At 43.5% G+C, this 44785-nt stretch carries 39 protein-coding genes and 1 other annotated feature; of the genes, 16 read left to right on the forward strand and 23 right to left on the reverse strand.

What is annotated here, in order from left to right; genetic code table 11:
- Positions 1–369: 369 nt before the first annotated feature.
- The 4 genes from DWW81_RS10815 to DWW81_RS10830 all read right to left on the reverse strand — a co-directional run bounded on the left by DWW81_RS10815 (position 370) and on the right by DWW81_RS10830 (position 4438).
- Positions 370–1617: an SGNH/GDSL hydrolase family protein gene (locus DWW81_RS10815; RefSeq protein ID WP_117897801.1), complete on the reverse strand. Its 1248-nt coding sequence runs from the start codon at positions 1615–1617 to the stop codon at positions 370–372.
- Positions 1618–1729: 112 nt separating this feature from the next.
- Positions 1730–2872: a sn-glycerol-3-phosphate ABC transporter ATP-binding protein UgpC gene (gene ugpC, locus DWW81_RS10820; RefSeq protein WP_117877715.1), complete on the reverse strand. Its 1143-nt coding sequence runs from the start codon at positions 2870–2872 to the stop codon at positions 1730–1732.
- A gap of 153 nt (positions 2873–3025) precedes the next feature.
- Entirely contained in the window at positions 3026–3751 is a 726-nt protein-coding gene (locus DWW81_RS10825) for a pseudouridine synthase (RefSeq protein ID WP_117897799.1), read from the reverse strand.
- Positions 3752–3955: 204 nt separating this feature from the next.
- A complete protein-coding gene (locus DWW81_RS10830; RefSeq protein ID WP_243004741.1) occupies positions 3956–4438 on the reverse strand; it encodes a DUF4830 domain-containing protein in 483 nt (160 codons plus the stop codon).
- Between the two features lie 432 nt (positions 4439–4870).
- Here DWW81_RS10830 and DWW81_RS10835 point away from each other — a divergent pair, with 432 nt between their 5' ends.
- From DWW81_RS10835 to DWW81_RS10885, 11 genes are all read left to right on the forward strand, one after another.
- On the forward strand, positions 4871–5608 hold the full coding sequence (locus DWW81_RS10835; protein WP_022287014.1) for a P-loop NTPase: 738 nt from the start codon (positions 4871–4873) through the stop codon (positions 5606–5608).
- 108 nt (positions 5609–5716) lie between these two features.
- Positions 5717–6124: a methylglyoxal synthase gene (mgsA, locus tag DWW81_RS10840; RefSeq protein ID WP_022287015.1), complete on the forward strand. Its 408-nt coding sequence runs from the start codon at positions 5717–5719 to the stop codon at positions 6122–6124.
- Between the two features lie 14 nt (positions 6125–6138).
- Positions 6139–6346, forward strand: a binding site (T-box leader).
- Positions 6347–6495: 149 nt separating this feature from the next.
- On the forward strand, positions 6496–7089 hold the full coding sequence (locus DWW81_RS10845; RefSeq protein ID WP_181982731.1) for a YdcF family protein: 594 nt from the start codon (positions 6496–6498) through the stop codon (positions 7087–7089).
- Between the two features lie 144 nt (positions 7090–7233).
- Positions 7234–8562 (forward strand): histidine--tRNA ligase, encoded by a 1329-nt coding sequence (gene hisS, locus DWW81_RS10850; protein WP_117897796.1) that lies wholly within the window; start codon positions 7234–7236, stop codon positions 8560–8562.
- 3 nt (positions 8563–8565) lie between these two features.
- Positions 8566–8880: a hypothetical protein gene (locus DWW81_RS10855; RefSeq protein WP_022287018.1), complete on the forward strand. Its 315-nt coding sequence runs from the start codon at positions 8566–8568 to the stop codon at positions 8878–8880.
- Complete coding sequence (locus DWW81_RS10860) at positions 8880–9398, forward strand: hypothetical protein (protein WP_117897794.1); 519 nt, start codon at positions 8880–8882, stop codon at positions 9396–9398. The genes DWW81_RS10855 and DWW81_RS10860 overlap by 1 nt, the downstream gene beginning before the upstream one ends.
- A 42-nt stretch (positions 9399–9440) precedes the next feature.
- Positions 9441–11219, forward strand: coding sequence for an aspartate--tRNA ligase (gene aspS / locus DWW81_RS10865; protein WP_242989619.1), 1779 nt, complete (start codon positions 9441–9443; stop codon positions 11217–11219).
- A 400-nt stretch (positions 11220–11619) separates the two neighbouring features.
- Entirely contained in the window at positions 11620–12447 is an 828-nt protein-coding gene (locus DWW81_RS10870) for a Wadjet anti-phage system protein JetD domain-containing protein (RefSeq protein WP_181982962.1), read from the forward strand.
- Positions 12448–12499: 52 nt separating this feature from the next.
- Positions 12500–13978, forward strand: coding sequence for a hypothetical protein (locus DWW81_RS10875; protein WP_147338988.1), 1479 nt, complete (start codon positions 12500–12502; stop codon positions 13976–13978).
- Positions 13975–14667 carry a DUF6063 family protein gene (locus DWW81_RS10880; protein WP_117897788.1) on the forward strand — a complete coding sequence of 231 codons (693 nt, stop codon included), beginning with the start codon at positions 13975–13977 and terminating at the stop codon, positions 14665–14667. The genes DWW81_RS10875 and DWW81_RS10880 overlap by 4 nt, the downstream gene beginning before the upstream one ends.
- Positions 14633–18943, forward strand: coding sequence for a hypothetical protein (locus DWW81_RS10885; RefSeq protein ID WP_147338989.1), 4311 nt, complete (start codon positions 14633–14635; stop codon positions 18941–18943). The genes DWW81_RS10880 and DWW81_RS10885 overlap by 35 nt, the downstream gene beginning before the upstream one ends.
- A gap of 184 nt (positions 18944–19127) precedes the next feature.
- Here DWW81_RS10885 and DWW81_RS10890 read toward each other — a convergent pair whose 3' ends face one another.
- The 12 genes from DWW81_RS10890 to DWW81_RS10945 all read right to left on the reverse strand — a co-directional run bounded on the left by DWW81_RS10890 (position 19128) and on the right by DWW81_RS10945 (position 33168).
- Positions 19128–20900, reverse strand: a complete 1773-nt coding sequence (locus DWW81_RS10890) for an ammonium transporter (protein ID WP_117857132.1) — start codon at positions 20898–20900, stop codon at positions 19128–19130.
- A gap of 175 nt (positions 20901–21075) precedes the next feature.
- Positions 21076–23157 carry a glutamine synthetase III gene (locus DWW81_RS10895; protein ID WP_117897782.1) on the reverse strand — a complete coding sequence of 694 codons (2082 nt, stop codon included), beginning with the start codon at positions 23155–23157 and terminating at the stop codon, positions 21076–21078.
- A gap of 297 nt (positions 23158–23454) precedes the next feature.
- Positions 23455–24057 carry a DUF308 domain-containing protein gene (locus DWW81_RS10900; RefSeq protein ID WP_181979879.1) on the reverse strand — a complete coding sequence of 201 codons (603 nt, stop codon included), beginning with the start codon at positions 24055–24057 and terminating at the stop codon, positions 23455–23457.
- Positions 24058–24267: 210 nt separating this feature from the next.
- Positions 24268–24891 carry a V-type ATP synthase subunit D gene (locus DWW81_RS10905; RefSeq protein ID WP_038672664.1) on the reverse strand — a complete coding sequence of 208 codons (624 nt, stop codon included), beginning with the start codon at positions 24889–24891 and terminating at the stop codon, positions 24268–24270.
- A 222-nt stretch (positions 24892–25113) separates the two neighbouring features.
- Positions 25114–26517, reverse strand: coding sequence for a V-type ATP synthase subunit B (locus tag DWW81_RS10910; RefSeq protein ID WP_038672666.1), 1404 nt, complete (start codon positions 26515–26517; stop codon positions 25114–25116).
- Complete coding sequence (locus DWW81_RS10915) at positions 26514–28277, reverse strand: V-type ATP synthase subunit A (protein ID WP_117897778.1); 1764 nt, start codon at positions 28275–28277, stop codon at positions 26514–26516. The genes DWW81_RS10910 and DWW81_RS10915 overlap by 4 nt, the downstream gene beginning before the upstream one ends.
- 13 nt (positions 28278–28290) lie before the next feature.
- Positions 28291–28872 carry a V-type ATP synthase subunit E gene (locus DWW81_RS10920; RefSeq protein ID WP_117897776.1) on the reverse strand — a complete coding sequence of 194 codons (582 nt, stop codon included), beginning with the start codon at positions 28870–28872 and terminating at the stop codon, positions 28291–28293.
- 19 nt (positions 28873–28891) lie between these two features.
- Positions 28892–29200 (reverse strand): V-type ATP synthase subunit F, encoded by a 309-nt coding sequence (locus tag DWW81_RS10925; RefSeq protein WP_022287029.1) that lies wholly within the window; start codon positions 29198–29200, stop codon positions 28892–28894.
- A 1-nt stretch (position 29201) separates the two neighbouring features.
- Positions 29202–29651 (reverse strand): ATP synthase subunit C, encoded by a 450-nt coding sequence (locus tag DWW81_RS10930; RefSeq protein WP_022287030.1) that lies wholly within the window; start codon positions 29649–29651, stop codon positions 29202–29204.
- Between the two features lie 144 nt (positions 29652–29795).
- Positions 29796–31742 carry a V-type ATPase 116kDa subunit family protein gene (locus tag DWW81_RS10935; protein WP_117897774.1) on the reverse strand — a complete coding sequence of 649 codons (1947 nt, stop codon included), beginning with the start codon at positions 31740–31742 and terminating at the stop codon, positions 29796–29798.
- Between the two features lie 32 nt (positions 31743–31774).
- Positions 31775–32842 (reverse strand): V-type ATPase subunit, encoded by a 1068-nt coding sequence (locus tag DWW81_RS10940; protein WP_243004742.1) that lies wholly within the window; start codon positions 32840–32842, stop codon positions 31775–31777.
- Between the two features lie 14 nt (positions 32843–32856).
- Positions 32857–33168, reverse strand: a complete 312-nt coding sequence (locus DWW81_RS10945; RefSeq protein ID WP_117897772.1) for a hypothetical protein — start codon at positions 33166–33168, stop codon at positions 32857–32859.
- Between the two features lie 300 nt (positions 33169–33468).
- On the opposite strand from DWW81_RS10945, the gene DWW81_RS10950 reads away from it, so the two are divergent.
- Together DWW81_RS10950 and DWW81_RS10955 are read left to right on the forward strand one after the other, a co-directional pair.
- Complete coding sequence (locus tag DWW81_RS10950; protein WP_022287034.1) at positions 33469–33915, forward strand: ACT domain-containing protein; 447 nt, start codon at positions 33469–33471, stop codon at positions 33913–33915.
- A 52-nt stretch (positions 33916–33967) separates the two neighbouring features.
- Positions 33968–35206, forward strand: a complete 1239-nt coding sequence (locus tag DWW81_RS10955) for a homoserine dehydrogenase (protein ID WP_022287035.1) — start codon at positions 33968–33970, stop codon at positions 35204–35206.
- A gap of 45 nt (positions 35207–35251) precedes the next feature.
- Here the strand turns inward: DWW81_RS10955 and DWW81_RS10960 are convergent, their stop codons facing one another.
- Positions 35252–35713, reverse strand: a complete 462-nt coding sequence (locus DWW81_RS10960; protein WP_117877402.1) for a hypothetical protein — start codon at positions 35711–35713, stop codon at positions 35252–35254.
- Positions 35714–35757: 44 nt separating this feature from the next.
- Complete coding sequence (locus tag DWW81_RS10965; protein ID WP_117897770.1) at positions 35758–36231, reverse strand: hypothetical protein; 474 nt, start codon at positions 36229–36231, stop codon at positions 35758–35760.
- Positions 36232–36351: 120 nt separating this feature from the next.
- On the opposite strand from DWW81_RS10965, the gene thrB reads away from it, so the two are divergent.
- From thrB to DWW81_RS10980, 3 genes are read left to right on the forward strand one after another with little or no spacing between them, the layout of a single operon-like run.
- The gene (gene thrB, locus DWW81_RS10970) at positions 36352–37239 is read left to right on the forward strand and encodes a homoserine kinase (RefSeq protein WP_117897768.1); all 888 of its coding nucleotides are present in this window, start codon (positions 36352–36354) and stop codon (positions 37237–37239) included.
- A complete protein-coding gene (locus DWW81_RS10975) occupies positions 37236–37736 on the forward strand; it encodes a methylated-DNA--[protein]-cysteine S-methyltransferase (protein WP_117897766.1) in 501 nt (166 codons plus the stop codon). Before thrB ends, DWW81_RS10975 begins: the two co-directional genes overlap by 4 nt.
- The gene (locus DWW81_RS10980) at positions 37733–38275 is read left to right on the forward strand and encodes a DNA-3-methyladenine glycosylase I (protein WP_117897764.1); all 543 of its coding nucleotides are present in this window, start codon (positions 37733–37735) and stop codon (positions 38273–38275) included. Before DWW81_RS10975 ends, DWW81_RS10980 begins: the two co-directional genes overlap by 4 nt.
- 390 nt (positions 38276–38665) lie before the next feature.
- Here DWW81_RS10980 and DWW81_RS10985 read toward each other — a convergent pair whose 3' ends face one another.
- From DWW81_RS10985 to DWW81_RS11005, 5 genes are all read right to left on the reverse strand, one after another.
- The gene (locus DWW81_RS10985; RefSeq protein WP_038672690.1) at positions 38666–39346 is read right to left on the reverse strand and encodes a ribulose-phosphate 3-epimerase; all 681 of its coding nucleotides are present in this window, start codon (positions 39344–39346) and stop codon (positions 38666–38668) included.
- A gap of 30 nt (positions 39347–39376) precedes the next feature.
- Entirely contained in the window at positions 39377–41236 is a 1860-nt protein-coding gene (locus DWW81_RS10990) for a CDP-glycerol glycerophosphotransferase family protein (protein ID WP_117897762.1), read from the reverse strand.
- A gap of 110 nt (positions 41237–41346) precedes the next feature.
- Positions 41347–42420 (reverse strand): galactitol-1-phosphate 5-dehydrogenase, encoded by a 1074-nt coding sequence (locus DWW81_RS10995; RefSeq protein WP_117857103.1) that lies wholly within the window; start codon positions 42418–42420, stop codon positions 41347–41349.
- 15 nt (positions 42421–42435) lie between these two features.
- Positions 42436–43140, reverse strand: a complete 705-nt coding sequence (locus tag DWW81_RS11000; protein ID WP_117897759.1) for an IspD/TarI family cytidylyltransferase — start codon at positions 43138–43140, stop codon at positions 42436–42438.
- Positions 43141–43256: 116 nt separating this feature from the next.
- Positions 43257–44435: a CDP-glycerol glycerophosphotransferase family protein gene (locus DWW81_RS11005; protein ID WP_117897757.1), complete on the reverse strand. Its 1179-nt coding sequence runs from the start codon at positions 44433–44435 to the stop codon at positions 43257–43259.
- Positions 44436–44785 lie beyond the last annotated feature (350 nt).

The raw sequence follows: 44785 nt of genomic DNA on the forward strand, positions 1-44785 counted from the left end.
CGCCTATCGAATTTCTTAATAATAGTGTCCAATATGATTGACAAACCTACACAAAAATGCAGTTAATCCGCCCTGATTTCACGAATTTCTGTGACAATGACACAACTTTTGTTATCTTATTGTTGACAACAATTTGCGAAACAACGCACGAACAATGTAGGGGAGCAGCGCATTTCTGCTTCTTATATTTAGTGACAAATTGAAACCACACCGCTCCGAACGGGACGTCGAGGGCGCCGTCCCCTACAATTCTAAACATAACACCACACAAATACACACAAAAATAAGCAGACGGTTTTCCAGAGCAAGCCGTTCCCACAGCCGCTAAAAAACCATCTGCCTTATTATTTTTGCTAAAATTTCAAACCGCTATTCAGTATAACCGAATGCAAGCACTTCTCCATGCTTGTCCTCATCGCCTGCCGCCATTGATATTTCAACGGTATAGTTAGTTGCTTCAGGCATCATGGCGATATTCTGTATCTGAGCATTTCCCCAGCCTGACGGACTTATGGTATCGTAATCGCTTTCGTCATACACCTCTCCGTCTGCTGTTACCTTAACATGAAGCTTGCCGAACTCGCCCTGCTTCACCTCTTTGTATATCATGTACAAGAATTTTTTGTCCTTGAACTCGAATACGATAGGGCTGTTATCTCCGGTGTTGTCGTAAGTCCAGCCATTTGTAAAGCTTGCAATAGTAGAGCCTTCCTTCCAACTTCCAAGGCTTGTTGGCGTAAGGCTGTCGCCCTCATACATATGAGCGTCCACCTCTCGCGGAGAGAAAACAGTGTCTGTCGGCATAACATAATCGCCCTCTGGCGCAACGTCCATAACCGTGTCAAAATAGTAGTCCACCATTGAAGCCACAAGCTTGTGGCCCTCATCGTTAGGGTGTGACTGATCGTCAGAGAAATCTTTCCAAGTCATTCTGTTGTTTGCGAAAAGATATCTTAGTGCGTCACAGTATGATATCATCGGCAGGTGATAAAACTCGCCTATCTGCTTCATATAATCCTGAGCAGAATGGTCGCTTTCTGTCACCGAGAACAGCAGAACAGGAGTGATATTCTTCTGCAAAAGCGTTCTGACTATTGACTCGTAAGCGTTCTGATAGTCAGCCTCCATGCCGTCATTTACTGCAAATTCGATAAAGCATATGTCGGGCTCATAAGCCAGCACATCTCTGTCGAGCCTGAGTATTCCAAGCTTAGACGGCGTACCGCTAAGGCCTGCGTTCACATACTGAACGTTATCCCCCGTACCGAATTTCTGTGCAAAATAATCATAAGTGAGTTTAGCATAACAGCCGTCTGCACCGGCAGAAATACCCTCAGTGATAGAGCCGCCAAGATACGCCACAGTGACCTTTTCCCCTGACTGCGCTTTCTTTATAACATTCTGCATCATAGAAGTGTTGCCGTATGACACCATAGCCTTGTCATACATAGCCTGCGTCCACTCCTCGTCAGTTTCAGGCATTTTTTCGACCTGCGAGCTTGAAGACTCCGCTTTGCTTTCAGCCTTTGAGCTGTCCGCATTATTTCCGCAGCCTGCAAAAGCCGCTCCGCACATAGCAACACTCACAAGCACTGCCAACAATTTTTTTGTATTCATTATTTGTACCTTTCTAATCTATGATAACGAAATCGGTTTCATACCGCATATAACACAAAAAGTACGGACAAAGCCGTACTTTTTGGTTATATCAATATGATAAAAATTCTTATTAGTTAAGAACTGCCTTCTCAGTTTCCTTATCGAAGATATGGATTCTGTTAGGATCGATAGCGACCTTAAGCTCATCCTGTGGACGAACGTCAGAACGAGGTGAAACTCTAGCTGTGAGCTGGATACCCTCGCAGTTGAGGTACAGATATGTTTCAGCACCCATCATTTCAGTTACTTCAACAGTTGTGTTGATAACGCCTGTTGTAGCCTGAGCGAGGAATGCAGGCTCATCGTGGATACACTCTGGACGAACACCAAGAACAACTTCCTGATCAACCAGTGGCTCAAGAACCTCAGGATCTACCTTAGACTCTGGAACTGCTACCTGATACTTAACGCCTCTTGTTGTCTTTGTATCCTCAGAACCGAACTCAACAACATACTTGCCGTCTACCTTGAGAAGCTTAGCGTCGATGAAGTTCATCTGTGGTGAACCAATGAATCCTGCAACGAACTGGTTTACTGGATCGTTGTAAAGATTTGTTGGTGTGTCGATCTGCTGGATGTAACCGTCCTTCATAACTACGATACGGTCACCCATTGTCATAGCCTCTGTCTGGTCATGAGTTACGTAGATGAATGTTGTACCGAGTTTCTTATGGAGCTTAGAGATCTCAGTTCTCATCTGTGCTCTCAGTTTAGCGTCGAGGTTTGAAAGAGGCTCGTCAAGAAGGAATACCTGTGGCTCACGAACGATAGCTCTACCGAGGGCTACACGCTGTCTCTGACCACCGGAGAGAGCCTTTGGCTTTCTGTCAAGAAGGTGAGCGATGTCAAGTATTCTTGCTGCTTCCTCTACCTTTCTTGCGATCTCGTCCTTTGGTACCTTTCTGAGCTTCAGACCGAATGCCATGTTCTCAAATACTGTCATGTGAGGATACAGAGCGTAGTTCTGGAATACCATTGCGATATCTCTATCCTTAGGAGCGATGTCGTTTACAAGTCTGTCGCCGATGTAAAGCTCACCTTCACTGATCTCTTCAAGACCTGCGATCATTCTAAGTGTTGTAGACTTACCACAACCAGAAGGACCTACGAGGATGATAAACTCCTTATCCTTGATCTCGATGTTGAAGTCTGAAACAGCGATAACGCCGCCTGCGTACTTCTTATAAATTTCCCTTAATGATACACTTGCCATTAAAAAAGGACCTCCCTATTTGAATTTTACTAATATCCTAATTAGCTATGCTATTATCATAACAAATTTTTAACATACCCGCAAGAGTTTTTTTTACTAAACTTTATTATATCTCATTATGAATATTGACGAAAATTCACATAGAATAGGTAATTACTTACATTTAAACGATTTCGCTGTCAATAATCTTTCAACATCTTTGTGCATTATTTCTAAACAGCTTCCAAGGGGCAGATCCGGATCTAAAGGCAGTTCTCCGATCTTTATCCGCTTAAGAAAAACAACTTTATTTCCCAGCTTTTCAAACATCCTCTTGACCTGATGATACTTACCCTCATGAAGCACAACAGTACATTCATCGGGACAGTTCATACTTGCGGAAAATTCCGCAGGCAAACATTTCTCTCCGCCGTCGATAGTCATGCCCTCGGCGAACGCCTGAGCATAATTTTCCTGCCAAGGGTCACGAAGTCTGACGAAATAGGTTTTCGGAACATGAGTCTTGGGGGACAACATTCTGTGGGCGAGAGCTCCGTCATCAGTGAGAAGCACAAAGCCCTCAGTATCCTTATCGAGCCTGCCCGCAGGGAAAAGTCCCTCCCTGAACATCTCAGGAGGTACTAGCTCAAGGACAGTTTTCGACTCTCCGTCACGAGTGGAGCAAACCACACCCTGCGGCTTGTTCATCATTATGTAGACAAACTTTTTATAGCATATCTCCACGCCCTTTACAGCAACAATATCGTTTTCGCTGACCTTAGCATCAGCCGCCTTGGCGACCTTTCCGTTTACAGTCACCTGACCTTTTCTGCAAAGCTCTCTCACCATGCTTCGGGAAATATCATTACGCTGTGAAGAAACAAATTTATCAAGTCTCATAGCAAAAGCCTTTCTGACAATTTTCTTACTAAAGATTATAGCATACGATACCGCCAAAAGTCAAATATGCGAAAAAACTTGACCAAAAGCAAACGCCTGCAGATATGCTCCACAGACGTTTTATTACTATTCGTATCGGTTTTTTCGACCTATGAAGCATTGGTTTACCCTTGTTCATAATGCCGACGTTCCACGCTCAGACGCCTACTTTTTCCTCAGCCCCTGCATAAATCCGTCCAGCTCCGCTGAGCATACATCTCCTCCCACAAGCTGTCCCTCACAGACGATAAGATTAGCCCTGACCTCCTGCTTCTTATTCCCATAATTCTTCACAGCATATGTATACACCTCAGCGGTTTTCCCTTTATAGTCCTCCAAATCAAAGCCCTGCTGCTTCTGAAGTTTATTATACTTCTCATACACCTCATTGAACTCTTTCGGTATAGTCACCGCCTTGCATTCATCGTATTCGTCAGACACCTCCCAGCCCATTTCTTTCAAAAACGCCTGTCTTTGCGCTTCGCTTTTCATCTCGTACACCGCAGGCGACGATATCCTCATCACTGTCACTATTATCACCGCCAACAATGCCAAAGCCGCCAGAACCGCCCCGATCACCGCAAATGTTGGCTTTTTTACTTTTATTGTCTTGATAAACATACCCTTTTCCTCGCTTTCTGTTTTCAAAGTTTGTACATTTATATGTATTGTCCCAAAAATTATAACTACCTGTCCGATTTTTTATTTTGTTATATAATTTTCAAAAATAATTTTTATAGCATTAATAATATTATTGTATAATAAATTTATCGGTTTGCTATGATTTATTATTACAAACTCTGTAGCACTGATATGGCATTGTGCAAAATTGACAAAAACAAAAGTACAAATTAAGGTGAATTAACGATTTTGTACTTTTTTGTACAAATGTCTTTGACAATTTCAAAATATGTGGTACAATATTATTAGGTAACGCTATGCTTCTCCGCATTGCCTGCGGAGGGTACTGAAACGTTTTCTTAAATCTGCCTTTTCACGGCTGTGAAGGGGCAAGTTATTATTGCTGATGCGTTCTGCGGTCAGCCGCAGGATTGATATATGAAAGGAGCAATGAGTTTTATGTCAAAAATTATTGCAGTTACTTCCGGTAAAGGCGGAACAGGCAAATCTTCTATAAGCGCCTGTCTGGGTTATGCCCTTGCCAAGCAGGGAAACCGTACACTTATAATTGAGCTTGACTTTGGTCTGAGATGTATGGATATCATGCTTGGTATGCAGGGTAATATTACATACGATCTTGGTGACGTTCTTGAGGGTACTTGCGACGTATACAAGGCAACAACAACTGTTAAGCTTGCTTCAAACCTGAGCGTTCTTTGTGCTCCGTCCGACCCGTTCGTTCAGCTCAAGGCTGAGGATATCGAAAAGATCACACAGGAAATGAGAAAGTATTTTGAATACATAATCATTGACACCTCTGCAGGTATCAACGGTTCTGTATTTGATATAGTTACTAATTCCGACCTTATACTTATAGTTACAACTCCTGACCCTGTATGCGTAAGAGATGCGAGAATGATGTCAGATGAGTTCTATAAGAGAGGAAATCAGAAGCAAAGACTTGTTATCAACAAGGCAAACAAGAGAATATTCGAGTTTGACGAAATGGACGACCTTGACGCTATCATCGACACAGTCGGCGTTCAGCTTCTGGGTGTTATCCCTGAGGACAGTGCTATCCCTCTTGCAACAGGAAAGGGAGCGCCGCTTTCATCAAGCTCTATGGGCTTCCTTGCATTCTCTGCTATTTCAAGAAGAATAAAGGGCGAGCATATACCCCTCTCCATCAAGGTCTGAGTATATTATCAGCCGTATGCGTGAGGATATCTGCGCATAGTGCGGCTGTTTTATATAACGAAACTTATTTGTCCATTAATATACCAATATATAAACGGGGGGTTTCCATTGAATATTGCACTTATTGCTCATGACACAAAAAAGGAACTCATGGTACAGTTCTGTATCGCCTATTGCGGTGTACTCAGCAAGCACAATCTTTGTGCCACAGGTACTACGGGAAAAATGGTAGCCGAAGCAACAGGCCTTAACGTTCAGCGTTATCTCAGTGGCTCACAGGGCGGCGACCAGCAGATCGCAGCGAGAATATCCTGTAACGAGATAGACCTGCTTCTGTTTTTCAGAGATCCTATCTCAGTGAAGCCACACGAACCTAATGATATGAATCTCCTCAGACTTTGCGATGTACACAACATTCCGGTAGCCACAAACATTGCCACTGCCGAAGCGCTTATCCACGCACTTGAGCGAGGCGATCTTGACTGGAGAGATATCGTTAATCCTACAAAGATATAATTGAAATTTCATATATAAAAGCGATGAAAGGGAGAGTATTCCGTTCTTATGTTTCAGCGAGAGCCGTTGGTGAGAGGGTTCACACAAAGGGCAGGAAGAAGGACACCTTGGAGCTTCCGTTTGTTCAAGAACGGACGTATAGCTGCGTTAAAGCGTTAGAGTGATCCGACACGAAGATGTTCGGATAATTAGGGTGGTATCACGGTAAAAGTCGTCCCTTACTAGGGGACGGCTTTATTTTTTTATCCACCCCCGTAGGGGAGCGGCTCAATTTCTGCTTCACAGAAATGCGAAGTCCCGCTTTTTCGCTCCTCACTTACTCTCGAATACCTTATCTCAGCACACCAAAAAAAAGCAAAGGCGGTATAACAATGAAAGCCAGCCAGCTAACAAAAGAAAACATCACCCCCGAAATAGTAGACAAGCTTCTTTTCGAGGGTCTTGACTATAAAGGCGAAACTGCCGACGTTATAATAGTTCTGGGAAGCCGCAAAGCCTGCGACTACCGTGTTCCGCTGGCGGCAAAGCTTTTTCAGGAGGGAAAAGCCCCACATCTCATATTTTGCGGCGGAAAAGTGCAAAATACTTCACAAGGCGAAATGAAAGAGTATAAAGCCATGCTCATAGCTGCCGAAAAATGCGGCATACCACGCAGTGCGATACTCACGGAAACACAGTCGCTCAGTACCGTGGAAAATCTGCAAAATGCAGCCGAGCTTGTAAAAAAGCATTTCCCAAACTGCAAAAGCATTATTATAGTCACTACCGCATATCATATGCGCCGCGCAAAAAAGCTTGCGGAGCATTTTTTTACACAAACAATCATTCCCTGCCCCGCCAGCCGTGGCAGTACACAGCGAAATAATTGGTCAATGACCGAAAAAGGCAGCACAACAGCACTTGACGAATGTCTTAAATTCGGTTATTATATAAAAAAAGGTTTTATTGACGATTTTGAAATTTGAAACGTTGTAATTAACAGCACCAAGGCTCTTTAATGTAGCGGTGAACAGTGTTCGCCATTTCTTACAACGTCCCGATATCACAGCTATTTAAACGATATCGGTATTCAAAAGTTCAAGACAAAATACAGAAAGGATCGTTATTATATGGCATTGATAGTTAAAAAGCCAAAAGGCACAGAGGACATCGTTCCCTCAAAGGTCTATAAGTGGCACACTGTAGAAAAGATAGTTTCCGAAGCTGCCGAAATATACGGCTTCAAAGAAATAAGAGTACCAACTTTTGAGGAAACAGGTCTGTTCGTGCGTTCTGTTGGCGAAACAACAGACGTTGTTCAGAAAGAGATGTATTCAGTTTCCGCAGCAGGCGACTCAAAGTTCACACTCCGTCCGGAGGGAACATCCGGCACAATGAGAGCTGTCCTTGAAAACGGCATTATGAACGAGGGTCTGCCGCAGAAGGTCTATTATATCCTCTCATTTTTCAGACACGAGAACACACAAAAGGGCAGACTCAGAGAGTTCCACCAGTTCGGCTGTGAAATGGTCGGCTCTGAAAGCCCAAGAGCAGACGCAGAGGTAATTTCTCTTGCAAAAAGCGTTCTTGACAGAGCAGGACTCAGAAACATCAAGCTCAACATCAACTCTATAGGCTGTCCAACCTGCCGTGCAGAGTATCGCAAGGCTCTGAAAGAGTATTTTGCCGCAAGAAAAGACCAGCTTTGCGAGACTTGTCGGGACAGACTTGACAAAAATCCAATGAGAATACTTGATTGTAAAGACAAACACTGTCAGGAGCTTGGCAAGAACGCCCCTGTTATCCTCGATTATCTCTGTGATGATTGCAAAGAACACTTTGAGAAGCTTCAGGAGTACCTCTCCGTAATGGGCATCGACTTTGACATCAACCCTAAGATAGTAAGAGGTCTTGACTACTATACAAGAACAGTTTTCGAGTTCATCACCGATGAGATAGGCGCACAGGGCACAGTCTGCGGCGGCGGACGTTATGACGGACTTATCCAGCAGCTTGGCGGCAAGCCTACCCCTGCCCTCGGTTTCGGTCTGGGACTTGAAAGACTTCTCATGGTAATGGACGCTCAGGGCTGCGACTATATGGAGCCAAAGACCTGCGACCTTTATATCGTACCAATGGGCGAGGACGCCCTTAAAAAGGCAATGGGCATAGCCTCCGAGCTTAGAGAAGAGGGCTGTTTCGTAGAATATGACCTTATAGGCAAAGGACTTAACGCTCAGATGAAGTATGCAAACAAAATAGGTGCAAAGTTCGTTATGGTGCTTGGCGACAACGAGATAGAATCAGGCGTTGCAAAGCTCAAAAACATGGCAACAGGCGAGCAGACAGATATCAGGCTTGACAACACCATTGCCGAGAACTTTTCAAACGCACTTATGGCGGATATGTTCAAGGATATCGACGCTGATATAGAGAAATTTATCGGAAAGGAGAACTAAGCAATGAGATGTGAACAGTGCGAGAAAATACCTCTGGTAGAAATACACACTCCGCAGGAATATATGCTCTGCATAGGTTCTCTTGCAAGAATGCTGCTGGCTGGCGAAGTTGAAATGACCTATCAGACCTGTCCACTTGATAAGATAATGGATAACGACAACAAGTGGTATGCTGAAAAGCTTTTCCACCAGTTCAGGTGTACAAAATGCGGCACTATCTATGGTATGCTCTGCAACACCCACACAGGCGGACAGATAAAGATAAACGACAAGGTCTTTGACCCTGCTGATTATCCCGATAAAAAGGAAGATAAATAATGCTTGCAATAAGACCCATGACCTATGAGGTAGAGACCTCACTTTCGCCCAAAAGAGTTCTGAGAAAGCTTGACGGTGACCTTATCGAGCATAGACCCACCATAAACATTCTCTCCCAAAGCAAGTTCATGAAGAACCACCGTGACGATACCATTTTTTATGGCTACCGCACAGACGCCGATAACTTTCAGATATTCCACCATACCGCTAAAAAGCGTGACGGAGGTTCAACAGGCTTTTATGGCAAGGTAGAAAAGACCCCCAACGGCTCCAGGATATACGGCAAGTTCAGAAAGCCTGTCTATGCCTATGTTGTGGGCGTCATATGGACGGTGCTTGTGCTTTTCCTCACCCTTATGCTTGTGGCACTGGAAGAGAAAACAGGCGCAGTATGCTTTGCCGCAATATGGCTCGTGGGATTGTTCCTCATGTTCTGGGACAACAAGAAGAAGTTTGTCAGAGCCTATCTTGACAGCTTCCCGCCTGCCGTCAGCAAAACAGACGAAAGCGACGAATAATTTTTTATCAATATAAACCCAAAGAAAAGGAAGTAATGTAAAATGAAACTTGATACAATGAAGGGCTTACGCAGGACCCATTACTGCGGCGAAGTGCCTGAAACAGAGCAGGAAGTCGTTGTATGCGGCTTTGCCGACAGAGTAAGAGATATGGGCAACCTTATCTTCATCAACCTCCGTGACAGAACTGGACTTGTACAGCTTGCATTCAATGATGAAACAGACCGAGCCGTTTTTGAAAAGGCTCAGCTTGTAAAAGGCGAGTATGTCCTCATGGCAAAGGGTATGGTACGTCCTCGTGAGAGCGTGAACGAAAAGCTAAAAACAGGCAAGATAGAAGTTGCCGTAACAGACCTGAGAATTCTCTCAAAGGCTGAAACAACACCATTTGAGGTAACAAACTCAGATAAGGTAAACGATGAGCTGAAGCTCAAATACCGCTACCTTGACCTTAGAAATCCAAAGCTTCAAAAAAATATCATCACCCGTCATAAGATCGCTCAGATAACAAGAGAGTATTTCTATGACAACGGTTTCCTTGAGATAGAAACTCCTATGATGATGAAGTCCACCCCGGAGGGTGCAAGAGATTACCTCGTTCCTTCAAGAGTTCACGCAGGCAAGTTCTATGCACTGCCGCAGTCACCGCAGATATACAAGCAGCTCCTTATGATATCAGGTTATGACAGGTATATCCAGCTTGCAAGATGTTTCCGTGACGAGGACCTGAGAGCTGACAGACAGCCTGAGTTCACACAGATAGACCTTGAGATGTCCTTTGTCGATCAGGAGGATATCCAGGCTTGTATCGAAGGCTATATCGAAAAGCTTTTCAAGGAGATACTTGGCGTAGAAGTAACTCTCCCACTGCCAAGACTTACATTTGCAGACGCTATGAGCCGTTACGGCTCAGACAAGCCTGACACACGTTTCGGCATGGAGATACAGGATATCACAGACACCGTTAAGGATATTGACTTTGTGGTATTCAAGTCAGCTATCGAGGCAGGCGGCTCAGTTCGTGCAATAAACGTCAAGGGTGGTGCGGCAACATACACAAGAAAAGAGATCGACAAGCTTGTTGAGCACGCAAAGGGCATAGGTGCAAAGGGTCTTGCGTATATCCGCTGGGCAGACGAGCCAAACTGCTCATTCAAGAAGTTTCTTGGCGAGGGCGATCTTGAGAAGATAAACGCAGCCGTTGGAGCAGAAAAGGGCGACCTCGTTCTTATCTGTGCCGACAAGAACAAGGTAGTTCTTCCAACTTTGGGCGCACTCAGACTTATCTGCGGAAAGCGTCTTGGCGTTATCCCAGAGGGCAAGTTCAATTTTGTATGGATAACAGAAATGCCTTTCTTTGAGTATGACGACGAGAACGACACATGGGTAGCAGCGCACCACCCATTCACAATGCCAATGGAGGAGTGCCTTGACTATCTTGACACCGACCCTGCAAACGTCCGTGCAAAGGCGTGGGATCTTGTCCTCAACGGCACAGAGCTTTCATCAGGTTCAATGAGAATAACAGACTTTGAGCTTCAGCAGAAAATGTTTGAAGCACTGGGCATGACAGACGAAGAGATAGAAGCAAAGTTCGGCTTCCTCGTAGACGCCTATCGTTATGCCGCACCACCGCATGGCGGCATGGGCATAGGACTTGACAGACTTTCCATGATAATCTGCAACGCCGACAGCCTTAGAGATGTAATAGCGTTCCCAAAGGTACAGAACGCCAGCGAGCTTATGAGTGCTTGTCCGTCCACAGTAGACGAGAAGCAGCTTGAAGAGCTTCACATCAAGACCACAGAAATAGAAGAATAATTCGCATTAACCAAAGTAGATCCTTTATTACAGTTATGAATCACAAAGGGCAGATACTTCATTATCGAGGTATCTGCCCTTTACTTTATAATAACGTATAAAACCATATAGCACACCATTTTTGTTAATAATAACTTGTTTTTTTGACTAAATCATGATACAATATGTATATGTTGTTATTAATTCAGAACAGAGGTGGCAAAGTATGAACAAAAACAATAATCCGTTATATAAAGCTCTGCAGGATCATACTCGAAAACGGATCTCACTGGAGGAGCTAAACCGAATATGTCAAGATCATGAACAGTTAGCCCAACAGATCAGCGAGCTTACTGCGCAGGGCATTTTGACTCCTGTCAAAAGCAGTGGAACAAATGGCAATCTGAAAATACCACTATATATGAGATATACTATCTCTATAGAAAAGCCACAGCAAATATCACGTTATGAGATCGATGCTCTCCATCCAAGGCTGACAAAGAATGAATATCTTCTTCGCAATCGAATACAGTTTGTAAAAAATAAGGCTTTTTTACTTCGATTAAGTGAATGGCTGACGTATGACAAGGACAGTGATATGATGTCCCGACGTGAACGTTCCTTTTCTATATTTGGTGACGAGAAAAAATTAGACGACCATTTAAGACTATTAGAAAGAATGGGCATCACTGGTGATGTGCTTAAATTTTACGAAACACCGGAACAGTGCTTTTCCGATTATATTCCCGTTCGTAAAAACAGAATGACATTGATTATTTGCGAAAACAAGGATATCTGGTTCAATATAAGACGCTTAATGTATAGCTCCGGAGCCTGCTCGATATTTGATACTAAGATCGACGGAGTGATCTTTGGTCAGGGGAATGACATTACAGGAAAAGAAAAATTTCGTTCCTACGCACAATATTTAGGAGCAGATGAAACAAGATTTCTGTATTGCGGAGATATTGACAGAGCTGGTTTTGACATTTTTCTTCGTCTTTGCAAGGAAGCAAAAGATCTTCATATTGAATTGTTCGTTCCTGCATATCAGAAAATGCTGGAACTGAGCCGAAGCATAAGGCTCCCTGACAGCAGCGACGGAAGACTCATCATTCCCGAAATGTCAGGGATATTGCCCTTGTTTTCTGATGATGAGCAAAAGCAGATCACACAAATAATCGAGGATAATAAACGATTGCCACAGGAGATACTCTCATATCCCGTACTGGCAGATAATATGAGGTAAAATAATGATCTCAGCAGGTTCCAAAGAATTATTACAAGATTTTGAAAAACGTATGCGATTCGTGAATCTCATCAAATACTGGCTACAAAGAAGCAAGCCCACCGAGATCCGTGAAATATTGCATAATGATGATGATAAAACCGATAATCTCATACTTATGGTAATGGTCTTTATCATGGACAATACACTTCGCTATGGCGAACGCTGTACCAAGCAGGATATCACAGTATTTCTGCGTGAATTAGCCGATATTTATGGATATGAGCCAGAGGAAGCAAAGACCCTGACAGATTATATCGTAACAGATGTACTGCAAAGCGGAGGAAAAGTGCGAAGATTTGAAACGTTCGACAGTCATGACGAAAAATTCCATGAACAGGGCTCTCTGATCTTATTCGAGCAGCAAAGCGGAAGCTATGTTCTGACAAATGAAGCCTATGAGTTTCTTTTCAGAACCAAGGAGATCGACAGCGAATTGGACTTTTCTGTAAGCCGATTCAAGTTACAAGAGTTTATTAAGCGTGGCAACTATGGCAAAGCACTTCGTGAAAGCCGTGAATTAGTTAGCAGGGTCAGAAATCTGAAAACAAGAATGGACGACTTTATGCTTCGGTGTAGGATCAATATCTCTGAGGTATCGATCGATGAATACGAAGATATCGTCGATCAGGTCAGAGATTCCTTTGAGAACGAAAACAAACAGCTTAGCGATATCCGCAGCCTTGTATCGGCAAAATTGCAGGCATTCGCAGTCGCTGAAATAAAAGAAGACCGCCAAATATGTCAGACCGAAAAAGAGATACATGAGATCCTTGAAAACATTGATACTGTAATTAGCGAGCAAAGCCGAGTATTTAACCAGAAATTCACACTATCTGAACTATATGCTGATCTTTTAGATGATAGCTTCTCTTATTTGCAGGCGGGTCACTTTGACATTGAACAGGAGTTACTGCTTCCATTGCAGAAAATGCAATTAAAAGATTCTAAAGATGTGGGAAAATTATTTGCACCGCTTTATCGTCCAGAATTTCCGCATCTGTTTGGTATTGATCTTTTTTACAGACGGCAAAATTCTATAAGAGAGGTCAGCAGAGATGACGGTATAGATATCACAAGTGATGACACTGCTGAAAATGTGGCAGATATCAGAAACGAAAGATATGTTGAGATAATAAGAGGACTGCTGTCTTTTGCCGAAAACAGGGCGGTCTTTAATTTTAGCGAATATCTTGACACTGTATCTAAAACGCAGCTGCATGAACAAATGCAGGAAAAAGCATTGCCTGACGTCATGCTGAAGCTCTATGGACTTGGAGAAATAGATATCGCAGGCTGGCGTTCGGCACAGCATGACATAATCGTTCCTGTGGGAGAATTTGATCTCTCTTATTGTCTGAGCGAGCTTCCTGAAGAATCGGTACAAATGGAGTCGATAATGATATATAAACTCGATAATGTTATAACTTTGTCTGATCATAAAGGCGGACATATCGAGATGAATGATTTTAAGATCGAGGTGAGAAGATGAGGCCTGAAAGTCTGAAACTATTTGCAAAGCTTATGGAAAATGGTTACATTACCCGTGAGCAGTCCCCTGCGTATTATGAATATTATAATGATCCGGAAATTGCTTCTGAACTTGCGATCATGGAACAGGAGCTTGATTTCACTCTTTACAAAACGAACGGCAGACTTTATCTTTTGCCGGATCCAAACAACGAATTATTTTCGCAGGATAACAATGATTTCCGCCGCAGCGTTGGCAATGAAAAGCTTGAAGAGCTTTATTTGCTGAATTATATGGCGATCTTTCTTTTACATGAGCTTTACGGAGGAAAAGGAAACACACTGCAAACAAGATATTACATCAAAGAATCAGATTTTCTTTCCGAGTTCACAAAGCATTGTGAGCAGGTACGCTCTGAAGGAGAATCCTTAAAAAATGCTTCAGCACAGTACAGCATAGATTTTCTACACCTTGCTGACAACTGGCTCGCAAAGCGTGGTGATGAATCCAACTCTGTAGATACCAAACATGGCTGTTTCATGAAGATCATCAGAAAGTTTCGTGATGAGGAATTGCTGTATGACGCTGACGGTGTATGGAAACCAACGGTCAAGATGAATGATCTTATGCCGTATTATTTATCTCAGACCCGCATTACTGAAATACATTCTATTCTTGAAGGAGGAAAACCAGATGCCAGCGATCCGTAAGATACGAATTGTAAATTTCAGGTTCAATAATGGTGCAAAGCTGATACCAGACGAGATTTTCTGCACTGAGAACGCTGAAGGAAAACCAATAGATACTCTTTTTAATCTGGATAACGGCGGAGGCAAGTCTGTTATCGTTCAGTTGTTGCTCCAGCCTATTTGCCCGAAGGCAAAAGTTCAGAATCGTAATATCAGTGATTATTTTCAGAAGGGCACGGATCATGCGTTTGTCTTGATTGAGTGGGCATTGGACGGATCACATAATAGTCTGCTCACAGGGATCGCACTGGCTGCAAGCACCACAGCAGATGATGAAAATGAGAGCAAGACCATTCGTTATTATACTTTCATACATGATTACACAAGAGCAGGCGACAAGCTCGATCTTATCAGTCTCCCTCTTTCACAGCGCACAGGCAGTCATATCCGCCCGATCTCTTTTGACGAGCTTCGCAAATATCTGCAAAACAGAAGGGTCGAATACTATCCTTCCGATTCATTGCGCCGTTATCAGAAGCGTTTAGAGGAATTCGGTATTTTCCATACCGAATGGGAAAACATTCTTGTGCCGATCAATGCAGTAGAAGGCGGCATTACAAAGTTCTTTGAGGAATATAAAACGAGCGACAGATTACTTGACAAATTTATTATTCCTGGCGTTATGCCGAGCAACGATACGTCAACAAGATCCCTTGAAGAAATGTTTATCAACTATGCGGTCAGCTATGCCGGGCAGGAGAAAAATCTACTCTTAAAGTCGCAGATCAGGGATTTTACAGATAAGCTGCAGGGTATGCTTCAGCTAATAAAGGATATGTGGAACGCAGAAGATCAGAAGATACAGTCTATACACCAATTGGCTGATCATTCATTTACACTTCAGCATCAAATCAAGCTGAACAAAGAAAGACAACAACAGCTTGAAAAAGCAATATCCGACTTAAAGACAAAACAGAAGCACATCAAAACCGAAGCAGCATCAAAAGCTGTTTATCTTTCACTGGCTGATTTTGATAAATCAACCATATGGCTTGCAGAATGCAAACAGAAAAAAGATGATGCCGAAAGTCAGTATAACAGGCTTGAACATAAAGTCAAGGCCCTGAACGCTGCCAAAGAGTACAAGGAGCTGCTTAAACAGCAAAATGATGAGAAGGCATTGACTGCACAGATCAGAGAGCTTGACCAAGGAACGCAGGATTCCCATATACTTTCTTTAAAATATTCACTGTCTTTGCTAACAACAGAGCTGATAAGGCAGACTGAGGGCAAATTAAAGCAGAAGGAAGCAACTAAAAAAGAACTGTCTGAAGCTTTGGATTCCATAAAGGAAGAGCTCTCACGCCTTAAAAAGCAGCATGATCACGAGAATGACAGCTTAAATCAGGATATCGGTCAAAAAAAGAGTTTGCTTGATCAGATCAACAAGGCTTTGGCAACGCTTGCTTTGCATATGACTATTATGCTTGACGGAAGCTTTTCTAAGAAAGACGCTGAGAGCATTCGTGCGGACTACGATGAGCAGCTCAGGCTTGCTGAGGAGAATATCAAAAAGTGCCTGCTTGAGGAGAGCCGGCTTGAACAGGAACGTGACGCTCAGGATAATCAGATGGGCGAGCTTCACCGAACGCAAGAGGAATGTAAAGCCGATTTAAAGCGGCAGGAAGCAGAATTGAAAGAATATCAGCAAGCATATGATGCAGTTATTAAAGTCTTAGAGCATTTATCAATATCTAAAGACAGATTATTTACTGATGAGCCGTTATCAAGCCTTGAGCAAATACTTGCAAAGCTAAGAGAACAGCTTCGGCAAACGGAACGCTGTGCTGAATTGCTAAGCGAGCAGCTACGATGTATAAATGCAGGTCAGCTTCACCTCTCAAAAACAGCTGTGAGCTTTTTGCAGGAATCAGGTATCGCTTATCAAACAGGCGAGCAGTACCTAAATTTACAAAATGCAAAAATACGAGAAGATATCCTTACCGTCAATCCTCTCGTTGCTTATTCTGTGATCGTTGATTCTGAAAAGGAGAAGGTCAAATTGCTGTCACAATCGCCAGATTCATGGTTATCGGCTGTTGTTCCAGTATATTCACGCTCTGAACTTGCTGATATGGCCGATGGAGATTGGAACGAGCCTGAACGGTTTATTTCTGCATATGATAAAGAATATTTTCAGGACGCATTTACTTATAAAGAAAATATACAGAAAAGACTTGGCGAAACAAAAGCAGATATAGATAATATACAGCATCAGATATTGGAATGGGAATCAGAACGCAGCATACTATCAAAATTTACATACGCCGCAGATCATAAGCAGCAATTACAGGCAGGCATAGAGAAGCTTAAAGAAAAGCTTCAGGAGATACAAACTAAGCTTTCGGTTCTTGAGAAGCAAAAGAGCGAGATCAAAGCACGAGCAAAGGAAAATCGTCAAATAAGCGAAAAAAGTCAAATATCAAAATCCCATATTGAAAATAAACGATCCGAATTTGAGCGTATTTGTAAGATCATCTCACAATATGAGAGCGTTAGCGAAAAGATCACAGAATTAGAAACTATTTGCAGAGAAATCTCTGAACAAATAGATAGAATGCATCAGAAAGAAAAACAACTGGATAAGAGTATACAGGATAATGATATTCTTCTCTGTAACCTCCAGAATAAGCTGACCGATCATCAAAAACTGTCGCATGAGCTGAAAGACACACCGAAAGCTAAAATACTTACAGAGGATCATTCGGTCATGCTCGAGGAATACCGACTTTATCTGGAGAATAATTCAGCTAATCGCAAAACGCTGCAGAAGCGACTGGAACAGGTGCAAGAAAGCATCGTTCATAAAGAAAATGATATCAAAAGATTCCATATAGAACCAACAGAATATAAAAGCACAGAATATTCTGCCAACGCCTATAATGACACTGAACAACAGCTTGATCTAGCAAAAGAAGCAAACTCGCAGGCTTATGAGCAACATTCTCAAGCATCGAACTATCATGCCAAAGTGAAAAATGATCTGGAACATGCTAGGGAAAAGCTAGCAGAACTCAATGCAGAACTTTTGCCACGTTCTGAGGTTGGTTCTGATTTTGAACGCCGTATAAAAGAATGTGAAAATAAATTAGAAGCAGCTGAGCGAGAAAGTGAAGAATGCAAAAAGAAATTAAACGATTTGAATATAGAATGGATATGCATTGATAGATGCAAAAAAGATCACAAGCTTGATTTTACAGAGTATACTCCTAAAATATCAGAGATTCCGCAGGATACTGATAACTTGATCGATACAATAAAGCATTGCATTGATCAGCTGACACAAGCAGAGGGAAAAGCAAAGAAATACCATAGCCGTGAACTTGAGCCATTCAGAAATACACATACTTTGTTTATGGGAACACTGGACGGCATTCTATCAGTGATCGACGATGATCATATCAAGGGAGATAAATACTTTACACTTTATGAACGAACAGAAAGCGATATCAAGCGTTATCAGGATCGTATCGCTCAGCTTGCCGTTCAGCTTAAAGATGTTGAAGACAGCAGAAAGCAACTTGTAGATCATTGCAAACAGCGTGCCGGACGTTTATATGATAATCTAAAAACACTGTCTGGTAGATCTGTCGTACAGATCGGTAACGTAAAAAAACATATGATACAGATAGTTTTGCCTGAGATTGATCCAGACAGCGATCAGCCTTATAAAAGGATCGATCATTTCATAACTGAACAAGTCCAAAAGCATCTGTCTGAAAATACAACAGCACCGAAAACTCATAACGATCATCTTGATATCAGACGCCTCTTGAATTGCTACATTGGCAATGAGAACATTCCTATCAATGTATTTAAGATCGATAAAAATATTCAGAACTGCCGCTATCGTTCATGGCAGGACGCTCTGAAAGCAAACTCTGGCGGAGAACAATTTGTTGTTTTATTTTCCCTGATCGTATCCGTTATGAATTACACAAGAAGCCTTACAAACAATCTAAATTCAACAAGCGGCGTACTGATCCTTGATAATCCATTCGGACCGATCTCTTCGCCTCACCTTCTTGAGCCTATGTTCCGCATAGCAAGGCATTTCCATATACAGCTGATCTGTCTTACGCATCTTGGAACTGCGGCTGTAACGAGCTTCTTTGATATGGTCTATCAGCTTCGTTTCAAGAACCTTCCACTCTCAAACGTCGAAATACTTGAAACAGAGGCAAAGCAACATATGGAACACGCTTTTTATTTATCTGAGCAGCTATCACTTTTTTGATAATTTACGAAGGGACATTGCCAACATTCGGCAATGTCCCTTTTGTCTATCTATTCATAATGCCTTGAGCTTCTCCACAAAACTTGAAACCCGCAGCCGAATTACTCGACCACGGGTTCCAAGCTATAATTTATAAGTGGGATGGGGGCAATTTTATTGGGTAGTCACCCGTCATCTTTAAGGCTTAATCGTCCTGAAGTGCGTCATAACCCTCTTCATTCGTTCTGATCTTTACTACGTTCTCAATGTTGTATACAAAGATCTTTCCATCTCCAATATGACCTGTATAAAGGGCTGCCTTTGCAGCATCGATAACTGCTCTTGTTGGTACCTTGCAGATAACGACCTCGACCTTTACCTTTGGCAGCAGATTTGTTTCAACAACTGCACCACGGTAATACTCAGGCTGTCCTTTCTGCATTCCGCAGCCAAGAACGTTCGTTACTGTAACACCTGTTACGTCGATGTCCTCCAAAGCTGTGATAAGATCGTTGAGCTTCTGCTGCTTGCAGATGATAGCGACCTTTGTCATCTTAGGTGTGCCGTCAGCAGACGGTGCGTCTGTTGCATAAGATTCTACCTTGATAGCCTTCTCAACAGGAACTACAGGCTCTGTTGACTTGTCTACCTTTACAACGCTCTTTGCGTCGTCCTTTGTATAGCTGAGCATTGCCTGTGACATTGCCGGTGCGAAGTCAGCGTAGGAAGATACAAGGCCATGCTCTGTAACGTCAAGACCAAGGATCTCTTCCTGCTCAGAAGCCCTAAGACCGATCGTGTGCTTGATGATCTGGAATACGATAGTCATTGTGATAGCTACCCAAGCGATAACTGATACCATACCGAGAAGCTGGATACCAAGGAGATGTGCTCCACCACCTGTGAAGAGTCCCTTTTCACCGCAAGTACCGTCTGAGAAAAGACCCACTGCGATAGTACCCCACATACCGTTGAGCATATGAACTCCGCAAGCACCAACCGGGTCATCTATCTTGAGTACCTGATCTATAAACTCTACACCTACAACTACGAGGATACCTGCAACGATACCGATTATAGCTGCTGATACTGGTGAAACTGTGTCGCATGGAGCTGTGATAGCTACCAGACCTGCAAGTGATGCGTTAAGTGTCATTGAAACATCAGGCTTCTTATACTTGATCCAAGTAAAAATCATTGTTGTGATAGTTGCAACTGCTGCTGCAAGGTTTGTTGTTACGAAAACTTTACCTGCAAGCGGGATAGCGTCGCCTTCCATTGAAGTTGTTGACGCACCGTTGAAACCGAACCAGCAGAACCAAAGGATAAAGCAGCCAAGTGCGCCAAGTGTAAGCGAGTGACCTGGGATAGCCTTTGCCTTGCCGTTCTTGTCATACTTACCGATACGGGGACCAAGGATAGCTGCGCCAACGAATGCTGCAACACCGCCTGCCATATGAACGCAAGTTGAACCTGCGAAATCATGGAAGCCGAGGTCTGCGAGCCAGCCGCCGCCCCAGATCCAGTGAGCCTCGATAGGATAGACCAGAAGGCTTATAATTGCTGAATAGATACAATAAGAAATGAACTTTGTTCTTTCTGCCATAGCTCCAGAGACGATAGTTGCTGCTGTTGCACAGAAAACTGTCTGGAAGATAAGGAAAGCAAAGAATGGAACTCCGTCTGGAGCAGCTGAGGCATATGTTGAATCAGCGATTCCCTTGTAAGCTCCGATAAACTTTCCGTCGCCAAACATTATACCGAAACCAAAGAGCCAGAACAGCGGAGTTCCGATACAGAAGTCCATCAGGTTTTTCATGATTATGTTACCTGCGTTTTTCGCACGGGTGAAGCCCGTTTCAACCATTGCGAAGCCTGCCTGCATAAAGAATACAAGTGCAGCTCCCAACAGTACCCATATAGTATTGACGGCACTGAATCCTGTGCTTTCAGCCAATACTGTTACAGTGTTTGTCATATCTTTTTCCTCCTAAAATACAAAAAAGCGTATGACGACCAAAGCCATTCGGCTCGGTCTGTCATACACTTCATTGTGCATTCCGTATATTATTGTAGCTGTAGGGGAACAAAGTAGTAGATCTGTGGTTAGTTTGTTATAAAGTCTATGTTATATTGAAAATTTGAATTGTCCCTTACTTAACGTAGAACAGCAGGTCGCTGTATGTTGGATAAGGCCAGTACTCCTTGCCTACCAGTGTTTCGATCTTATCAGCCGGAACTCTGAGAGCGCCCATATCTGCAAAGATAGTATCGTGGAAGAAGTTTGCCATTTCCTGTGTGTCCTCGATAGCGTGTACTTTCTGTACATCAGCTTCCAGTGTGCCAAGTGCCTTGTACATCTCAGTTACGAGAGCTGAAATTTCCTTAACTGTTTCTTCCTCGAATACAGTTTCAGCACCGCAGCTCTTTGCAAGCTCAGCAGTCTTTGCGATATCCTTGATATACTTAGCTGCAGCAGGAAGGATCTCCTTCTTAGCCATGTCGATCATTGTAAGAGCCTCGATATTGAGCGTCTTGCAATACTCGTCGAGGAGAATCTCAACTCTTGACTGAAGCTCAGCTTCTGTATAAACACCGTACTTAGAGAATACGTCAACATTCTTTTGTGCAAGGAATGTAGGAACAGCCTCAGGAGTTGACTTAAGGTTAAGAAGTCCTCTCTTTTCAGCTTCAACAGGCCACTCGTCTGAATAACCATTGCCGTTGAAGATGATGTTCTGATTTTCCTTGATAGTTCTCTTGATAAGATCGTCAAGAGCGTCCTGGAAGTTGTCAGCCTTTTCAAGCTCGTCAGCAAACTGATCGAGAACGTCAGCAACGATAGTGTTAAGAACTGTGTTAGGACCTGCTACTGAAAGCTTTGAACCAGGCATTCTGAACTCAAACTTATTGCCTGTGAATGCAAATGGTGAAGTTCTGTTACGATCTGTTGTATCCTTAGGGAAGTGTGGCAGAACGTCAACACCGATCTCCATCTCAACTCTCTTGTCCTCATACTTAACGCCGTTTACGATAGCATCGAGAACGCCTGTAAGCTCGTCGCCAAGGAAGATAGAAATAATAGCCGGAGGAGCTTCGTTAGCGCCAAGTCTGTGGTCGTTACCGGCAGAAGCAACTGAAGCTCTCAGGATATCCTGATAATCATTTACAGCCTTGATAACTGCTGTAAGGAACAGAAGGAACTGAGCGTTCTCAGCAGGTGTTTTACCAGGGTCGAGGAGGTTTACACCTGTGTTTGTTGAGATAGACCAGTTATTATGCTTACCGGAACCATTGATGCCAGCGAATGGCTTCTCATGAAGCAGGCACTTGAAGCCGTGCTTTCTGGCTGTTCTCTTCATGATCTCCATTGTGAGCTGGTTGTGGTCGGTGGCGATATTTGTTGTGCCATAGATAGGAGCAAGCTCGTGCTGAGCAGGCGCTACCTCGTTATGCTTTGTTTTAGCGTAGATACCAAGCTTCCAGAGCTGCTCGTCAAGATCTTTCATGTAAGCCTGAACTCTTGTCTTGATAGTACCGAAATAGTGATCTTCAAGCTCCTGACCCTTTGGAGCAGGTGCGCCGTAAAGCGATCTGCCTGCAAGGATAAGATCCTCTCTCTTTGCATACATCTCTCTGTCTACAAGGAAGTATTCCTGCTCAGGACCAACGTTTGATGTAACTCTTGTTGCGTCTGAGCCGAATAACTTCAGAATTCTGAGAGCTGATTTATTGATAGCTTCCATTGAACGGAGAAGCGGAGTTTTCTTATCAAGTGCTTCGCCATTGTATGAACAGAAAGCAGTAGGAATACAAAGTGCTTTTTCCTTAATGAATGCGTATGAAGTTGGGTCCCAAGCTGTATAGCCTCTTGCCTCGAATGTTGCTCTCAATCCGCCGGAAGGGAAAGAAGAAGCGTCAGGTTCGCCCTTAACAAGCTCCTTGCCTGAGAACTCCATGATAACGTGACCGTCCTCAGTTGGTGAGATAAAGCTGTCGAGCTTTTCTGCTGTAAGACCTGTCATTGGCTGGAACCAGTGAGTGTAATGTGTGCAGCCCTTTTCAACTGCCCAATCCTTCATTGCGTTAGCAACGATGTTTGCAACCTCGATATCAAGTGGATCGCCGTTGTCGATAGTCTTCTTCAAAGCCTTGTATGTAGCCTTTGGAAGTCTTTCTTTCATCACTGATTCATTGAATACGTCTGAGCCGAAATATTCAGGAACGTTTGCCATATTGAATTCCTCCTATTATAAATTATAGTCTAAAGAAATAAAAAAAGACACTGCGAACCTGATCGGTTCACAGCGCCTTTGCTGTTTACAGTTATGAGTATATACCTTTTGACCTCATTTGTCAAGGCTTTTTTTAATTTTTATAGACTTTTACAAATCGACGCAAAAATATTTGTTGAAACTTGTGAAATCACATCTCATTTCAATAAAATGCACATATTTTTGTAAAGAAATACTTCAAACTGCTAAAACAGTGAAAAAAAGTGGGCGACCCTAGGTCGCCCCTACGATAATATCCTAAATATCTATATAATGATCCTTATCAGGTCTGTCTTTGAGCTCTTTTTTCATAAGCTTCTTTACCTTTTTGAGCTTTGAGCCTGCGGTAAAACAGCCGAAGATATTCGTCACACCTGAAACGAGCAGAGCGATACCAAGGACTATCATTGCGGTTTCGCCTAAAATAAGAGGGTCAAAGAGGAGGAGTATACCAACGAGAGTGGTAACAGCAGCTGAGATACAGCTTACGTTCCAGCTTTCTACACCTGCACGTCTAAGGTTAAGGGAGTCCTGAATGTTCACGATGCCGCTTATGAGCATATAAAGTCCGCAGACAACGGCAATGACTTTCGGGATAAAATCAGGTCTTATGATAATGAAAATACCTATGGCGGCGAGGATGATCCCTCTCACAAGGCTTGAAGAATAGCTCTGGTCGTCTTTGCCCATGGCGAAGTATCTTATAAGCTCCACTGCACCGAATGCGGTGAAAAGTCCACCAATAACATAGCCTATGGCGTCGGTAAAGAAATTAGGGTCGATTATGAGTGCGATGCCCAGCACTACGCAGAATATGGACAATACCCAATAGCTTCTGAATACTTTTTTGATATATTCCATTTTTATCTTTCCTTTCATGTTTTTATAATGCTGCAAGCTAGCGACTGGACGTGCGACCTCAGGTCGCCCCTACAATTTATTTGTGCAGTACAAAGGTGTTGCATTAATAAATGCACAGCGTGAAATGCCCGTCACGGCGAGTGACCGCCCCTGCAATAAACAAAACAACGTTGAAAAGCGGGCTGTCGAGGGTGCCAGCCATTACAAATATTATTTTGCCGACTTTAGCTTTGCCGCCTTTATTACTTTCATTCGTGAGAACTCCTCTCTGTCCTTTTCTTCAAGAGAGTCAGTAATGAATTTCACTATGTGTTCATTTCTTGGAATGATTATGTTTTGCAGGGCGTTTGCTCTGCGCTGTGTCTTTTTTATGGCTACGGACAGTCTGTAGATACTGTTTTCCACTTCTGCGAGGACTGCTGTGGTCTGTTTTACCTTTTCAAAGGCAAGATAGGCTCTGTCAAGCTGAGAATCGGTCTGAGAAAAGCCGTATGTGACTTTCAGAGGGCGTTCTTTAAGCGTGACCTTTGGCAGCTCAACGCCCATGACGCTTCTTGTGCTTATCTCAACGCCTGTTTCAACAGGGATACAATTTGCATAAGGTGTAACAAGACCCATGGAGATATTTGCAAGCTGGAGTGCGCTGTAGGCTTCCTTGTAGGTGTCCTCAATGCTTCCTCTAAGCTCCCCTGCTTTGTCAACAAGGCTCATAAGCTCTCTTATAAGGATATTTCTTTTTCTGTCCAGAAGCTCATAGCCCAATGCGGCAAGCTTCAGAGCCTTTTTATAAAGTATAAGATTTCCCTTTGTGGCAAAGACCTGCTGTTCAGCCATTGGTCACACCCTCTTTCTATTATATCACTGTATCATTAAAAAATCTAGTATGGTCTGAAAATCAAGCAGGGGCGAACATCGTTTACCCAATTTTTTATCATAATTGTTTTATGCGGTGCAAATATGTGGCATTAACAAAAAGTGTAGCGTAAAATGCCCGTCAAGGCAAGTGACCGCCCCTATATAATTATTTGAACGGCACAGATGTGTCCCATTATAATTTTAGTCCTCTGCAAAAAGTGCCTTAGCTTTTTCGGCACTGTAATAATGCTCAAGATGTTCTTCGTCAACACGGTCAAGCTCTGATTTCGGCAGGGTGGAGAGCAAGCTCCAGCCTAAGTCGAGAGTTTCGTCTATGGAACGGTTCACGTCAAAGCCTTGGTCGATAAAATGCTTTTCAAAAAGCGTGCCGAATTTCAGATAGGCTTTATCGGTATCGGAAAGCTCCTCCTCGCCGATAACAGAAGCAAGACTTCTTGCGTCCTGTACTTTTGCATAGGCTGCAAAAAGCTGGTTCGACACCATTTGGTGGTCTTCCCTTGTATAGCCCTCGCCTATGCCGTCTTTCATAAGTCTTGAAAGGCTCGGCAGGATAGAAACAGCAGGATAAACGCCTGTTTGGTCGAGGTTTCTGTCAAGAACTATCTGCCCCTCGGTTATATAGCCTGTAAGGTCAGGGACAGGGTGGGTGATATCGTCATTCGGCATGGTGAGAATAGGTATCTGCGTAACAGATCCTTTTGCACCTTTTACAATGCCTGCTCTTTCATAGATAGAGGCAAGGTCGGAATAGAGATAGCCCGGATAGCCTTTTCTTCCCGGTATCTCCCCCTTTGATGAGGAGAACTCTCGCAAGGCTTCGGCATAGGAAGTCATATCTGTGAGGATAACGAGAATGTGCATATCATGCTCAAAGGCAAGATATTCGGCACAAGTGAGGGCGCATCTTGGAGTGAGGATACGCTCTATGATAGGGTCGTTGGAGAGGTTTAAAAACATTGCGACCCTTTGCAAAACGCCTGTTTCCTCGAAACAGCGTTTGAAATAATCTGCAACGTCGTTTTTTACGCCCATTGCTCCGAAAACTATTGCGAAATCCTGCCCGTTTTCGTCGGCGATTTTCGCTTGCCTTACTATCTGCACAGCGAGCTTATTATGGGAAAGTCCCGAACCTGAGAAGATAGGGAGTTTCTGACCTCTTATAAGGGTGGTCAGAGCGTCTATGGAAGATATTCCTGTGTTTATATAGTTTCGAGGATATGTTCTTGAAACAGGGTTAAGGGGCGAACCGTTTATGTCACGGTACTTTTCGGGGAAGATCTCTCCCAGACCGTCGATAGGCTTGCCTGCTCCGCTGAATATCCTGCCCAGCATTTCGGTAGACAATGCAAGCTCCATAGGCTTGCCCTGAAAGCTTGTGGTGGTATTAACAAGGGAAAGTCCTTTTGTTCCCTCGAAAACCTGCAAAACGGCTCTGTCTTTTTCCACCTCTACAACTCTTGCAAGGCGACGTGTGCCGTCATCAAGCTTTATTTCTGCCATTTCGTCATAGGAAATGCCGCTTACATGGTCAAGTGCAACGAGCGGTCCGTTTATTTCGCTAAGACCGATATATTTTACGTTCACGCTCCTGTACCTCCTGTCAAAGCCTCCATATCGGCTTTCATATTCTTTTCGTATTCGTCAAAAAGCTCTATTTTATCGTTCGGTATATCATACTTGACTTTGATAAGCTTTTCTATCCAGCCGCAGCCTATTATTTTATCAACGTTCACGCCCTGTGAAAGTGCTTTCTTTGCAAGGGCATAGAAATCTGTGATAAGCTTCATCATGCGGTACTGCTTATCAAGGGGGACGTAGGTATCGTCCTTATGATAGGCGTTTTGCTGTAAAAAGCCTACTCTTACGGCTCTTGCGGTTTCGATAAGAAGCTTCTGATCGTCAGGGAGGACGTCAGTACCCATGAGCTTAACTATCTCCATAAGGGTATTTTCCTCAACGAGAATATTTGATATCTCCTGTCTGACTTTCATGAAGTTCTCATTGACGTTTTTATTATAATAATCTGCAAGGTCTTCTGCATACTCGGAATAGCTTGTGTTCCAGTTTATTGCAGGATAATGTCTTGCATAGGCGAGGGATTTATCCAGTGCCCAGAAGCAACGTACAAAACGCTTTGTGTTCTGTGTGACAGGCTCGGAAAAGTCAGAGCCTTGGGGCGAAACTGCTCCGATTATAGTAACAGAGCCTTCCCTTCCATTTAGAGTTTCAACATAGCCTGCACGCTCATAAAACTCAGAAATTCGTGACGGCAGATAGGCAGGGAAACCTTCCTCGGCAGGCATTTCTTCAAGTCTGCCTGATATCTCACGGAGAGCTTCTGCCCAACGTGAGGTAGAGTCTGCCATAATTGCGATATGATAACCCATATCACGGTAATACTCGGCAAGGGTTATGCCCGTATAGATAGAGGCTTCACGGGCAGCGACAGGCATATTTGAGGTATTTGCGATAAGCACTGTTCGGTCGGTAAGCGGTCTTTGTGTTTTCGGGTCGATAAGCTCGGAGAACTCCTCAAGCACCTGCGTCATTTCGTTTCCACGTTCGCCGCAGCCTATATAGACGATTATATCTGCGTCACACCACTTTGCAAGCTGGTGCTGGGTCATGGTCTTGCCTGTGCCGAAGCCCCCAGGGATAGCGGCTGTTCCGCCTTTTGCAACCGGCAGGATAGTATCAACGATACGCTGACCTGTTACCAACGGCTTTGTAATAGGCAGGCGGTTTTTGCATGGTCTTGATGTTCTGATAGGCCATTTCTGACAGAGGGTGAGTTCCTCTACTGCTCCGTTAGGGGCTTTTATTTTTGCCACAACGTCATTTATTGTATAGTCGCCGTTTTCGGCAGTCCATATGACCTCTCCGCCTTTTGACAGAGGGGAAAGCATACACTTATGTGTTATAAGTGGTGTTTCGGGGCAGGTGCAATAAATATCCCCTGCGGAAAGCTTATCCCCTGTTTTCACTGTCATTGTAACGGGATACTTTTTCTCTGTATCAAGCGAGCTTACGTCTGCACCGTCAGCGATAAAAGCACCTGAGACTTCTTCAAGCTTTTTAAGCGGTCTTTCGATGCCGTCGAAGATGTTATTTATTATACCGGGGCCGAGGGTGGCTGACATCGGTGCGCCTGTTGAGGTAACAGGCTCGCCGGGCATAAGTCCTGTTGTGCCCTCATAGACCTGAATGGTGGTAAAATCAGACTGCACTCTTATGACCTCGCCGATAAGACGCTTTTTGCCCACATAGACCATTTCCTGCATGGCAAAGCTTTTCGTATCTGCAACCTTTACTACAGGTCCGTTTACCGAATATATTTTATCCATAAAAAACTCCTTATTACCCAAGCACTAGCTCGGCTTTTTCAGTAAAGGCTGAACGCTGCCCCTCAAATGCTGAATCAAAGGTATAATCAAGTGCTATACCCTTATCCTCATAGACCATGAGCATACCGCCAAGCTCTATGGAATCTCGGCTTTTTACTTCAAAGTCTGCAAGGTCAGAGGCGTATTTCATATCCTCAGGTGAGAGGTAGATAACGCCCTTATGCTCGGGATAGGTCTGTTTGCATTTTTCGGCTTTTTCTTTTAGCCAAGACTTATAATCTCTGCTTGCTTTGAAAGTCGCAAGCCTACTTTTTACGTTGTCAAAAACGCTGTCTATAAGCTTTTCTCTATGGCAAAGCACGTTTCTTTTAGCTTCAAGCTGTTTTGAAGATATTTCCCTTACGGCTCTTGCCTCCTCGGTCTTATCTGTGGAGGCTTTTTTTGAATCTGCGAGGCTTTGTGCTTCTATTTTCGCCTGAGCAAGCTCGTTTTCTCGCTGTTTATCGGCGGCTTGGGTTATGAGCTTTGCCTGCTTTTCAGCGTCCTCAAAGACAGCCTGCTTGAAGCGTTCAAGTTTTATCGTCTGATTTTCCATTACTAAACTCCTATCAAAATCACAGCTTTATTCCCACTGCTTCTGCGAGATAGTGGGAAATGGTATCAGATATCTTTGATGTGGCATGGCGGTCTGGTATTTCAACTATGAGGGGCGTTTCTCTTGTGAGCTTATAGTCATAGACCTTTTCTCTGCACTGCTTGACTGCAAGCTCTGTCATAAGCACAACGCCAACGTCCTTCATTTCCATAGCCTTATCAAGTGCGTTTGACACCTCCTCGGAGGTATGCACCACAACGCCCTCGATACCTGAAAGTCTCATGCCCATTTGGGTATCTATATTATCGCTGATAAGATAAAATCTCATGTTAAATGCCCAATGCAGTGCCTACGTTTGAGATTATAAGGATAGCGATAAGAAGTCCATAGAGGGCGATACCTTCGCCAAGAACAACGAAGATAAGAGCCTTTACGAAATTCTTAGGGTCTTCTGAGGTTGCACCGATAGCAGCTGGAGCACCTGCGGCAACGGCTATGCCTGAACCTACGCAGGAAAGTCCAACGGCAAGGGCTGCTGCAAGGTAGCCAAGGCCTGCGCCTGTTGAAAGGGCGGCCTTAACGCCCTCCTCGCTTGCGGCTGAAACAAAATTACCTACAGGGACGATAAGAGCGCAGAGCATTATGCCTGCAAATGTACAGAGATTACCGATAAAAGCACCCTTTGGCGATCTTCCGTTCTTTATTTTCTTTGCGGTGAAAATGAATGGTACACAAAGAAGTGCGACTGCTATAAGTGGGAGCAGGAAATAGATAAGCATAGTTGATTCCTCCAAAAAATTATTTTTACTTTAGATTTTACGAATTACATTGTACGGGTATGGATAATGGTCGGGGTAAAATGCCCGTCACGGCGAGTGACTGAACGATGTTCGCCCCTACAAAACAATACCACAAATTTAATATCATTCTGTTTGTGCGGTGAATTTTACACCAACAGGCTCGAATGGTTTTCCGCCGCCCTCATAGAAGCGGGAGAATATCTCATAAAACTCAAGTCTGATTATCTGAATGGCAACTATCATGCCCTCCATTACCATTACAAACAGGTTGCCAAGCACAAGCACGAGAGGCTGTGCGGCGGCGGAACACATTTCCATAAGGGTCATTACCACTAGCATCATGCCTGCGTGGGAGAGGACAAATCCGCCCACACGGAGAAATGACATAGTATTTGAAACATAGCTGAGCAGGAACTCAAACATTTCAAAGAAGTTCTCAACAATAAAGTTGCCCACGGTCATTTTTTCCTCATCCTCGGACAAACGCCACTGTTTATATTTAACGGCGATAGAGAAAGGTGTTCGGCAGAATATGCACACCAATGGTATTACGATAAGGAAAATGACGAACGGAGCGGACATGACTTTTACATCGAACATGAGCGTTCCAACAAGTCCTGCAGCAACAGAGCTGTAGAACACAAGTCCTGCAATGCCGTTACAGCCGAAAATGGCTTTTTCGTAATCCTTATTTTTAAAGCCGATATAGATATTGAGTATCATTGAGATAACAATAAGTGCCACACCTATGGCAACGGCAGTTATGAGGATAAAGTTCGTTTGCTTGAAAACCTTTAGGGGCAGGAAGTCAAGTCCTATATTCTCAAACACAGGGTCTAAAAGCTCTTCATAACCGAAGAACGAGCCATAGAGAGTACCGAATATCATACTTGATATGCCAAGGCGTGTGACAAGACCGCTTATTTTTGCTCCTAGCTTTTTCTTTAAGGCAAGTCCGCCTAGAACGATAAGAAGTCCTTGACCCAAGTCGCCGAACATTATGCCGAAAAGCAGAGTATAGGTTATTGCCACGAAGGCTGTGGGGTTATAGCCTTTATACTCAGGCAGACCATACATTTCCACAAGCATTGTGAAAGGTCGGGTCAAAAAGTTGTTTTTAAGCACTGTTGGCGGCTCACATGAGGCGTCTGCGTCAGGAGGCAGATAGACCACTGACACTGAACGCATATCAGAAAAGAGTTTATCAAAGCGGCCTTTTTCCTTTTCGGGGATAAAGCCTTTAAGATAAAACTTATCGTTTAGTGCGGCGGCATTTCGCCGCAGGTCAAAGGTATCGTGGATAAATCTCAGCTTTGAGAAAGCTTTTTGCAGTTCAGGCTCTGCTTTTGCGGCAAGCTCGTTTATCTGCTCGTTTATCTTTGCGTTCTCAACTGTATCTACGTCTATAGTTTGTTTTAGCTTTTCCAAGGCTTCGTCTGCGTCGCCTGATACATAGGACGGTATCCGTATCCTTTCAAAATACATTGAGTGGAAGATATCATCAACACGCTGTTTATCACGTTCAGGGACGAAATACATTCCCCAGCAGAAGCTTTTTCCCATTTCAAATGGAACAAAGAAGAAATTCTCGTCATAATAGTCAAGCTTCGGCAGGTTATCCACAGGCAGCTTTCCGATACGGACGGAAACATACTTCATTGAGAAAAGCTGCTGAAAGTCGCTGTGCATACCTTTCAGGTGGTCTATTTGTCTGACCGCCCCTCCAAGCTCTGAGATACGCTGAGTAAGCTCCAGCCGCTTTGTATTAAGCTCGCTGAAAGGGGTATTATACTTTTCAAACAGGGAGTTAAAATCCTGCGGAGCTGACAGGTCACAGTCAGTAAAATCAGTTTCCTTTAGAGTTATACCAAGCTGTGTGGAAAGCTGGGCAAGCTCTTTCAGAGGTCGGTCATACTCGTTTTTCTCGCTGAGGGGCTTCATTGCGCTGTCAGGAGAATTGCCCGCAGGCTCGATATGAAAACAGCCGCTTTCACAGCACCTTTTCAAGGTCGCATCAAGCTCGTCCATAAGACCTGCTATATTCACAAGGGACATTTTTTCTATAGCCAATCACATTATCTCCTTTCCTGAGAATTTACCGCTCAGGCGGTGATGATAAGATCCTTTTCAACTGCCGAGGGGTCGGCATTATATCTTATCGCTTCGATTATATGCACGATGTTCAAGGCTTCCGTACTGCACAGTTTCATAAAGGCATAGAGAGAAACCGGTGCGGCGGTGCTTTGGGCTAGGATATGGGAAAGATAGCAAAACTGTGAGCTTCGCACTATGCTTTCGATATATTCAGAGGTCTGTTTGCAACCCTTTGAATACTTTGATCTTTTCACCCATTCGAGCATATCTTCGGGGCTTTCAAGCTCATAATACTTATCAAGTCTTTTAACTGAGCCTGTGCCTGTTTTTATTCTTATCTGCCGTTTTTTTATCTCCTCGGAGGAGTAGCCAAAAAAGGCTTTCATACGGTAGGCGTTTATTATGTTAAGGCAATCTATCTCTCGGCTTATCATTTCTGAGAGCTGTTTGCTTTGCATTTCGGAAAAATCATGCTTTGCGGTATTCAAAAGCTCGGTATAATAGGCTGTTCTCAGCCTTAGCTCGCACTCGGTATAATCCGCTGAGCCGTCCTCCAAAGGCGGTATTTTCACCAGTATCTTATAATACGGTGTATTTCTTAGTATTTTAAGAAGTTGTTCATAGTTCTCGGCTCGGCTCATTTCAAGAAGGCTCACCTTTGAATGTTTTATGACATAGCCGGGAAGGTCGTTAAGGTAAGAATTATCAAGCCCTGAATTTATATTGTTTATCATGGACAGAATACATTCTATCTCCTTGCTTTTTATAAGGAAGTCATAAAAAGGCAGTTTATCAAGCTCCTGAAATCTGCACAGGCGCATATAGGTATTGAAATTCTCTCTTTGGAGAAGCGCCTCCACAAAACCTCTATGGACGGTATTAGGGTCAACGTCACGGAAAGCGTCTTTATATCTGGCTGAATGTGCAAGATAGTCTGCGGCTTCGGGGACTGTTCTTCGCATGAGCATTTCATGATAGTTCTCTTTAGTAAACATTCTGCCGTGGATATATTTTATTTTCGCCACTGTTCCGTTGGCAGACCAGCTGTCAAGCATATTTTTTTCAGCCCCTTTCACGGAAAAATTTCGCTCTACTTCGGAGAGATGATATTATCAAATATCTCCTTCTCCCACTGAGTATGTTTTTCTTCAAATATTTTATCGAGAACCGTTGTTTTCTCGTTCTGTGCGGAAGTTATCTTTTCGCTTTCGGTATTTATACGCTCTGTGACCTCTTTGGCTTTCTGCGTTTTATAGGCTTCGGCTTCTTTCAGGGCGTTTTCTTTCAGCTCCTGCGCTTCTTTCACTGTGCGCTCCAGCAGTTCGCCGCTTTCCATAGCTGCTTTTTCAAGCTTGCCTGCAGCGGCTTTATCTGTTTGCAGTATTTCTGCTATCATATCCATATTATTCTCCCCTTTCAGGCAGGATAGTTTCATAACATTAATTGTACACCTTTTTGTCCTAAATAGCAAGTTTGAAGGGGTACAAAGCCGTACTATTTATATACTTTGCACTATCTATATGACTTTTCTTTGGACAAATTGCTCTATGTGTAATGATTTTAGTCAGAATACACATTTTATTTTACCCTGAATTTGAAAAATTAGTTGAATATCTGCGGTCAGGTCACTTGACAAAAGGGGACAAAAGTGGTAAACTTGTATTTATCACGCACACATCTGTACTTTGGAGGTGGACTAAAATTGGAGAACGGGCAAAACAAACTTGTTATCGTAAGTTCTGAGGTGCTTCCTGACATTGTGCTAAAGGTGCTTGCCGCAAAGCGCATGAGGGCAAGGGGCGAAGTTTCCACTTCATCGGAAGCCTGCCGCAAGGTGGGGATATCGAGGAGCGCATACTACAAATACAAGGACTCCGTATTCAATTATGAAGAACAGCTCACAAACAACATCGTTTCGGTATACTGCATACTGAGAGATGAAAAGGGTGTGCTTTCCTCTATTATATCACGGCTTTACGAGCTGAACACGAATATTCTGACCATAAACCAGAATATCCCTATCGACTCGGTGGCGACGGTGACATTCTCGGTAAGATTTGAGCATGACGCACTTAGCACAAATGTGCTGACAGAGGAGCTTTCTAAAGTTCACGGCGTTGTGGAAGTCAAGATAATATCGGGAGAGTAAGGGTAAAATAAGATTTTAACAATATATAATTTATTAGGAATGAGGATTTTTTATGTGTAAAGTAGCAGTTATCGGTTATGGCGTTGTAGGCTCTGGTACGGTAGAGCTTTTTATGAAAAACCGCGAATCTATCTCAAAAAAGGTCGGCAAGGAATGTGACATCAAGTACATTCTTGATCTGAGGGATTTCCCTGATTCTCCATTTGCAGACAAAATGATAAAGGACTTCAACATCATTCTCAATGATGCCGAGGTAGAAGTAGTAGCCGAGGTAGTAGGCGGAACGACTTTCGCTTATGACTACACAAAGAAGCTTCTTGAACACGGCAAGAGCGTTGTTACATCAAACAAGGCGCTAGTTGCGGAAAAGGGTGCAGAGCTTCTTAAAATAGCAAGGGAACACAACTGCAACTATCTGTTCGAGGCAAGCGTTGGCGGCGGTATACCTATCATCAGACCGCTTAACAAGTGTCTGGCAGGAAACGAGATACTCCAGATATCAGGTATTCTCAACGGAACGACAAACTTCATTCTCACAAAGATGATAAAAGAGCAGATGTCATTTGACGATGCTCTTAAAATGGCTCAGAAGCTTGGTTATGCTGAGGCTGACCCTACGGCTGACGTTGAGGGCGAGGACGCTTGCAGAAAGATCTGTATACTTGGCTCACTTGCATACGGCAAGCACATTTATCCTGAAATGGTACACTGCTCAGGCATAACAAAGATCACACTTGATGATGTTGAATATGCTGCAAACGCAGGCTATGTTATAAAGCTTATAGGTTCTGTAAAGAAGCTTGACGACGGCAGAGTGAGTGCCATCGTTTGTCCTAGACTTGTGCCAAAGTCAAATCTTCTTGCGTCTGTTGACGATGTATACAATGCTATCAGCGTAACAGGCGACGGCGTTGGCGACGTTATGTTCTACGGACAGGGTGCAGGCAAGCTTCCTACAGCTTCAGCGGTAGTGGGCGACATTATTGATTGTCTGAAGCATCATCACAGAGTGCTTGCTCTTACATGGGAAGATTGTGATGACAAGAACTTTGTTGCACCATACAAGGATATGGACGTTTCAATGTATGTTCGCATAAAGGCTGAAAATGCTGAGGCTCTCAAGTCTTCTATTTCTGAGATGTTCGGAAAGCTCATGTATATAGAGCGTTCGGGCAGGACAGAGAACGAGCTTGCGTTTATCACGCCGAACATGAAAGAGGCTGACATTGACGCTAACCTGACTATCCTTTCACACTCCGCTGAGATCGCAAGCAAGATAAGGATATACTGATAAAAAACAAGAAGCGGCGGATCAAAACTCCGCCGCTTTACATATTTAATCACGATCATTTAGTTTGAGATATGCTATCCAAACAGTGCCGTTCTCATTAATAGACATCAGAGCAAAAGGCTTGCCGTCCAAAGGTTCATTCTGATCATAATAGACCTTTGCATTATCACGAAGAATGGTGACCCTAAAATTCTCTGTTAAGCCACTGCAATCACTGCATTGTGTTGTTTTTCCGACATACTTATAGTCTTTTAACTCGGCTGTATCAAAGATCAGTCTGTCTTCAGGATTGACCGCAGGGATATACAGATCGCCCTCATAATACATATACAATGGACACATATCAGCTCCTCTGACCTCTGTTGTTTCCTCTGTGCTCTCCTCAGTTACAACACTCTCTGTTTTAACATATTCGGAGTCTATTCCGCTGTCATTTTTGCTTTTTGAACACGAGCAAAGACATACTGTCAGAAATGCCAGAATAATAACTGCTGTTTTCTTTTTCATAATAAGTCCCCCTCAAAGAAATCAATTGCGTTTTTTACAGTATGTTATTCACTGAGCAAATTCATATAATAGAGGGTGGTTTGTCCGTTTTCTTCAAAGGCAATTATAAACGGGTCACCGTCATCTGCTTTGTCAGGGTCATGATAGACCTTGGCGTTATCAGGCAGTGAAGTCACATCAAAATCTGACTTCATCTCACCGACGTTAAAAAATTCGTGGGTGTTTCCTACGAACTCATAGCCGTCCAGCCTTTCGGTTATCTTATCGTCTGTTGACATAAGAGTTTCTTCAACTTTGTTCAGTGAGGTATATGTTTTGCCACTATAATACATATATGGAGGCGGAGTATCTGCCACAAGCTCTGAGGTCGTTTGAGTAGTGCCAGTTGTTGATGCAGTGGTCACTGCTGTTGTTTCGGACGTTTTTTGTGACGAATTGTTTTGTTCTTTGCTTTTACTGCACGAGCAAAATACACACAGACACAACGCACACAGAGCGATAATTATTTTTCTATTCATTTGCTCGCCCCCCTTTCTTTAACTAAAGGATAGCATAACATTGACTAATTGTCAATTGATGTAAAAGACAATTTTAACTGCTCTTATTCGTACATTTTTACATATAAAGGAGTTTTCACCATGATAAAAATACAGATACCTGCCACGTCGGCTAACCTTGGCGCCGGTTTTGACGCACTGGGTCTTGCGCTCACTTACTACAACTACATTGAAATGGAGGAGTGCGACAAGATAGACATTACGGCTGCGGACGGACTTGACATTCCTACGGACGAGAGAAACCTCATTTACATTTCTGCCAAAGACCTTTTTGCAGTATGCGGAAAAAAGCTGGAGGGACTAAAGCTTATACAGACGAGCAACATTCCTATGGCGAGGGGACTTGGTTCTTCCTCTGCCTGCATAATCGCAGGACTTGTGGGAGCAAACAAAATGCTTGGAGATCCCCTCACAAAGGACGATCTTGTTGACCTTGCGGCACAGATAGAGGGTCACCCTGACAACACTGCGCCTGCACTTCTTGGCGGAATCGTGACGGCGGTATTTGACGGAAGAAAGGTACACTGGGTAAAGCAGGAGGTTTTCACAAAGCTGAAATTCGTGGCGATAATACCTGATTTTGAGCTGAAAACTGAGGAAGCGAGGGCTTGTCTGCCAAAGGAAGTTTCACACAAGGACGCAGTTTACAACCTTTCCCGTGCGGCGCTTTTCTCGGCTTCGCTTCTTACGGGCAAGTTTGAAAATCTGAAAACGGCAGTTGATGACAGGCTTCACCAGCCTTACAGAATGGCGCTTATACCCCACTGCAAGGACGTTTTTGACATTGCGTACACTCATGGTGCATATGCGGCATACATAAGCGGTGCAGGTCCAACTATCATGGCTATAGTAGATGAGAGCAATCAATATTTCGCAGGCAAGATGAAATTTTCTCTTGACAATGCATGGCTTAAAGGCTGGCAGGTAAAGGAATTTCACATTGACAACGAGGGTACGAAGCTTATATGACCTGCAAATGGGCATACGCTACACCTGACGGCTTTGATGACATAATAATGAGCGGTGAGGGGGAATATCTCACCGGGTTATGGTTTCAAGGCTCAAAGGGTGCGAGCGTGACAGAGGGCTGTGAAGAGAAGTTTCTGCCTGTATTTAAAGAAACTTGCAGTTGGCTTAAGGCATATTTCAGCGGAGAAACACCTGATTTTACGCCGAGATACAAGCTTGGCGGACAGACGGAGTTTCGCAGGATCGTCACGGAGATAATGACCACGATACCATACGGAAAGGTCATGACCTATGGTGAGGTAGCGGCACAGGCAGCTTTGCGGCTTGGGAAAGAGAAGATGTCTGCACAGGCTGTAGGCGGTGCGGTGGGTGCAAATCCCATAAGCATAATAGTACCATGCCACAGGGTAGTGGGTGCAAAAGGCAGGCTCACAGGCTACAGCGGCGGAATAGGAAACAAGGCGGCGTTGTTGAGGCTGGAGGGTATCGAGATATGAACAGGTGCAAATGGTGCGACCTGAAAAATCCAAAGTATGTGGAATATCATGACAAGGAATGGGGCGTTCTCAGGACTGATGACAGCTATTTGTTTGAGATGCTTGTGCTGGAGTCTTTTCAGGCTGGGCTTTCGTGGGAGTGCATACTGAACAAGCGTGAGAATTTTCGCAGAGCTTATGATGAATTTGACCTTGATAAGGTCTGTGGATATGACGAAGAGAAGATCGCAGAGCTTTGCTCTGACAGTTCTATTGTGCGAAATAAGCTGAAAATTAGGGCGAGTATTTCTAATGCAAGAATATTTCGGGATATTGTGAAGGAGCAGGGGAGCTTTTATGATTATCTTTGCAAGTTTACTGACGGAGAAATATTGTATGAGTGCGATAAAACTACCAACGAATGGTCCGATAGGATATCTGCAGACTTGAAAAAGCGTGGAATGAAGTTCGTGGGAAGCGTGATAATATATTCGTTTTTGCAGGCGGTGGGAGTGATATATTCCCATGATAGGGAATGTGGACTTTATAGAGAAAAATAAAGTAAAGATATAAGCAAAGCGGTGTCGGAGTGGAAACTCTGCACCGCTTTTTGTGTCCTCTTATACAAGGTAAAGTCCGCAAAGAGCGACAGCGATTTTGTGGCGGTAGAACTTTGGTGTAGGGGCTGGCGCCCTCGACAGCCAGATATCGAAGCGGTTAGGCTTGAATTTGTCACGAATGAAAAAAAGCGGACAATTTCTTGCCAAACGTTGTGCGGATAACGTGGAGTTTGTCGAGCAAACGCAAGCGGGACGTCGGATTTCTGCAAAGCAGAAATTGCGCTGCTCCCCTACATGGTTTGTGAAGTAGATAAACAAAGTGCGGATACCGCAGGTGTGAAATAAAAACCGCCCTGCACAATGTACAGAGCGGCTGCATTTTTCAATTTTTTATCCCAAAGGACAAATATTTTTGCGGTTTTCGGCTATCCTTTCGTCTATACCCTCTACCTGCGGCTTAACAAGGCTCGATGTTCCTGCAACAAACATTCTTGCACCTGCTTCGTAAAGCTTGCGGCAGTTCTCGTTTGACATATTGCCGTCAGTTTCTATGATGATGTCCTCGTGGCCGTTTTCGTCAAGCCACTTTCTAAGACGTCTTGCCTTATCCACCGTGTTAGGCACGAGCTTCTGTCCTGCAAAACCGGGGTTTACTGTCATGACAAGCACACCGTCTATGAAGTCTACGGCTTCCTCTACCACGCAGATAGGTGTGCCGGGATTGATAGCCAGGATAGGCTTTGCACCGATAGAACGGAGATATTGCAGGCACTTTGCGATATGCTTTGTGCTTTCATAATGCACTGCCGCATAATCGCCCTCTCTGATATCAAACCACTGGAGCCTTTCCTCAGGCTTTTCTATCATGAAATGAAAATCAAATGGGATATCCGTTAGATCACGGAGCTGTTTTACATAATCAGGATAAAGTGTGAAATTCGGCACAAATGAGCCGTCCATTACGTCTATATGGAGATATTCGATATTGTTGCGCTTAAAAGCGTCAAGATATTCCTTTATCTGTCCCAGATGGACGCACATCATTGAGACTGATATCATACCATTGTCCATACTGATCCTCCTGTTTCTATTCATCTTTTTTTATCTTCTGCTGTTATCTTCAGGCTCAATGCCCATGATAAGCTGGTCTATTACTCTGTCGGTGGACTTTCCGTCTGTATATTTGAAGTTCTTCTTTATGAAGCCCTCCATTTTTTCAAACTCGTAATCCTTATCTCTGAGAGCGGTCATAAGCTCATCAAAATCATGGACGATCTTACCAGGAACAAGCTCCTCATACGGCTCATAGAAATCTCTTGTTGCTTCATAATACTTTTGGTCGAAAGCAAAGAAAAGCATCGGCTTTTTAAGCAGTGACATCTCATATATGATAGAGCTGTAGTCTGTGATAAGCACGTCAACTATAAATAAGATATCATTTACCTCTCTGTAGTCTGAGGCGTCAAGTATTCTGTGAGCATACTCGTCAGGTATTTCGATACGCCTTTTTACAAACGGGTGGAGCTTTACGATAAGAACGGAATCCGTTTCATCAAGAAATTTGCCCCATGCTGTAAGGTCAAGCTTATCAAATGGGAAATGAGCATTATTTGCGTTATCTCCTCTGAAAGTCGGAGCATACATATAAACTGTTTTTGCAGTTTTGCACTCAGGGAAAACCTCCAGCATCTGCTCTCTTGTTTTAGCTTTATACTCATCGTCAAAGAAGATATCCGTTCTTGGGATACCCACAGGATAGAATTTCTTTTCGTCGATAGCGAAGCCCTCTGCATGGTGGAGCGCAGAATGATAGGAGCTTACAGGAACGTGGGTATAGCACTTATGCACCCTTGTATTGAACGGAGGTGCGCCCGGCTTGCCAAGTCTTTCAAAGCCCAATGACTTGAACGCTCCGCAGGCGTGCCATACCTGAAGCACCTTGACGTTCTTAGGATAATCCACAAGGTAGATGTCAGGGTAATAATCATCTATAAGAATGATATCGGAGGTTGCAAGATAGTAGACGAACCTTATCATGGCAGGTATCGACCTATTGACAGTGATACTTGCTTTGAAGTCAAATCTGAACTTATACTTGCTGTCAAGTCCTCTTTCTATCATGCGGTCATAGATGACCTTTTCGTTTCCGCCTATCTCGGCTCTCGAACCGCTGGCAAAGAGGATAATATCCCCGTTTTTCTTAGCAAAATGCTTAAAGAACGAGAAAGCCTTTTTAAAGCACCATATCTTTAAGCCGTAAACATCTCTTATAATGAGCTTCTTGCGGTTTTGAAGCTTTTTCGCAATACGTTTTGGCAAGGTCTGTGAAGGCTTAGGCTCTTTATAGGTGACGGCAAGCTTATATTCGAGTGTATCCATATCGCTTGCAGACTCGGCATAGAAAAGGTTTTCTGCGCCTCGTCTGAGCTTGAAGTTCATAGGGTTCGCCTTTGTATCGTCCTCTATAGTTTCCACTTTATCGGATATGATACAAGGATACTCGTTCGTAAGCACCTGTTTTGACAGGCATCTGCCATCGTTATCATAAGTGAGCTTGAGAAGCGTACTGCCACTGAGGACATAATCCACTGTATCTGTTGATATCTGCGGTTTATTCATGCCCTTATACTTTGTGAATATTTTAAGGGCATAGTCGCCTGTGGCGATAGGGGCTTCGTTATTGGCGGACATTATATTCACTGTCAGATGAAAATGAGTTCCGCTTACTTCAAAATGTTGGGCAGGGAACATACAAGTTCTATCCTGCGTGATGAATCTTGCTGACAAGTTTTCAAGCTCGTCTTTTTCAAAGCCCACAAGCTCGCCCTCGATATGGAGGATAACTCTCTTGAACTCTACTCTTGTAAGCTCTGCGAATTTTTTGTTTCTCTCTTTTAATCTCTCAATAGTCTTTCTTCTGTTCCCGTATATCTCTTCAAATTCGGGAGTCATATTATCCATTTAAAACTATTCCTTACTTTCCGCCGCCTTTACAGCTTCCCTCAACTTTCATTTCGGGTCTTGAAAAGCGACTACAGAATTTTTACTCAAATTTACAAACAGCAGACTGTTTAATCGTCAAATGTGAACATTACCTTTAAGGTGAACTCGCCTGTGTTTCTGATAGCGGAGAATGCCTTTTCGTTCTCCTCTATTGTGAATGTATGTGTGATAAGATCGGCAAAGTTTACGTCGCTATGCTCGAAAACTTCAAGGGCTTTCTTCCAATCGTTCACTCTGCTGTTATAGCTGGAATTCCATGAGCCTTTGACTGTTATCTGCTTTCTCAGTATTGACCAATAGATATTCTTAGGCAGGATAAGGTCTGTTGACGGGTTGCCAACGAGAACGATACTGCCAAGAGCGCCTGTTGACTCGATAGCGGAGGCGATAGCTTCGTTTGAGCCGACAGCTTCAAATGTTACGTCTGCTCCGTCGATACCTATTATCTTCTTCACCTGAGCAGGGAGATCGTCAACGCCTGTATCAACAACGTCAAAGCCCAGCTTCTTTGCATACTCAAGCTTATTCTTTGAACGGCCTGCGATAACCACCTTACCGGTCTTTGTTCTCTCTTTTGCAAAGAGGGCTATCATAAAGCCTATTGTACCTGTGCCTATGATAACAACGTTCTGACCCTCTTTGATGTCACCGATATTTACAGCGTGCATTGAAACAGCGGCAGGCTCGCAGAGCGCTGCAGTTTTATAATCGAGGGTATCGTCGAACGGAACTAAGTTCCATACTGGAACAACGAGGTACTCAGCCCATGCGCCGTCCTGTCTTGAACCGAAATAGCTATAGCCTGAGCATTGTGCATATTCCTCCATTTTGCAGGCTTTACAATGCTTGCAAGGGAGCATAGGGAACACGCAGGAACGTTTGCCGAGAAGGCTTTCGTCAACGTCATCGCCAACTGCAACTATCTGACCTGAAAACTCATGACCAGGTATGGTCGGGAAGTGGTAAGTTCCTGTTACAAAGCATCTTGGCATATCGCTTGAACAAATTCCGCACGCCTTTATTTTCAGCAATACAGTGCCTTTTTCAAGCTTTGGCACGTCTACCTCAGTTACTCTCAGGTCGCCCACGCCATAAAGCACAAGTGCTTTCATCTTTTCTGGTATGTTTATTAAGCTTTTCATAAAAAAAAGTCCTTTCTATTTACCGCCAAGCAGCGTTCTGACAATAAGCAGGTCGCTGTCTGTTGTTATCTTGAAATTAATAGCGTCGCCCTCTATAAGGTGGATAGGCTGGTTATTCATCGTGCATATCTGCGAAGTGCCTGTGATGACTTTTTTCTGCTCCTCAGTGAGGTTATCCTGCATTTGGATAAAGTGGGCAAGGCGGAAGCTGTCGGGAGCTTGTCCGCTGTAAAGCTCGCTTCTGACAGGGATGTCTTCAACATACTCTCCTCCCTTTGAATGGAGGATAGTATCTGCACATGGAAGTCCGCAGACGCAAGCACCGTATTCTGCGGCACAATCTATGGAATCGTTGAGTATCTTCTCTGTAACAAAAGGTCTTACGGCATCGTGGATAACGATAACATCGTCATCATGAAGTCCGTTATCTTTTGTGATAGCGGTGGTGACATTATTTATAGTATCCATTCTTTCCTTGCCGCCGAGAATTATCCTTACCTTTTCGCTTTCAGGAATATTCTTTTTCACCTGCTCGTTCATATAGTCCTCATAGTCCTTATGGACGGCAATATAGATATAATCAAATCTCTTTACCTTGAGCATATTTTCAAGGGTATAGATTATGATCGGCTTACCTCCGATCTCGATAAACTGCTTTGGTATTTTCGAGCTTTTAACTCTTGTACCTGATCCCCCTGCGAGCATTGCACCGTAAATCATAGACAAACTCCTTACTGATATTTATATTATAATAATGTATCTGACAAATAAATCATTGTGATACGCCGATAAAGTTTCGGCAGTCAACGGGCGAACGCTGTTCACCCCTACATAAATTAGTATTCGCTGTTTTGTGACATAATATAATCGGCTATCCTTTCGGTAGAACGGCCGTCGCAAGCACCCATAAATCTTTCTCTGAAATCGGAGATGACAGTAGGGTCGGCTTTTCCCTGCTTTATGGCGTTTATAAGCTCCTCATTGGTCTTAACTATTGGTCCCGGGAGGAAGCTATAGTCATAGGGATAATAAAAGCCTCTATAGTCGTAGAACTGGTCAAGGTCAAAAGCGTAGAATATCATAGGTCTTTCAAAGAGCGAATATTCAAAAATAAGCGAAGAATAATCGGTTATGCACATATCGGCAGTAAAAAGAAGATCCTCGATAGGCATATGTTCTGTTATGTCAAAGGCGAAGTCCTGACAATCCTCGGGGATATCCCACTCCTTTTTAACAAAGCCGTGTCTTTTTACAAGAAGCACCCACTCGCTGCCGAAATTCTCTTTAAGGACTTTTATATCCAGCTTTTCGGGGATATAAGCCTTATCAGCGTCCCCACGATAGGTCGGGGCATAGAGCAGGACTTTTTTATACTGTGCGTTCGGGCAATTTTTATAGAGATTTTCAAAGGCTTTCACACGATTTTCCTCTTTAAAGAAAAAGTCAGTACGAGATACGCCTATTGCCTGCACGCTATTATTATCAAGGTCAAAGCCGAAAGCTTCCTTGAAAGCCCATATGCACTCTTTACTGCTGACGGTACAAAGTGTATAGCTTGTATGGGCAGGGAACTTTCTCAATTCTTCCAGCGACTCGCCGAAAGAGAGGTCGGTGATACTTTCTCCCCACTTTTTGAAAGCTCCGCAGGAATGCCATGTTTGAATGACCTTTGTGTCTTTTCTGAACTTAAAAGCACCGAACAGATTACAGGTATCGTTAAGCAAAACGCAACCCACGTTTCCCATTAGCCAAGTAAGCTTCAGATATCTCAGCAGATAGCCCATTCCGCCCTTATTATTATGGACGTAATAGACCTGCGGATCAAGTCCTCTGGTCTTTATCTCCTCATAGATATAGCGGAAGCTATCCGTCAGCGTACCGCTTCTTATCTCGGCAAAGATGACCTTGTTTTTTCTCAAAGGTCTAAGGCTTGACACTTTATAGCAAAGGGGATAGACTCCTTTGAACATTATGATCTTGGCGGTGTTTCTGACCGCCTGTTTTAAACCGCTCATTTCTCACCCTACATTATATCATATTATGCGCCGTTTGTCTACACTTTAACAAATAACAGGACACTTTTGCGGCACATCCCACAAAAAAGCTTATTTTCTAGGCTTTATTATGCCCATTTTGTCTTATTGAAAACGCTGAAAAAGCTCTCTTGTGTAGTATTATAGTGCAGAACGGGGGAAGTGTCAAGGGGGTATTTGTAATTTTGTAAAATTATTTGAATAATCAAAGCGGGTGCGAAAAACATTTATTTAACATATGTTAAGAACATTCTCTCACATGATGTTTATATACATAGCTATGTAGGTTTGTCAATCATATTGGACACTATTATTAAGAAATTCGATAGGCG

It is taken from the genome of Ruminococcus sp. AF17-1AC (assembly GCF_003461385.1).
Lineage (GTDB): Bacteria > Bacillota > Clostridia > Oscillospirales > Ruminococcaceae > Hominimerdicola > Hominimerdicola aceti.

What these genes read in the sequence shown, in the direction of transcription:
- DWW81_RS10815 (WP_117897801.1), bottom strand. Translation starts at nt 1,617, where the DNA reads ATGAATACAAAAAAATTGTTGGCAGTGCTTGTGAGTGTTGCTATGTGC.
- ugpC (WP_117877715.1), bottom strand. Translation starts at nt 2,872, where the DNA reads ATGGCAAGTGTATCATTAAGGGAAATTTATAAGAAGTACGCAGGCGGC.
- DWW81_RS10825 (WP_117897799.1), bottom strand. Translation starts at nt 3,751, where the DNA reads ATGAGACTTGATAAATTTGTTTCTTCACAGCGTAATGATATTTCCCGA.
- DWW81_RS10835 (WP_022287014.1), top strand. Translation starts at nt 4,871, where the DNA reads ATGTCAAAAATTATTGCAGTTACTTCCGGTAAAGGCGGAACAGGCAAA.
- DWW81_RS10845 (WP_181982731.1), top strand. Translation starts at nt 6,496, where the DNA reads ATGAAAGCCAGCCAGCTAACAAAAGAAAACATCACCCCCGAAATAGTA.
- hisS (WP_117897796.1), top strand. Translation starts at nt 7,234, where the DNA reads ATGGCATTGATAGTTAAAAAGCCAAAAGGCACAGAGGACATCGTTCCC.
- DWW81_RS10855 (WP_022287018.1), top strand. Translation starts at nt 8,566, where the DNA reads ATGAGATGTGAACAGTGCGAGAAAATACCTCTGGTAGAAATACACACT.
- DWW81_RS10860 (WP_117897794.1), top strand. Translation starts at nt 8,880, where the DNA reads ATGCTTGCAATAAGACCCATGACCTATGAGGTAGAGACCTCACTTTCG.
- aspS (WP_242989619.1), top strand. Translation starts at nt 9,441, where the DNA reads ATGAAACTTGATACAATGAAGGGCTTACGCAGGACCCATTACTGCGGC.
- DWW81_RS10870 (WP_181982962.1), top strand. Translation starts at nt 11,620, where the DNA reads ATGAGATATACTATCTCTATAGAAAAGCCACAGCAAATATCACGTTAT.
- DWW81_RS10875 (WP_147338988.1), top strand. Translation starts at nt 12,500, where the DNA reads ATGCGATTCGTGAATCTCATCAAATACTGGCTACAAAGAAGCAAGCCC.
- DWW81_RS10880 (WP_117897788.1), top strand. Translation starts at nt 13,975, where the DNA reads ATGAGGCCTGAAAGTCTGAAACTATTTGCAAAGCTTATGGAAAATGGT.
- DWW81_RS10890 (WP_117857132.1), bottom strand. Translation starts at nt 20,900, where the DNA reads ATGACAAACACTGTAACAGTATTGGCTGAAAGCACAGGATTCAGTGCC.
- DWW81_RS10895 (WP_117897782.1), bottom strand. Translation starts at nt 23,157, where the DNA reads ATGGCAAACGTTCCTGAATATTTCGGCTCAGACGTATTCAATGAATCA.
- DWW81_RS10900 (WP_181979879.1), bottom strand. Translation starts at nt 24,057, where the DNA reads ATGGAATATATCAAAAAAGTATTCAGAAGCTATTGGGTATTGTCCATA.
- DWW81_RS10905 (WP_038672664.1), bottom strand. Translation starts at nt 24,891, where the DNA reads ATGGCTGAACAGCAGGTCTTTGCCACAAAGGGAAATCTTATACTTTAT.
- DWW81_RS10915 (WP_117897778.1), bottom strand. Translation starts at nt 28,277, where the DNA reads ATGGATAAAATATATTCGGTAAACGGACCTGTAGTAAAGGTTGCAGAT.
- DWW81_RS10920 (WP_117897776.1), bottom strand. Translation starts at nt 28,872, where the DNA reads ATGGAAAATCAGACGATAAAACTTGAACGCTTCAAGCAGGCTGTCTTT.
- DWW81_RS10925 (WP_022287029.1), bottom strand. Translation starts at nt 29,200, where the DNA reads ATGAGATTTTATCTTATCAGCGATAATATAGATACCCAAATGGGCATG.
- DWW81_RS10930 (WP_022287030.1), bottom strand. Translation starts at nt 29,651, where the DNA reads ATGCTTATCTATTTCCTGCTCCCACTTATAGCAGTCGCACTTCTTTGT.
- DWW81_RS10945 (WP_117897772.1), bottom strand. Translation starts at nt 33,168, where the DNA reads ATGGATATGATAGCAGAAATACTGCAAACAGATAAAGCCGCTGCAGGC.
- DWW81_RS10955 (WP_022287035.1), top strand. Translation starts at nt 33,968, where the DNA reads ATGTGTAAAGTAGCAGTTATCGGTTATGGCGTTGTAGGCTCTGGTACG.
- DWW81_RS10960 (WP_117877402.1), bottom strand. Translation starts at nt 35,713, where the DNA reads ATGAAAAAGAAAACAGCAGTTATTATTCTGGCATTTCTGACAGTATGT.
- DWW81_RS10965 (WP_117897770.1), bottom strand. Translation starts at nt 36,231, where the DNA reads ATGAATAGAAAAATAATTATCGCTCTGTGTGCGTTGTGTCTGTGTGTA.
- thrB (WP_117897768.1), top strand. Translation starts at nt 36,352, where the DNA reads ATGATAAAAATACAGATACCTGCCACGTCGGCTAACCTTGGCGCCGGT.
- DWW81_RS10975 (WP_117897766.1), top strand. Translation starts at nt 37,236, where the DNA reads ATGACCTGCAAATGGGCATACGCTACACCTGACGGCTTTGATGACATA.
- DWW81_RS10980 (WP_117897764.1), top strand. Translation starts at nt 37,733, where the DNA reads ATGAACAGGTGCAAATGGTGCGACCTGAAAAATCCAAAGTATGTGGAA.
- DWW81_RS10985 (WP_038672690.1), bottom strand. Translation starts at nt 39,346, where the DNA reads ATGGACAATGGTATGATATCAGTCTCAATGATGTGCGTCCATCTGGGA.
- DWW81_RS10990 (WP_117897762.1), bottom strand. Translation starts at nt 41,236, where the DNA reads ATGGATAATATGACTCCCGAATTTGAAGAGATATACGGGAACAGAAGA.
- DWW81_RS10995 (WP_117857103.1), bottom strand. Translation starts at nt 42,420, where the DNA reads ATGAAAAGCTTAATAAACATACCAGAAAAGATGAAAGCACTTGTGCTT.
- DWW81_RS11000 (WP_117897759.1), bottom strand. Translation starts at nt 43,140, where the DNA reads ATGATTTACGGTGCAATGCTCGCAGGGGGATCAGGTACAAGAGTTAAA.
- DWW81_RS11005 (WP_117897757.1), bottom strand. Translation starts at nt 44,435, where the DNA reads ATGAGCGGTTTAAAACAGGCGGTCAGAAACACCGCCAAGATCATAATG.